This window comes from Pseudomonas sp. GZD-209, assembly GCF_049310485.1.
In the GTDB taxonomy this organism is placed as follows: Bacteria; Pseudomonadota; Gammaproteobacteria; order Pseudomonadales; family Pseudomonadaceae; genus Aquipseudomonas; species Aquipseudomonas sichuanensis.
In genome coordinates, this window is the sequence record NZ_JBMOWQ010000112.1 from 1 (window position 1) to 55509 (window position 55509).

At 63.6% G+C, this 55509-nt stretch carries 57 protein-coding genes and 1 pseudogene; 38 read left to right on the forward strand and 20 right to left on the reverse strand.

From position 1 onward, the window contains the following. Positions 1-90: 90 nt before the first annotated feature. From ACO6VM_RS14000 to ACO6VM_RS14025, 6 genes are all read left to right on the forward strand, one after another. A complete protein-coding gene (locus ACO6VM_RS14000) occupies positions 91-1116 on the forward strand; it encodes an ABC transporter ATP-binding protein (RefSeq protein ID WP_422403439.1) in 1026 nt (341 codons plus the stop codon). A gap of 26 nt (positions 1117-1142) precedes the next feature. Then, entirely contained in the window at positions 1143-2054 is a 912-nt protein-coding gene (locus ACO6VM_RS14005) for an ABC transporter permease (protein WP_390969512.1), read from the forward strand. Then, positions 2044-2850: an ABC transporter permease gene (locus ACO6VM_RS14010; RefSeq protein ID WP_125462878.1), complete on the forward strand. Its 807-nt coding sequence runs from the start codon at positions 2044-2046 to the stop codon at positions 2848-2850. Before ACO6VM_RS14005 ends, ACO6VM_RS14010 begins: the two co-directional genes overlap by 11 nt. A 17-nt stretch (positions 2851-2867) precedes the next feature. Next, positions 2868-4292: a gamma-aminobutyraldehyde dehydrogenase gene (locus ACO6VM_RS14015; protein ID WP_401058778.1), complete on the forward strand. Its 1425-nt coding sequence runs from the start codon at positions 2868-2870 to the stop codon at positions 4290-4292. Positions 4293-4435: 143 nt separating this feature from the next. Further along, a complete protein-coding gene (locus ACO6VM_RS14020; RefSeq protein WP_125462876.1) occupies positions 4436-4690 on the forward strand; it encodes a type II toxin-antitoxin system HicA family toxin in 255 nt (84 codons plus the stop codon). Next, positions 4687-5019, forward strand: a complete 333-nt coding sequence (locus ACO6VM_RS14025) for a type II toxin-antitoxin system HicB family antitoxin (protein WP_125462875.1) — start codon at positions 4687-4689, stop codon at positions 5017-5019. Before ACO6VM_RS14020 ends, ACO6VM_RS14025 begins: the two co-directional genes overlap by 4 nt. A 1-nt stretch (position 5020) precedes the next feature. Here the strand turns inward: ACO6VM_RS14025 and ACO6VM_RS14030 are convergent, their stop codons facing one another. The 5 genes from ACO6VM_RS14030 to ACO6VM_RS14050 form a co-directional block, all read right to left on the reverse strand. Continuing rightward, on the reverse strand, positions 5021-6127 hold the full coding sequence (locus ACO6VM_RS14030) for an NADH:flavin oxidoreductase/NADH oxidase (RefSeq protein ID WP_347149828.1): 1107 nt from the start codon (positions 6125-6127) through the stop codon (positions 5021-5023). A gap of 176 nt (positions 6128-6303) precedes the next feature. Beyond that, on the reverse strand, positions 6304-7062 hold the full coding sequence (locus ACO6VM_RS14035) for a collagen-like protein (protein ID WP_422403440.1): 759 nt from the start codon (positions 7060-7062) through the stop codon (positions 6304-6306). Between the two features lie 4 nt (positions 7063-7066). Next, positions 7067-7330 (reverse strand): DUF1145 domain-containing protein, encoded by a 264-nt coding sequence (locus ACO6VM_RS14040; RefSeq protein ID WP_125462872.1) that lies wholly within the window; start codon positions 7328-7330, stop codon positions 7067-7069. 97 nt (positions 7331-7427) lie between these two features. Beyond that, positions 7428-8147: an OmpA family protein gene (locus ACO6VM_RS14045; protein WP_422403441.1), complete on the reverse strand. Its 720-nt coding sequence runs from the start codon at positions 8145-8147 to the stop codon at positions 7428-7430. A gap of 89 nt (positions 8148-8236) precedes the next feature. Continuing rightward, positions 8237-8926: an OmpA family protein gene (locus tag ACO6VM_RS14050; RefSeq protein ID WP_390969437.1), complete on the reverse strand. Its 690-nt coding sequence runs from the start codon at positions 8924-8926 to the stop codon at positions 8237-8239. Positions 8927-9085: 159 nt separating this feature from the next. Between ACO6VM_RS14050 and ACO6VM_RS14055 the strand changes: the two genes are divergently transcribed. From ACO6VM_RS14055 to ACO6VM_RS14075, 5 genes are all read left to right on the forward strand, one after another. After that, positions 9086-9580, forward strand: coding sequence for a DUF6231 family protein (locus ACO6VM_RS14055; RefSeq protein WP_401058786.1), 495 nt, complete (start codon positions 9086-9088; stop codon positions 9578-9580). A 4-nt stretch (positions 9581-9584) separates the two neighbouring features. After that, complete coding sequence (locus ACO6VM_RS14060; protein WP_125857641.1) at positions 9585-10061, forward strand: YchJ family protein; 477 nt, start codon at positions 9585-9587, stop codon at positions 10059-10061. A gap of 2 nt (positions 10062-10063) precedes the next feature. Further along, positions 10064-10540, forward strand: coding sequence for an LEA type 2 family protein (locus ACO6VM_RS14065; RefSeq protein WP_401058787.1), 477 nt, complete (start codon positions 10064-10066; stop codon positions 10538-10540). A gap of 7 nt (positions 10541-10547) precedes the next feature. Further along, on the forward strand, positions 10548-10751 hold the full coding sequence (locus ACO6VM_RS14070) for an SEC-C metal-binding domain-containing protein (protein WP_012313055.1): 204 nt from the start codon (positions 10548-10550) through the stop codon (positions 10749-10751). Between the two features lie 188 nt (positions 10752-10939). Beyond that, positions 10940-13375, forward strand: coding sequence for a penicillin acylase family protein (locus tag ACO6VM_RS14075; protein ID WP_422403442.1), 2436 nt, complete (start codon positions 10940-10942; stop codon positions 13373-13375). Positions 13376-13429: 54 nt separating this feature from the next. Here ACO6VM_RS14075 and ACO6VM_RS14080 read toward each other — a convergent pair whose 3' ends face one another. Further along, positions 13430-13855 carry a type II toxin-antitoxin system HicB family antitoxin gene (locus ACO6VM_RS14080; RefSeq protein ID WP_422403443.1) on the reverse strand — a complete coding sequence of 142 codons (426 nt, stop codon included), beginning with the start codon at positions 13853-13855 and terminating at the stop codon, positions 13430-13432. A 20-nt stretch (positions 13856-13875) separates the two neighbouring features. Next, complete coding sequence (locus tag ACO6VM_RS14085) at positions 13876-14058, reverse strand: type II toxin-antitoxin system HicA family toxin (RefSeq protein WP_401058790.1); 183 nt, start codon at positions 14056-14058, stop codon at positions 13876-13878. A gap of 232 nt (positions 14059-14290) precedes the next feature. Here ACO6VM_RS14085 and ACO6VM_RS14090 point away from each other — a divergent pair, with 232 nt between their 5' ends. Next, complete coding sequence (locus ACO6VM_RS14090; protein ID WP_401058791.1) at positions 14291-15406, forward strand: succinylglutamate desuccinylase/aspartoacylase family protein; 1116 nt, start codon at positions 14291-14293, stop codon at positions 15404-15406. 31 nt (positions 15407-15437) lie between these two features. On the opposite strand, the gene ACO6VM_RS14095 is transcribed toward ACO6VM_RS14090, so the two are convergent. Next, positions 15438-15668 carry a hypothetical protein gene (locus ACO6VM_RS14095; RefSeq protein ID WP_110995504.1) on the reverse strand — a complete coding sequence of 77 codons (231 nt, stop codon included), beginning with the start codon at positions 15666-15668 and terminating at the stop codon, positions 15438-15440. Positions 15669-15766: 98 nt separating this feature from the next. Then, complete coding sequence (dcd, locus tag ACO6VM_RS14100) at positions 15767-16333, reverse strand: dCTP deaminase (protein ID WP_003258001.1); 567 nt, start codon at positions 16331-16333, stop codon at positions 15767-15769. A 340-nt stretch (positions 16334-16673) separates the two neighbouring features. Here dcd and ACO6VM_RS14105 point away from each other — a divergent pair, with 340 nt between their 5' ends. Beyond that, a complete protein-coding gene (locus ACO6VM_RS14105) occupies positions 16674-16883 on the forward strand; it encodes a cold-shock protein (RefSeq protein WP_016488765.1) in 210 nt (69 codons plus the stop codon). A gap of 338 nt (positions 16884-17221) precedes the next feature. Here the strand turns inward: ACO6VM_RS14105 and apbC are convergent, their stop codons facing one another. Then, a complete protein-coding gene (gene apbC / locus ACO6VM_RS14110; RefSeq protein ID WP_422403444.1) occupies positions 17222-18316 on the reverse strand; it encodes an iron-sulfur cluster carrier protein ApbC in 1095 nt (364 codons plus the stop codon). Between the two features lie 158 nt (positions 18317-18474). Here apbC and metG point away from each other — a divergent pair, with 158 nt between their 5' ends. The 7 genes from metG to ACO6VM_RS14145 all read left to right on the forward strand — a co-directional run bounded on the left by metG (position 18475) and on the right by ACO6VM_RS14145 (position 24186). Further along, positions 18475-20514 (forward strand): methionine--tRNA ligase, encoded by a 2040-nt coding sequence (gene metG, locus ACO6VM_RS14115; protein WP_422403445.1) that lies wholly within the window; start codon positions 18475-18477, stop codon positions 20512-20514. An 87-nt stretch (positions 20515-20601) separates the two neighbouring features. Next, positions 20602-21150, forward strand: a complete 549-nt coding sequence (locus ACO6VM_RS14120) for an Rnf-Nqr domain containing protein (RefSeq protein WP_422403446.1) — start codon at positions 20602-20604, stop codon at positions 21148-21150. A gap of 12 nt (positions 21151-21162) precedes the next feature. Next, positions 21163-22134 carry an RnfABCDGE type electron transport complex subunit D gene (locus ACO6VM_RS14125; RefSeq protein WP_422403447.1) on the forward strand — a complete coding sequence of 324 codons (972 nt, stop codon included), beginning with the start codon at positions 21163-21165 and terminating at the stop codon, positions 22132-22134. Further along, on the forward strand, positions 22131-22745 hold the full coding sequence (locus ACO6VM_RS14130; RefSeq protein WP_422403448.1) for an RnfABCDGE type electron transport complex subunit G: 615 nt from the start codon (positions 22131-22133) through the stop codon (positions 22743-22745). Before ACO6VM_RS14125 ends, ACO6VM_RS14130 begins: the two co-directional genes overlap by 4 nt. Beyond that, entirely contained in the window at positions 22738-23262 is a 525-nt protein-coding gene (locus ACO6VM_RS14135) for an Rnf-Nqr domain containing protein (RefSeq protein ID WP_422403449.1), read from the forward strand. Before ACO6VM_RS14130 ends, ACO6VM_RS14135 begins: the two co-directional genes overlap by 8 nt. 4 nt (positions 23263-23266) lie before the next feature. Further along, positions 23267-23905: an endonuclease III gene (gene nth, locus ACO6VM_RS14140; RefSeq protein ID WP_125857630.1), complete on the forward strand. Its 639-nt coding sequence runs from the start codon at positions 23267-23269 to the stop codon at positions 23903-23905. 104 nt (positions 23906-24009) lie between these two features. Continuing rightward, entirely contained in the window at positions 24010-24186 is a 177-nt protein-coding gene (locus tag ACO6VM_RS14145) for a PA3496 family putative envelope integrity protein (RefSeq protein ID WP_167409855.1), read from the forward strand. Positions 24187-24227: 41 nt separating this feature from the next. Here ACO6VM_RS14145 and ACO6VM_RS14150 read toward each other — a convergent pair whose 3' ends face one another. Then, positions 24228-24854, reverse strand: a complete 627-nt coding sequence (locus ACO6VM_RS14150; RefSeq protein WP_401058803.1) for a response regulator — start codon at positions 24852-24854, stop codon at positions 24228-24230. 375 nt (positions 24855-25229) lie between these two features. Between ACO6VM_RS14150 and ACO6VM_RS14155 the strand changes: the two genes are divergently transcribed. Then, positions 25230-25769, forward strand: a complete 540-nt coding sequence (locus ACO6VM_RS14155; protein ID WP_401058805.1) for a hypothetical protein — start codon at positions 25230-25232, stop codon at positions 25767-25769. 47 nt (positions 25770-25816) lie between these two features. Here the strand turns inward: ACO6VM_RS14155 and ACO6VM_RS14160 are convergent, their stop codons facing one another. Then, positions 25817-27034 carry an argininosuccinate synthase gene (locus tag ACO6VM_RS14160; protein ID WP_110995148.1) on the reverse strand — a complete coding sequence of 406 codons (1218 nt, stop codon included), beginning with the start codon at positions 27032-27034 and terminating at the stop codon, positions 25817-25819. A 128-nt stretch (positions 27035-27162) separates the two neighbouring features. Then, positions 27163-28134: a flagellar protein MotY gene (locus ACO6VM_RS14165; protein ID WP_401058806.1), complete on the reverse strand. Its 972-nt coding sequence runs from the start codon at positions 28132-28134 to the stop codon at positions 27163-27165. Positions 28135-28264: 130 nt separating this feature from the next. Here ACO6VM_RS14165 and pyrC point away from each other — a divergent pair, with 130 nt between their 5' ends. Both pyrC and rnt read left to right on the forward strand, forming a co-directional pair. Further along, positions 28265-29311: a dihydroorotase gene (gene pyrC, locus ACO6VM_RS14170; protein ID WP_422403450.1), complete on the forward strand. Its 1047-nt coding sequence runs from the start codon at positions 28265-28267 to the stop codon at positions 29309-29311. Continuing rightward, on the forward strand, positions 29308-29982 hold the full coding sequence (gene rnt / locus ACO6VM_RS14175; RefSeq protein ID WP_125857627.1) for a ribonuclease T: 675 nt from the start codon (positions 29308-29310) through the stop codon (positions 29980-29982). Before pyrC ends, rnt begins: the two co-directional genes overlap by 4 nt. 92 nt (positions 29983-30074) lie before the next feature. Here the strand turns inward: rnt and ACO6VM_RS14180 are convergent, their stop codons facing one another. Further along, positions 30075-30677: a peroxiredoxin gene (locus tag ACO6VM_RS14180; protein WP_023629028.1), complete on the reverse strand. Its 603-nt coding sequence runs from the start codon at positions 30675-30677 to the stop codon at positions 30075-30077. A gap of 214 nt (positions 30678-30891) precedes the next feature. Here ACO6VM_RS14180 and ACO6VM_RS14185 point away from each other — a divergent pair, with 214 nt between their 5' ends. Both ACO6VM_RS14185 and bfr read left to right on the forward strand, forming a co-directional pair. Then, complete coding sequence (locus ACO6VM_RS14185) at positions 30892-31113, forward strand: bacterioferritin-associated ferredoxin (RefSeq protein ID WP_110995144.1); 222 nt, start codon at positions 30892-30894, stop codon at positions 31111-31113. Between the two features lie 201 nt (positions 31114-31314). After that, positions 31315-31788, forward strand: coding sequence for a bacterioferritin (bfr, locus tag ACO6VM_RS14190; RefSeq protein WP_422403451.1), 474 nt, complete (start codon positions 31315-31317; stop codon positions 31786-31788). Positions 31789-31956: 168 nt separating this feature from the next. Here the strand turns inward: bfr and grxD are convergent, their stop codons facing one another. Further along, the gene (gene grxD / locus ACO6VM_RS14195; RefSeq protein ID WP_033702671.1) at positions 31957-32292 is read right to left on the reverse strand and encodes a Grx4 family monothiol glutaredoxin; all 336 of its coding nucleotides are present in this window, start codon (positions 32290-32292) and stop codon (positions 31957-31959) included. 91 nt (positions 32293-32383) lie between these two features. Further along, the gene (locus tag ACO6VM_RS14200; RefSeq protein ID WP_422403452.1) at positions 32384-34492 is read right to left on the reverse strand and encodes a molybdopterin oxidoreductase family protein; all 2109 of its coding nucleotides are present in this window, start codon (positions 34490-34492) and stop codon (positions 32384-32386) included. A gap of 364 nt (positions 34493-34856) precedes the next feature. Here ACO6VM_RS14200 and argF point away from each other — a divergent pair, with 364 nt between their 5' ends. Continuing rightward, entirely contained in the window at positions 34857-35777 is a 921-nt protein-coding gene (gene argF, locus ACO6VM_RS14205; RefSeq protein ID WP_110995140.1) for an ornithine carbamoyltransferase, read from the forward strand. After that, positions 35774-36883: an ABC transporter ATP-binding protein gene (locus ACO6VM_RS14210; RefSeq protein WP_422403453.1), complete on the forward strand. Its 1110-nt coding sequence runs from the start codon at positions 35774-35776 to the stop codon at positions 36881-36883. The genes argF and ACO6VM_RS14210 overlap by 4 nt, the downstream gene beginning before the upstream one ends. A 329-nt stretch (positions 36884-37212) precedes the next feature. Here ACO6VM_RS14210 and ACO6VM_RS14215 read toward each other — a convergent pair whose 3' ends face one another. Next, positions 37213-37992 carry a PhzF family phenazine biosynthesis protein gene (locus ACO6VM_RS14215; protein WP_401058814.1) on the reverse strand — a complete coding sequence of 260 codons (780 nt, stop codon included), beginning with the start codon at positions 37990-37992 and terminating at the stop codon, positions 37213-37215. Positions 37993-38091: 99 nt separating this feature from the next. Next, positions 38092-38562 (reverse strand): Cys-tRNA(Pro) deacylase, encoded by a 471-nt coding sequence (gene ybaK, locus ACO6VM_RS14220; RefSeq protein WP_110995137.1) that lies wholly within the window; start codon positions 38560-38562, stop codon positions 38092-38094. Between the two features lie 305 nt (positions 38563-38867). Here ybaK and ACO6VM_RS14225 point away from each other — a divergent pair, with 305 nt between their 5' ends. The 4 genes from ACO6VM_RS14225 (at position 38868) to glpD (ending at position 43882) form a co-directional block, all read left to right on the forward strand. Further along, positions 38868-39719, forward strand: coding sequence for an MIP/aquaporin family protein (locus ACO6VM_RS14225; protein WP_125462848.1), 852 nt, complete (start codon positions 38868-38870; stop codon positions 39717-39719). Positions 39720-39785: 66 nt separating this feature from the next. Continuing rightward, complete coding sequence (glpK, locus tag ACO6VM_RS14230) at positions 39786-41285, forward strand: glycerol kinase GlpK (RefSeq protein WP_390969478.1); 1500 nt, start codon at positions 39786-39788, stop codon at positions 41283-41285. A 125-nt stretch (positions 41286-41410) separates the two neighbouring features. Then, positions 41411-42166, forward strand: a complete 756-nt coding sequence (glpR, locus tag ACO6VM_RS14235; protein WP_110995134.1) for a DNA-binding transcriptional repressor GlpR — start codon at positions 41411-41413, stop codon at positions 42164-42166. A gap of 183 nt (positions 42167-42349) precedes the next feature. Then, entirely contained in the window at positions 42350-43882 is a 1533-nt protein-coding gene (glpD, locus tag ACO6VM_RS14240; RefSeq protein ID WP_401058817.1) for a glycerol-3-phosphate dehydrogenase, read from the forward strand. 6 nt (positions 43883-43888) lie between these two features. Here the strand turns inward: glpD and ACO6VM_RS14245 are convergent, their stop codons facing one another. Then, positions 43889-48187, reverse strand: a complete 4299-nt coding sequence (locus ACO6VM_RS14245) for an NEL-type E3 ubiquitin ligase domain-containing protein (protein WP_422403454.1) — start codon at positions 48185-48187, stop codon at positions 43889-43891. A gap of 320 nt (positions 48188-48507) precedes the next feature. On the opposite strand from ACO6VM_RS14245, the gene ACO6VM_RS14250 reads away from it, so the two are divergent. From ACO6VM_RS14250 to ACO6VM_RS14280, 7 genes are all read left to right on the forward strand, one after another. Further along, positions 48508-49425, forward strand: coding sequence for a glutamate/aspartate ABC transporter substrate-binding protein (locus ACO6VM_RS14250; RefSeq protein ID WP_401058821.1), 918 nt, complete (start codon positions 48508-48510; stop codon positions 49423-49425). A 147-nt stretch (positions 49426-49572) separates the two neighbouring features. Next, complete coding sequence (locus tag ACO6VM_RS14255) at positions 49573-50319, forward strand: amino acid ABC transporter permease (RefSeq protein ID WP_401058822.1); 747 nt, start codon at positions 49573-49575, stop codon at positions 50317-50319. Then, positions 50320-50991, forward strand: a complete 672-nt coding sequence (locus tag ACO6VM_RS14260; RefSeq protein WP_110995130.1) for an amino acid ABC transporter permease — start codon at positions 50320-50322, stop codon at positions 50989-50991. It abuts the gene before it with no gap. Beyond that, entirely contained in the window at positions 50988-51722 is a 735-nt protein-coding gene (locus ACO6VM_RS14265; RefSeq protein ID WP_110995129.1) for an amino acid ABC transporter ATP-binding protein, read from the forward strand. Before ACO6VM_RS14260 ends, ACO6VM_RS14265 begins: the two co-directional genes overlap by 4 nt. Positions 51723-51780: 58 nt before the next feature. Further along, positions 51781-53685 (forward strand): sensor histidine kinase, encoded by a 1905-nt coding sequence (locus ACO6VM_RS14270; RefSeq protein WP_390969488.1) that lies wholly within the window; start codon positions 51781-51783, stop codon positions 53683-53685. 13 nt (positions 53686-53698) lie between these two features. Further along, the gene (locus ACO6VM_RS14275) at positions 53699-55027 is read left to right on the forward strand and encodes a sigma-54-dependent transcriptional regulator (protein ID WP_422403455.1); all 1329 of its coding nucleotides are present in this window, start codon (positions 53699-53701) and stop codon (positions 55025-55027) included. Between the two features lie 27 nt (positions 55028-55054). Next, positions 55055-55390: a GlpM family protein gene (locus ACO6VM_RS14280; protein WP_125462840.1), complete on the forward strand. Its 336-nt coding sequence runs from the start codon at positions 55055-55057 to the stop codon at positions 55388-55390. Between the two features lie 12 nt (positions 55391-55402). Here the strand turns inward: ACO6VM_RS14280 and ACO6VM_RS14285 are convergent. After that, positions 55403-55509, reverse strand: a pseudogene (locus ACO6VM_RS14285) (alpha/beta hydrolase); the annotation flags it as partial.

Consider the following 55509-nt stretch of genomic DNA (forward strand, 5'->3'; position numbering starts at 1 on the left):
GTTGTGTGGGTGGGGCGCCCTCTCTTTGGGGTTTTTTTGGGGGGGGTTTTCTCCCCCCGCGATCAGCAATAACCCAAGTGGAGCCCCAGCATGCCCCTAGCCGTACAGTTCACCCAGGTTTCCCGTACCTTCGGCGAGGTCAAGGCCGTCGACCAGGTCAGCATCGACATCGAGGACGGCGAGTTCTTCTCCATGCTCGGCCCCTCGGGTTCGGGCAAGACCACCTGCTTGCGCCTGATCGCCGGCTTCGAGCAACCCAGCAGCGGCTCGATCCGCATCCATGGCAGCGAAGCCGCCGGGCTGCCGCCGTACCGGCGTGACGTCAACACCGTGTTCCAGGACTACGCCCTGTTCCCGCACATGAACGTGCGCGACAACGTCGCTTATGGCCTGAAAGTCAAAGGCGTGGCCAAGACCGAGCGCCATGCCCGCGCCGACGAGGCGCTGGCCATGGTCGCCCTGGACGGCTACGGCACACGCAAGCCGGCGCAGCTGTCCGGTGGCCAGCGCCAGCGGGTCGCCCTGGCCCGCGCCCTGGTCAACCGGCCACGGGTGCTGCTGCTCGATGAACCGCTCGGCGCCCTCGACCTCAAGTTGCGCGAGCAGATGCAGGGCGAGCTGAAAAAGCTGCAGCGCCAGCTGGGCATCACCTTCATCTTCGTCACCCACGACCAGACCGAGGCATTGTCGATGTCCGACCGGGTGGCCGTATTCAACCGCGGGCGCATCGAACAGGTCGACACACCCCGCAACCTGTACATGCAGCCGGCGACCACCTTCGTCGCCGAGTTCGTCGGCACCTCCAACGTGCTGCGCGGGGAGCTGGCGCAACAGCTCAATGGCAGCGCATCGCCCTTCTCCATCCGCCCCGAGCACATCCGCCTCGACGGCCAGCCCGCCAGTGGCGACGTACAGGTCGGCGGGGTGCTGCACGACATCCAGTACCAGGGCAGCGCCACCCGTTTCGAGGTGAAGCTGGACTGCGGCCAGCTGCTCGCCGTAAGCCAGGCCAACGACCGCTGGCAGGCACAGGCGCACCAGTGGCAGGCCGGCCAGCGCGTGCAGGCCAGTTGGCCGCGCGAGGCGATGACCGCGCTGCGGGAAACCCAGCCATGAGCCTGGCCGCTGAAAAAGCAACGGGCATCACGCCGCTGCGGCGCCTGAGCGACCTGCTGTATCGGCGCCCCAACCTCTACCTGCTGATGCTGCTGATCCCGCCGTTGCTGTGGTTCGGCGCAATCTACCTGGGCTCGTTGCTGAACCTGTTGTGGCAAGGTTTCTACACCTTCGACGACTTCACCATGGCGGTGACGCCGGACCTGACCCTGGCCAACTTCGCCGCGCTGTTCAACCCGGCCAACTTCGACATCATCCTGCGCACCCTGAGCATGGCCGTGGCGGTGTCGCTGGCCAGCGCCGTGCTGGCCTTCCCCATCGCCTACTACATGGCGCGCTACACCAGCGGCCGCACCAAGGCGTTCTTCTACATCGCGGTGATGATGCCGATGTGGGCCAGCTACATCGTCAAGACCTACGCCTGGACCCTGCTGCTGGCCAAGGGCGGCGTGGCCCAGTGGTTCATCCAGCAACTGCACCTGCAGCCGCTGTTGCAGCTGGTGCTGGACATCCCCGGCGTGGGCGGCAGCACCTTGTCGACCTCGCACCTGGGGCGCTTTCTGGTGTTCGTCTACATCTGGCTGCCGTTCATGATCCTGCCGATCCAGGCCGCACTGGAGCGCCTGCCGCCTTCGCTGCTGCAAGCCTCGGCCGACCTCGGCGCCAAACCCCGGCAGACCTTCTTGCAAGTGATCCTGCCGCTGTCGGTGCCGGGCATCGCCGCCGGTTCGATCTTCACGTTCTCGCTGACCCTGGGCGACTTCATCGTGCCGCAGCTGGTCGGCCCGCCCGGCTATTTCATCGGCAGCATGGTGTATGCCCAGCAAGGGGCGATCGGCAACATGCCCATGGCGGCGGCCTTTACCCTGGTGCCGATCGTGCTGATCGCGGTGTACCTGTCCATTGTCAAACGCCTGGGGGCCTTCGATGCACTCTGAAAAAGCCTCGACGGGCCTGCGCCTGGCGGCCTGGGGCGGGCTGGTGTTCCTGCACTTCCCGATCCTGATCATCCTGCTCTATGCGTTCAACACCGAAGACGCGGCGTTCAGCTTCCCGCCCAAGGGCTTCACGCTGAAGTGGTTTGCCGTGGCCCTCGCCCGCCCCGACGTGCTCGAAGCGATCAAGCTGTCATTGCAGGTGGCCTGCCTGGCCACGCTGATCGCCCTGGTGCTTGGCACCCTGGCTTCGGCGGCGCTGTACCGACGCAGCTTTTTCGGCAAGGAAAGCATCTCGCTGATGCTGATCCTGCCGATCGCCCTGCCCGGCATCATCACCGGTATCGCCCTGCTCTCGGCGTTCAAGCGCTTAGGCATAGAACCTGGGCTGTTCACCATCGTCGTCGGCCACGCCACGTTCTGCGTGGTGATCGTCTACAACAATGTCATCGCCCGCCTGCGCCGTACCTCGCAGAGCCTGATCGAAGCCTCAATGGACCTGGGCGCCGACGGCTGGCAGACCTTCCGCTACATCATCCTGCCCAACCTGGGCTCGGCGTTGCTGGCCGGCGGCATGCTGGCCTTCGCCCTGTCGTTCGACGAGATCATCGTCACCACCTTCACCGCCGGCAACGAGCGCACCTTGCCGATCTGGCTGCTCAACCAGCTCAGCCGCCCGCGCGATGTGCCGGTGACCAACGTGGTCGCCATGCTGGTGATGCTGGTGACCATGCTGCCGATCCTCGGCGCCTATTACCTGACCCGTGGCGGTGAAAGCGTCGCGGGCAGCGGCAAATGACCCTGGAGGAGTCCCCGATGCAAACCCGAATGCTGATCAACGGCCAGCTTGTCGCTGGCGAAGGCCCGGCCTGGACCGTGCTCGACCCGGCCAAGGGCACTGCCCTGGCACAGATCAACGAAGCCACCGAGGCCCAGGTCGACAGCGCTGTGCGCGCGGCCGACAAGGCGTTCGACGGCTGGTCGCAGACCACGCCGAAAGAGCGCTCGACCGCGCTGCTGGCCATTGCCGACGTCATCGAACAGCACGGCGAGGCGCTGGCCAGGCTGGAATCGAACAACTGCGGCAAGCCTTACGCGGCCGCACTCAACGACGAGATCCCGGCCATCGCCGACGTGTTCCGCTACTTCGCCGGCGCGGCGCGCTGCCTGGGCGGCTCGGCGGCGGGTGAGTACCTGCCCGGGCACACCTCGATGATCCGCCGTGACCCGCTGGGTGTGGTGGCGTCCATCGCGCCGTGGAACTACCCGCTGATGATGCTGGCGTGGAAGATCGCCCCGGCGTTGGCCGCCGGCAACACCGTGGTGATCAAACCTTCGGAGCTGACCCCGCTGACCGCCCTGCACCTGGGTGGGCTGATTCAGGGCCTGCTGCCGCCCGGCGTACTCAACATCCTGTTCGGTCGCGGCCAGACCGTCGGCAACCCGCTGGTCACTCACCCCAAGGTGCGCATGGTGTCGCTGACCGGCTCCATCCCCACCGGTGCGCACATCATCGGCGCCACCGCCGACAGCGTGAAGCGCATGCACATGGAGCTGGGCGGCAAGGCCCCGGTGATTGTGTTCGACGATGCCGACATCGATGCCGCCATCGAAGGCATCCGCACCTTCGGCTTCTACAACGCCGGGCAGGACTGCACCGCGGCCTGCCGCCTGTACGTGCAGGACGGCATCTACGAGCGCTTCGTCGAACGCCTGGGCGAGGCGGTGGCCAGCCTGAAGCACGGCCTGCAGAGCGATCCGGCCACCGAGCTCGGCCCGTTGATCAGCGCCCAGCACCGCGACAAGGTCGCCGGGCTGGTACAGCGTGCGATTGCCCAGCCACATATCCGCCTGGTCACCGGCGGCAAGGCCGTGCCGGGAGACGGGTTCTTCTTCGAACCCACCGTGTTGGCCGACACGCTGCAGGATGACGAGATCGTCCGGCATGAAGTGTTCGGGCCGGTGGTGTCAGTGACCCGCTTCAGCGACGAGGCCCAGGCGCTGGAATGGGCCAACGACTCCGAGTACGGCCTGGCTTCATCGGTATGGACCCGCGACAGCGGCCGCGCCCACCGCCTGGCGGCACGGCTGCATTACGGCTGCACCTGGGTGAACACCCACTTCATGCTGGTCAGCGAAATGCCCCATGGCGGGCAGAAGCATTCGGGGTACGGGAAGGATATGTCGATGTACGGGCTGGAGGACTACACCTGTGTGCGGCATGTGATGTTCAAGCATTGATGCACGGATGACAGAAGCCGACTGGCAGTGACGGCCAGTCGGCTTTTTGCTGCCTGCCATACCGACATTTCCCGCAATCTGCCGCTGCCACGCCCTACCGCCAAGCCGTTGAGCAAATTAAACTGGTATCACAGACTGATACCATGAATAATCACCAACGCGCTTTACTCGAACTTGTCTTCAAGAAACCTGTGCCCAAAACCCTGGACTGGATACGCCTGGAATCATTGCTGGTATCGCTTGGCGCCAGGACGGTCGAAGGTAGGGGGTCACGCGTACGGTTCGAACTCCACGGGGCGGTCGCAACCTTCCACCGCCCTCACCCGGACCGCCACGCCAAAGCCTATCAAGTGAAGGATGCCCGCCAGTTCCTGGAGCAGGCAGGAGTGACACCATGAATGTGATGAACTACCGCGGCTATGCCGCCCGCATCGAATACAGCGACGAAGACCAACTGCTGGTCGGCCATGTCGCCGGCATCCACGACGTGATCGGCTTCCATGGCGAATCGATCAGCGAACTGCGCCAGGCCTTCGAGGAGGCCGTCGACGACTACCTCGAAACCTGCCAGCGCCTGGGGCGTGAACCGCAAAAGACCTACTCCGGCAAGCTCAGCCTGCGCCTGGAGCCCACGCTTCACGCCAGCGTGGCAGCCCAGGCGGAGCTTGCGCAGAAAAGCATCAACCAATGGGTAAGCGACATCCTCAGCAAGGCCGCCTACCGCTGAGTCAATCGCGCAGGTCCGACTCGTGGATCGGGTTGGCCCGGCTGGTCGCCCGCTGGTACTGCGCCGGCCACGTGGCCTTGTTGCCGCCCAGGTCATCGTCGGCGTGCAGTGGCCAGTACGGGTCTCGCAGCAGTTCACGGGCCAGGAAAATCACATCGGCCTGGCCGGTGCGCAGGATATGTTCGGCCTGGGCGGGTTCGGTGATCATGCCAACGGTGCCGGTGGCGATTTCCGACTCTTTGCGCACCCGCTCGGCGAAGCGGGTCTGGTAGCCCGGGCCGGTGGGGATCTCGGCGTTGACCGAGGTGCCGCCAGACGAAACGTCGATCAGGTCGACACCCAGCACGCGCAGTCGGCGCGCCAGTTCAACGGTTTCATCCGGGTTCCAGCCATCCTCCACCCAGTCGGTGGCCGATACGCGAACGAACAGCGGCAGCTCCTGCGGCCACACCTTGCGCACTGCTTCGGTGACCTGCAGGGTCAGGCGAATGCGGTTTTCGAAGCAACTGCCATAGTCGTCGCGACGCTGGTTGCTCAGTGGCGACAGGAACTGGTGCAGCAGGTAACCATGGGCGGCGTGGATTTCCACTACCTTGAAACCCGCCTTCAATGCGCGCTCAGTCGCGGCCACAAACGCGGCCACCACATCCTGGATCTCGTCCTTGCTCAACTCGCGCGGTGCGGTGTGCTGCGGGTCGAAGGCGATTTTCGATGGGCCGACCGGCTGCCAGCCACCCTCTTCGAGCTTGACGCTGCCTTGCTTGCCCAACCAGGGGCGATACGTGCTTGCCTTGCGTCCGGCGTGGGCCAGCTGGATGCCAGGCACAGCGCCTTGAGCGGTAATGAAGCGGGTGATGCGCTGCAGCGGGGCGATCTGTTCGTCGTTCCACAGGCCAAGGTCTTCGGCAGTAATGCGGCCATCGGCGGTGACCGCGACGGCCTCGCTGATCACCAGGCCCGCGCCACCGACAGCACGGCTGCCCAGGTGCACCAGGTGCCAGTCGTTGGCCAGGCCGTCGACGGCGGAGTACTGGCACATGGGGGAAACGGCGATACGGTTGGGCAGGGTCAGCTGACGCAGGGTATACGGCTCAAGCAGCAGGCTCATGAGAGCACCTCCCGGGGGACTCCAATGGTTGTCCGGTCCGGGCACTTGTAGTGGGAACTTGGCCGGTACCGGTCTGTTTCAGACTAGACCATGGGTGTCGGAGGTGTCTGACCGTTAGGTGGGGAGTCGCTGACAAGCCTGCCCGATAACGCCTCAAGCAGGCTCAGCCCCGGCGCTTACAAGCGCTGAAGGATCAGCTCCCCAGCAGCGCCGGCGGCACCTGGCTCCCCGGCTTGCCCTGGCAGGCCATTGGCGCCGGCCGCCGTGCTGTACACCAGGCAGCCCTTGCTCGCTCCGCCCTTGCCGGCCTTACCGGCTGCGCCCGGCTTGCCCGGTGCACCACCCTCCAGCCGCACCATGATCCGTTCCTGGGCGAAGCCGTCCGGCAGCGCCAGGCGAATCCGCCCGCCAGAGGCACCGTCGTGCCCATTGCCACCGTTGTCACCATTGGCCCCTCGGCTGGCCTGCCCCCAGGTGCAGCCACCCGGCTTGCCATTACCGCCGTCGAGGCCGACATAGCCCGGTGCGCCGGCGCCGCCACGGGCATCGATGAGCAGCTGCTCGGCCTCAAGCGCCTGCAGGCGCAAGTCGAGGTTGCGCCCCGGACGGGCTGCGCGCTCATAAGTGCCGGGGGCACCAGGCGCACTGATTTCACTGCCTTCGCCCAGGTGGGCGCTGGCGGCGCTGATGCTGAGGTCGCGATCGGCGGGGGCGATGGCGATACGCGCATCGCGCCCCAGTTCCAGGCGGTCGATCTTGAGCTCAGTGAGCGTGGCTGGCAGCAACAGGGTCGCCGAGTCGGCCACACGCAGCTGTTCAAGGTGCACGCTGGCCGACTTGTTCGGCAGGCGCAGCATGGAGTGAGCGGCGACTTCAAGGCTTTCTGCCTGAGCCAGGGGCGCGGCCAAAGCGGCCAGCAACATCAATTTATGCATGGCTCTAGGCCTTACCAGGTTTGGGGATGGACATGACGTGGAAGATGCCGGTCAGCAGGATCTGCAACCGATCGAACCAACGGTGGCTGCGCCCGCGCAGGCTGGCGTTGAAAAACAGCACCTCGAGCACATGCAGTGACAGCAGGACGATGCCGGCGGCATTGATCAGCAGATTGAGCGGCAATGGCTGCGGCATGAACAGGTTGAACAGCACCACCCACCAGAACAGCACCGTCAGGACCTTGCCCAGGCCCAGGATGAACTTCATACCCCGCCCCCACTGTTTATTGTTATGCCAGCGCGGCCCGTTCGAGCGGACCGCGTTGGCAACATTAACCTTACTGCGGCAGGCGCGCCAGAGGGGGTCAGTTCAAGTGCAATTCCACCCGTCGGTTGCGCGCCCGGCCTTCATCGCCCTCGTTGTCAGCAACCGGATCAGCCTCGCCACGGCCCTGGCTGGTCACCTTGTCCGGTGCCAGCCCCTGGCTGATCAGGTACTCGGCGACGCTGCTGGCACGACGCTCTGACAGCCGCTGGTTGTAACTGTCGGAACCGACGCTGTCGGTGAAGCCAATGACCTTGACCCTGGTCACGCCCGGCGCGTTCAGCCTGGGCAGCAGGCTTTGCAGACGCTGCCGGGCGGCTGCCGTGAGCTCGGCGGAGTCGAAGGCAAACAGCACCTGGCCCTGGTCGTCGAGGGTAATCACCTCAGGGGTCGCGGCGGGTTCGGGTTGCGCTTGCGCGGGAGGGTATTGGGGCAGCGGGCAGCCCATGTGGTTGACCTGGGTGCCGGCGGGGGTGTCCGGGCAACGGTCACGGCGGTCGAAGACACCATCGCCATCCTCATCGCCATCCTGGGCGTAGCAGATCAGGCCACCGGCGATGGCTCCCAGGGCACCGCCACCGGCCGCCCAACTGGAGCTCTCGATAGCCCCCAGACCACCGCCGACCAGCCCACCGAGCAGGCTGCAGATGGGCCAGGTCCTTTGATTGAGGGGCGCGCTGCCATCGCTGTGGGTCGCGCAACCGGCCAGCAGGCTGGTGGCCAGCAACAGCGGCAGCGCCGCCTTGGACAAAACACGCATGGTGAATGCTCCTGTGTCACCGGCCGCTACCGGTCCCCCAGGAGTAAAGACGCGCCCGCGCCACTTCTCAAGGCGCGGGCGCAGGGCCGTCAACGCTGGATCTTGATCTCGGTACGGCGGTTCATGGCGCGCCCGTCAGCCGTGGCATTGTCAGCCACAGGTTGGGACTCGCCGGCACCCACGACCGAAACGAAGCTGCTGCGCGGTACGCCTTGTTCGACCAGATAATCGGTCACCGAATGGGCACGGCGCTCGGAAAGCTTCTGGTTGTAGCGGTCGGAACCGACGCTGTCGGTATGGCCGGTAACGCTCAGGCGGGCGCTCGGAGCCTCCTGTTTAAGGCGCGTGGCAATGGTATTGAGGCGCTCCTTGTCCGTGGCGGTGAGGCGTGCCGAGTCGAACTCGAAGCGCACATCGCGGATGACGATGACTTCTTCCTTCTGTACCACGACCTCCTCGACCACCGGTGGTGGTGGCGGGCAGCCGTTGGCATCGACCTGGACCCCGCGCGGCGTGCCAGGGCACTTGTCGCGACTGTCCGGCACACCATCGCCGTCTTCGTCGCCATCGCCGTGGGCCCAGCAGTAACCTGCCGCCAGGCCGCCACCGAGCAACGCACCCCAGCCAGCCCAGCTGGAGCTCTCGATGGCGCCCAAGGCCGCGCCGCCTACACCCCCGACGGCAGCACACTTCGGCCAGTCGGTTTTTTGCAAACCTGCACAACCAGTCAACACACTGGTGAGCAGGACCAGGGGTATCGCTGTGCGTACTATGCTCATCTTGTTGCTTCTCCTAGGGGAATCGGTGCAAAACCGATGCTCTGGAAGTAAAGACCGCTGTTTCTCGCTCTGCCAGCAATAAGCCACGATGTGGCGCCGTGCCTCTATGCCAGGCGGGCCGGGGCCGTTAGTCTTGAGCGTCCTGAACGAGGAATGGCAATGACCGACGCTTTCTCACAACGCACGCCACAGCAGGCCCTGGCCGCCCTGCTCGAGCGCTTCACGCCACACAAGCTGCTGCTGGTGGGCACGCGCTTCCCGGCCCTGGAGGCCTTCGCCGCAGAACACCCGGACACCCTCATAGAAGTCGCCTCACCTGGCCCATTGCCGGCCGGGCTGGCCGCCCAGCGCTTCGACCTGGCGTTGCTGGTGGACTGCCTTGAACACCTGCCCAAACGCAGTGGCCTGGAACTGCTTGGTGGCATTCGCAACCTCAATGCCAGCAAGGTCGCGGTGCTCGCAGACCTGGGCGCCTGCGGCTGGCACGACACCGACTTTTTCTCGCTGGCGCTGTCGGCCAGCGAGAAATTCCAACGCGACGAACAGGTGCTCAGCCTGTTCACCTATGATCTGCATGACTACAAACAGGTGCCGGACTGGCTTAATGCGAAGTTCTGGGCCAATCCACAAAATTTCGGCAAGTACTGGTGGTGACTCGATGAGTGTCTCGGTCTGCCCTTGCGGCAGCGGCAATCTGCTCGACGCCTGCTGCGGGCATTATCACGCCGGCACCCCGGCACCGGATGCGCAGACGCTGATGCGCTCGCGCTACAGCGCCTACGTGCTGGGGCTGATGGATTACCTGGTCGGCACCACGCTGCCGGCCCAGCAGGCCGGCCTGGACCGCGCCGGCATGGCGGCCTGGAGCGCGCAGAGCACCTGGCTGGGGCTCGAGGTGGAAAACGCCGAAGTGCTCGGCGGGCAGCCCGAACATGCCTTCGTCACCTTCACCGCACGCTGGCACGACGGCCAAGGCGATCACCAGCACCGCGAACGCTCGGCCTTCGTCCAGCAGGCCGGGCGCTGGTACTTCATCGACCCGACCGTGGAACTGAAAGTCGGGCGCAATGATCCCTGCCCCTGCGCCAGCGGGCAGAAATTCAAGAAATGCTGCGCCAGCTATTTCGGTAACTGAACATGCGCGCCCTCGCCCGCCTGATGCTGCTGGCTCTACTGCTGAGCGGGCTGGCGGGCTGCGCCAGCTGGGGCGACGACAGCTGGCGCCAGCCAGAGGTGCACCTGGTGAAGGTGGAAAAGGTCAAGATGCGCCTGCACCAGCAAGAGTTCGTGCTGCACCTGCAGGTCATCAACCCTAACGACAGCCGGCTGTTCATCCGCAACCTGCACTACGCGGTACACCTGGGTGACATCCTGCTGGCCGAAGAGGATGTCAGCCTCTGGCGCAGCGTCGGCGCTCATGCCCGGCGCACCTTCAAGATCACCGCGCGGACCAACCTCTGGCAGCACCTCAAGCCCCTGGCGAAACTGCTCAGAAGCAAACAACCCTTGCACTACCGGTTGCAAGGCGACCTGGCTACCGGACTGATCATCCCCCGGGACCTGCACTTGTCGCGCAGTGGTGAGATAATGCCCGGCGATTTTCTACCGGAGTAATCCCGCAATGACCCAGCAACCCCATGTTCATGGCCCCGACTGCAACCACGGTCACGACCATCACCACGATCACGACCACGGCCATGTGCATGGCCCGCACTGCAACCACGGCCACCAGGAACCGGTGCGCAATGCCCTGAAGGACGTCGGTCGCAACGACCCGTGCCCATGCGGCAGCGAGAAGAAATTCAAGAAGTGCCACGGCGCTTGAAGCAGTCCTGAGCTGCAAGCTGCAAGCCGCAAGATAAAACGGGCCGGTGCAATGCCGGCTTTTTCTTGAGGCTTGCAGCCGGCAGCAAGCCGTTCGTAAATAAAGCGCCCCCGCACCTTGCACGGCGACTGCGCGCTCACTACCTTAGCGCCTTTCCAAACCCCGCCACGCCCTGCAGGAGCCTAGTCATGGCCGCGCCCGTCCTTCCTCCCTTCCGCCCCCGCTTCGGCAGCGCCGCCGCCATGCTCGGCATGCTTGCGTTGACTGGCTGCCAGATGGGCGGCATGCAGGACAGCGTACCGCCGACCACCGGCGTCCAGCCGCTCAAGGGCCTGGCGCAGAATGTTTCGGTGCGGCGCAACGCCATGGGTGCGCCGCTGATCGAAAGCAGCAACTTCCACGATGCGCTGTTCAGCCTGGGCTATATCCATGCCGGTGACCGCATTGAACAAATGGTCACCCTACGCTTGCTGGCCCAAGGCCGTCTGGCCGAGCTGGCCGGCCCCGAGGCGCTGGAAATCGACCGCCTGATGCGCGCCGCCAACCTCAAGCAGAGCGCCGGCCAGCTCTACGCCGACGCCTCGCCGCGGCTCAAGCGCTTCTTCGAAGTGTATGCCCGAGGGGTCAACGCCTACCTGTTCCGCTACCGCGACAAGCTGCCGGCCGAACTGGCCCGTAGCGGCTATCGCCCCGAATACTGGAAGCCGGAGGACTCGGCGCTGATCTTCAGCCTGTACGCCTTCAGCCAGTCGGTGAACCTGCAGGAGGAGCTCTCGGCCCTGACCCTGGCGCAGAAGGTCGGCGCAGATAAGCTGGCCTGGCTGCTGCCCGGCGCGCCCGACGAAGCCCTGGCCGAAAGCGAAGTCGACAAGCTCAAGGGCCTGAACCTGGCCAGCCAACTGCCGGGCCTTGCCTCGCTCGCCGCCGCCGGCCAGCAACTGGCCGACCTCGGCTTGCTCGGCAACCCCGGCTCGTCCAACCTCGCCCTCGGGCCGCAACGCAGTCGCAGCGGCAAGAGCCTGCTGGCCAGCGACAGCCGGGCGCCCTGGGCGCTGAGCCCGGTGCAGATCCATACCGGTAAATACCAGGTCGCCGGCCTTTCGCTGCCGGGCCTGCCGATCGTGCTGGCCGGCTACAACGGCAAAGTGGCGTGGAGCGCCAGCGCGGTGATGGCCGACAACCAGGACCTGTTCCTCGAACAGGTACGCCGCCAGGGCAACCAGCTGACGTACCTGGCCGACGGCAAATGGCAGCAAGCCCGCGCACGCAGCGAGACCTTCTTCGTCCGTGGCCAGCGCCCGCAACGCGAAGTGCTGTATGACACCCGCCATGGCACCCTGCTGCCGGGCCACGGCAGCCTGGCCTTGGCCTTGCACCTGCCGCAGCTCAAGGACGATCGCAGCCTCGACGCGTTGTTCGACCTGACCCGCGCCAGCAACATCGAGCGAGCCTTCGACAGCACCCGTGAAATCGGCGCTGCAGCCCTTAACTTCGTGTTCGCCGAACCCGAGCACATCGGCTGGCAAGTCAGTGGCCGCTACCCCAACCGCCGCGATGGCCAGGGCCTGCTGCCCTCGCCGGGCTGGGACGGGCGCTATGACTGGGATGGCTACGCCGACGCCATGCTCCACCCTTATGATCAGGACCCGGCCGCCGGCTTCATCGGCCACGCCAACCAGCGCAGCCAGCCCAAGGGCTACGGCATGCAGCTGTCGAGCAGCTGGTACTACCCTGAACGCGCCGAGCGCCTGGCCCAACTGGCGGGCAACGGCCGCCATGACAGCCGTAGCCTGATGGCCCTGCAAAACGACCAGGTGACGCTGCTGGCAGACAAGCTCAAGCAGATGTTCGATGCCCCCGGCATGGCCCTGCCACTCAAACAGGCCATCGACGCCTTGCCCGCCGCCCAGCGCGACAAGGCCCGCGACGCCCTGGCCCGGCTCAAGGCCTTCGATGGCCGGCTGAGCCCGGTGTCGGCCGATGCCGCGCTGTATGAGCTGTTCCTCCAGGAAGTTACCCGGCAGACCTTCCTTGACGACCTCGGCCCCGAGTCGAGCCCGGCCTGGCAAGCGTTCATCGGCAATGCCCAACTCTCCTATTCGGCCCAGGCCGACCACCTGTTGGGCCGCGAGGACAGCCCGTTCTGGGATGACCGTGGCACGCCACAGAAGGAAGACAAACCGGCCATCCTCGCCCGTAGCCTGGCGGCGGCGATCGATACCGGCACCGCCCAGCTCGGCGCCGACCGCCGTGCCTGGCAGTGGGGCAAGCTGCACCAGTATCGCTGGCCAGCACCGAACTACCGTGGCCTGGGCGACAGCCTCAGCCGTTCGCCAATGGCTGCCGGCGGTGACTTCAGCACGCTGGCACTCACGCCCTACGCCTGGGGCAGCAACTTCGACACCCGCCTGCCGGCCTCGGCGCGGATGATCGTCGACTTCGGCCAGGCTGAACCGCTGCAACTGCTGACCAGCAGCGGCCAGTCCGGCAACCCGGCGAGCCGCCATTACAGCGACGGGCTGGATGCCTGGTTCAAGGGGCGCTTCATGAGCTTGCCGCTGCAGCCGCAGAACTTCGGGCGGGCCTATGGCAGCCAGCGACTGACGCTGGTGCCGGGGAAGTAAGCCGACAAAAATGAAAAAGCCGCCTGGACAGGCGGCTTTTTCATCGGCGCGCGGTCAAGCAGCGACCACTGCCAATTCGATACGCTGGCCCAACACATGCAAGGCGTGCTCTACCTGCTCGATCTTCGAGCGATGCAACAGGTTGACCAGACGATCCACTTGCGGGCGATTGACGCCAAGTCGCCGAGCCAGTTCGGTCTTGGTCACTTTCTGCGCAATCATGGTGTTCCACAGCGCGGCCTTGGCGGCGGTCAACGCAGGCAACCTGACCACCGCCTGATCGCATCCGTGTGGCGAAGGCAGTGGAATCGCGTCACGCCGATCCACGTATAACGAAAGCGCCGACTCCAAGGCATCGACAGCATCGAACAACGCCTCATCCACCGTGCCGCCCGCACTGGCCATTTCTGGAATATCCGGAGAGCTGATCCAGAAGCTGCCTGCTTCACAATGCACGATCACCGGATAATCAAAATTCATGTCGTTGCCTCGTTTCAGGGTCAATCGCCTAGCCCAAGGTCTTTGAGGATCTTTTTCCTGAGCCCTTCGCCAATTTCCTTGGCGCCATGGTCGGGGAAGATCGTCTGTCGTTTGCCGAGGTAAACCTTGAAATGGCTGCCTTTGGCAGGAACGAACGTGGCGCCTTGAGCACGCAGCCACCGACGGAATTCGCTGTATTCCATGCAAGTCCCGCAAGAGCAAGGTGCTACAGAATGGTCAGTTGCGCAACATTTTTGATGCGCAGCCAGGATGAGCCTCCAGTAAACAGGCAATGCACCTTCACCATTTCCGAGCCATGGGCCGGCTGCACCAGCAATCGTTGTGCGAAACCGGGCAATGATGCACCGCACGCTAAGTTGTGCTTCTATCCATCATCCCGGCCCCTGGTCGCAGCCCGCCCTCTTCAGGACCCCCATGCACCATTCGACCCACGACCTGCTGTCCCCCGCGCCCGGCATCGCCCGCCAGTTGCACAGTTTCCACTTCGGCCCGCGCGGCGGCGGCAAGGTGTACATCCAGGCCTCGCTGCATGCCGACGAACTGCCGGGCATGCTGGTGGCCTGGCACCTCAAGCAACGCCTGTTGGAGCTGGAGCAGCAAGGCCGGCTGCGCCGCGAGATCATCCTGGTACCGGTGGCCAACCCGGTGGGCCTGGAGCAGGTGCTGCTGGACGCCCCGTTGGGGCGCTTCGAGCTGCAGAGCGGTGAGAACTTCAACCGCAACTTCGTCGACTTGTCGGACAGCATCGGCGACCAGATCGAAGGCCATCTGAATGACGACCCTGCGCACAATCTGGCGCTGATCCGCGAGTACCTGCGTCGCGGCCTGGATGCGCACCCGGCACACACCCCATTGCAATCCCAGCGCCTGACCCTGCAGCGCCTGGCCTGCGATGCCGACATGGTGCTCGACCTGCACTGCGACTTCGAAGCCGTCGAGCATCTGTACACCACCCCGGAAGCCTGGCCTCAGGTCGAACCGCTGGCGCGCTACCTGGGCGTGCAGGCCAGTTTGCTGGCCACCGACTCGGGCGGGCAGTCGTTCGACGAGTGCTTCAGCCTGGTGTGGTGGCAATTGCAACAGCGCTTCGGCAAGCGCTTCCCGATCCCCATGGGCAGCTTCTCGGTGACCATCGAGCTGCGCGGCCAGGCGGATGTCAGCCATGCCCTGGCGACCCAGGACTGCCAGGCGATTGTGGATTTCCTCACCCACAGCGGCGTGATCGACGGCCAGCCCGCACCGCTGCCGGCCCTGCGCCAGCCAGCGACGCCGCTGGCAGCGGTGGAGCCCGTCACTGCGCCGCTGGGCGGCCTGCTGGTGTTCCATGCCAAACCCGGGCAGTACCTGGAAGCGGGGCAACTCATCGCCGAGGTCATCGACCCGCTCAGTGACCGCGTCACCCCGCTGCGCAACACCCAGGCAGGGCTGCTGTATGCGCGTAGCGTGCGGCGCATGGCCACGGCCGGCATGGTCATCGCCCATGTCGCTGGCGAGCAGGTATGCCGCAGCGGCTACCTGCTGGGTAACTGAGCCGCTAAAACCAGGCGGCGCTGCGGACGGGTCAGGCCACGGGGGCTGGCGGTGGTTCGTCGGGCAGGGTCGGCTCGCCCGGCTCCATCGGCGGATGCTCGCCGGGCTCCGGCGGTTGCGGGGTATCGGGGTCAGGCTGGTGCGGTACGCCACCGGCCTGCAGGTGCATTGGCGGATGCGCCAGCAGCGTCCAGGCCAGCAATCCGACCTGATTCGGCTGCAGGACCGCTAGCTTGGCGCTGATTGCGGGGTCGAGTTTCATGGAGCGGCTCCTGACGAGAGCCGGCACGCGTCGTGCGCGCCGGGACTGCTATCTCGTTGGAGTGCCGAGCGGGCAAACAATTCCCGCGCTTGGTCGGCTCAGGTACGTGGCAGGGTGACGCCGCGCTGGCCCTGGTACTTGCCGCCACGGTCCTTGTACGAGACTTCGCATTCTTCGTCGGACTGCAGGAACAGCATCTGCGCCACGCCTTCGTTGGCGTAGATCTTCGCCGGCAGCGTGGTGGTGTTGGAGAACTCCAGGGTGACATGGCCTTCCCACTCAGGCTCGAGCGGGGTGACGTTGACGATGATGCCGCAACGGGCATAGGTGCTCTTGCCCAGGCAGATGGTCAGCACGTCGCGCGGAATGCGGAAGTACTCGACGGTGCGGGCCAGGGCGAAGGAGTTCGGCGGGATGATGCAGACGTCGCTCTTGATGTCGACGAAGCTGCCGGCGTCGAAGTTCTTCGGGTCGACAGTGGCCGAGTTGATGTTGGTGAACACCTTGAATTCGTCGGCGCAGCGCACGTCGTAGCCGTAGCTGGAAACACCGAAGGAGATGACCCGGCTGTCCTGCTCGCCGCGCACCTGGCGCTCGACAAAGGGTTCGATCATGCCGTGTTCCTGCGCCATGCGGCGAATCCACTTGTCCGATTTGATGCTCATGGCGGGTGTGTCCTGAGAGTGCAAGGTGAAAAAAATCGTGATGCGCATCTTACCGGTCCCGGCGCCCGCGGCAAAGTCGCATCCCACAGTCTCACTGCAATGCCCGCCGGACGGGGCCTGCAGCCGCCGCCGATCCGAATTACGACAAACCTCTCACCAGTTATTGGCAGGTCAGGGAAAGTGGGTTATGGTGTCGCCACTGTGCTGCACGCGACACCGAAGATCTGTTTGATGCACGATTTACGATCGGCCCATCTCCATGACACCTTCTGCTCCTTTGCACTCAGTCTCGGTCGGGGCTTTCCTGGCCGCCATCAACTTTGTCCAAGGAGACAGAAAAATGTCCAATCGCCAATCCGGTACCGTCAAGTGGTTCAACGATGAGAAGGGCTACGGCTTCATTACCCCTCAGTCGGGCGACGACCTGTTCGTGCACTTCAAAGCCATCCAAGCTGACGGCTTCAAAACCCTGAAAGAAGGCCAAGCTGTTACTTTCGTCGCTACCCGCGGCCAGAAAGGCATGCAGGCTGAAGAAGTTCAGATCGCCTAAGTCGATCTCGCTTCCTAGCTTTCAGAAAAAACCCGCCATTGGCGGGTTTTTTTGTGCCTGCTCGAAAATCTCACTGCTCTGTCGCTCAGAGCACTCCGTGGGAGCGGGCTTGACCCGCGATGGGTAGCACCGGCTGCGCCGGTATCGCGGGGCAAGACCACTCCCCCAAAGAAGTTGTGAAGCTGTTACGGGAAGCTTCTTCCCTTGGGCTTGGGTTTGTTTTCCTCTTTCCCAGTTTTTCTTCCCCCACCCCCCCCCCCCCCCCCCCCCCCCCCCCCCCCCCCACGAAGACGTTGTAAATCGCTTAGGCAGCGCTTCTCCATTAGAAGCAACCTGCATCAATCCTCGCTGATGGTGATGCTCGGCATTGCCGGTGCGGCGGCTTCCTGCAATACGATCCGTGCCCCCACCTGACGCGCCAGCTCCTGATAAACCATGGCGATCTGGCTTTCCGGCTCGGCAATAGCGGTCGGCTTGCCGCTGTCGGCCTGCTCGCGAATCAGCATCGACAGCGGCAGCGAAGCCAGCAGTTCGACACCATATTGGGCCGCCAGCTTCTCACCACCGCCTTCACCGAACAGGTGCTCGGCATGGCCGCAGTTGGAGCAGATGTGCACGGCCATGTTCTCCACCACGCCCAGCACCGGGATGTTGACCTTGCGGAACATCTCCACGCCCTTTTTCGCATCCAGCAGCGCCAGGTCCTGTGGCGTGGTGACAATCACCGAGCCGACCACCGGCACTTTCTGCGCCAGGGTCAGCTGGATATCGCCAGTGCCCGGCGGCATGTCGATCACCAGGTAGTCGAGGTCATCCCAGGCGGTCTGGGTCACCAGTTGCAACAACGCACCGGAAACCATTGGGCCGCGCCACACCATCGGTGTGTTGTCATCGGTGAGGAAAGCCATGGACATCACTTCAACACCATGCGCCTTGATCGGCACGAACCATTTTTGTTCGCGCACCTGCGGGCGAGTGCCTTCGGCGATACCGAACATCACGCCCTGGCTAGGGCCGTAGATGTCAGCGTCGAGGATGCCGACTCGCGCGCCCTCGCGCGCCAGCGCCAAGGCCAGGTTGGCTGCGGTGGTCGACTTGCCGACCCCGCCCTTGCCCGAGGCAACGGCCACGATGTTCTTCACATTGGCCATGGCCGGCACCTGGGCCTGGGCCTTGTGGGTGGCGATCACGCAATCGATGGTCACATGCGCCGAAGAAACGCCATCGAGGTTCTCGATCGCGGTCTGCAGCACCTGGGCCCAACCACCCTTGAACAGGCCGGCGGCATAACCCAGCTGCAACTGCACGCTGACCTGCGCACCCTGGATGTCGATGGCGCGCACGCAGCCGGCGCTGACCGGATCCTGGTTCAGGTAGGGGTCGGTGTACTGGCGAAGCACGCCTTCGACGGCGGCACGGGTAACGGCACTCATGGAGGCTCCCATTGGCAAACTGAATACGAAACAGGCGCCTATGCTAACCCGTCAATCGTCAGCAGATGCGTTCGCAAGGTGAAATATCTTCGCCAGCCCTTTATAGTGGCCGATCACCCTCATTTTTACCCCGTAGCCAGATAAGTAGCCGAGCCACCATGTCCGAGCCACGTCAGATTCTCGTCACCAGCGCCCTGCCCTATGCCAATGGTTCCATTCACCTTGGCCATATGCTCGAGTACATCCAGACAGACATGTGGGTTCGCTTCCAGAAGCTGCGCGGCAACCAGTGCATCTATGTCTGCGCCGACGACGCCCACGGCTCGGCGATCATGCTGCGCGCAGAGAAGGAAGGCATCACCCCGGAGCAACTGATCGCCAACGTTCAGGCCGAGCACAGCGGCGACTTCGCCGATTTCCTGGTCGATTTCGACAACTTCCACTCCACCCACAGCGAAGAGAACCGCGAGCTGTCGGGCATGATCTACACCCGCCTGCGTGACGCCGGCCACATCGCCACCCGTTCGGTCACCCAGTATTTCGACCCGGAAAAGGGCATGTTCCTCGCCGACCGCTTCATCAAGGGCACCTGCCCCAAGTGCGCGGCCGAGGATCAGTACGGCGACAACTGTGAAAAGTGCGGTGCCACCTACGCCCCGACCGAACTGAAGAACCCCAAGTCGGCGATTTCCGGCGCCACCCCGGTACTGCGCGACTCGCAGCACTTCTTCTTCAAGCTGCCCGACTTCCAGGCCATGCTGCAGCAGTGGACCCGCAGCGGCACGTTGCAGGACGCCGTGGCCAACAAATTGGCCGAATGGCTGGACTCCGGCCTGCAGGAATGGGACATCTCCCGCGATGCACCGTACTTCGGCTTCGAAATCCCGGGCGAGCCTGGCAAGTACTTCTACGTTTGGCTGGATGCGCCGATCGGCTACATGGCCAGTTTCAAGAACCTGTGCGCGCGCCGCCCGGAACTGGACTTCGACGCGTTCTGGAACGAAGGCTCCAAGGCCGAGCTGTACCACTTCATCGGCAAGGACATCGTCAACTTCCACGCCCTGTTCTGGCCAGCCATGCTTGAAGGCTCGGGCTTCCGTAAGCCGACCGCGGTCAACGTGCACGGCTACCTGACCGTCAACGGCGCCAAGATGTCCAAGTCGCGCGGCACCTTCATCAAGGCGCGCACCTACCTCGACCACCTGCAGCCGGAATACCTGCGCTATTACTATGCAGCCAAGCTGGGCCGCGGCGTCGATGACCTCGACCTGAACCTCGAGGACTTCGTGCAGAAGGTCAACTCCGACCTGGTCGGCAAGGTGGTCAACATCGCCAGCCGTTGCGCCGGCTTCATTCACAAAGGCAATGACGGCGTGATGGTTACCGGCGATGCCGCCCCCGATCTGACCGAGGCCTTCCTCGCCGCCGCCCCGTCGATCGCCGAAGCCTACGAAGGCCGCGACTTCGCCCGTGCCATGCGCGAAATCATGGCCCTGGCCGACCGCGCCAACGCCTGGATCGCCGATAAGGCGCCGTGGTCGCTGGCCAAGCAGGAAGGCAAGCAGGATGAAGTCCAGGCCATCTGCGCCCAGGGCATCAACCTGTTCCGTCAGCTGGTGATCTTCCTCAAGCCGGTTCTGCCGCTGCTGGCCGCCGATGCCGAGGCGTTCCTCAACGTCGCCCCGCTGGCCTGGAACGACCACCTGTCGCGCCTGGAAAACCACAAGCTCAACCCGTTCAAGGCGTTGATGAGCCGCATCGAGCCGGCCAAGGTCGAGGCCATGGTCGCCGCCAGCAAGGAAGACCTGCTGGCCTCGCAAGCCCAGGCCCCAGCCGGCAACGGCGAACTGACCAAGGACCCGCTGTCTGCCGAAATCGAGTTCGACACCTTCGCCGCCGTCGATCTGCGCGTGGCACTGATCGTCAAGGCCGAGTCCGTCGAAGGTGCCGACAAGCTGTTGCGCCTGACCCTCGACATCGGTGACGAACAGCGCAACGTTTTCTCCGGCATCAAGTCGGCCTACCCCGACCCAAGCAAGCTGGAAGGGCGCCTGACCATGATGGTGGCCAACCTCAAACCACGGAAGATGCGTTTTGGCATCTCCGAGGGCATGGTCATGGCGGCCGGCCCTGGTGGCGAAGAGATCTACCTGCTGAGCCCGGACAGCGGCGCCAAGCCCGGTCAGCGCATCAAGTAACGCCCCTGCCCCGGCCAACTGGCCGGGGCATTTCCATCCAGCGGCCGCTGCCGGATAATCACGGCATCCTCAGGCGGCAGGCATTTCATGAGCGACTACATCCTGGTCCTGGTCAGCGCTGCGCTGGTCAACAACCTGATGTTGCAACCCGACCCGATCGAGCGCGATCGCTTGCAAGCGCTCGGCCTGTGCAGCGCGCTGTTGATCTTGATCGGCCTGCCCGCCGGGCTGCTGCTCCAGCAGTACCTGCTTGCCCCGCTGCAATTGCAGGCCTTGCGCCTGTTCCTCCTGTTGCCACTGTTGGCGATACTCGCCTGGGGCCTGCCACAACTGCTGCGCCGTGTGCGACCTGGCTGGCCTGTGGAGGGCCTGCAAGGGCTGCTGCTGGGCAATGTCGCGGTGCTAGGCTTGCTGTTGCAGCTCGGCAGCGATGGCAGCAGCGGTTGGCAAGCGCTGGCCTGGGGCGTGACGGGCGGATTGGGGTTCTGGCTAGCCCTGCTACTGTTCGCCGACCTGCGCGAACGCAGCCGCCATGCGGATATTCCGGCGGCCCTGCGTGGCTTGCCCATCGAGCTGATCGGCGCTGGCGTGATGGCCATGGCGCTCTCCGGCCTTAGCGGACTATTCACACAATGAGCCTGCATACCCATGCCACTGCCTGACCCGCGCCTGCGCAACGCCATGGGCCTGGTCCTTTTGGCCTGCGTGCCGGGGTTGCTGGCGCTGTTCTGGCTGCATGGCTGGGGGGTGTTGATCAACCTGCTGTTGTGCGCCAGTGCCGCGCTGGCTACAGAGGCACTGCTGCTGACCTGGCGCGGGCAAGCGATACGGCCGGCGCTGGAGGATGGCAGCGCATTGGTCAGCGCGGTGCTGCTGGCGGTGGCATTGCCCAGCCAGGCCCCCTGGTGGCTGCCGGTGGCCGCGGCAAGCGTTGCCATAGGCCTGGGCAAACAGGCCTTCGGCGGCGTCGGGCGCAACCTGTTCAACCCGGCGATGGTTGGCTATGCCTTCGCCCTGCTGAGTTTCCCGTTGCAGATGAATCACTGGCCCGGCCAAGCGCCTGGCCTGCTCGACAGCCTGCAGCTGAGTTTTGTTGCCAGCGAGCAGATCGACGCCTGGGCCAGCCCGACGGTACTGGATGCCCTGCGGCACAACCGCAGCCTGACCATCGATGAGCTGTTTGCAACGCATCCGGCCTTCGGCGCGCTGGGCGGGCGAGGCAGCGAATGGGTGAACCTGGCATTCCTGCTGGGCGGCCTGTTCCTGTTACAGCGCAAGGTGTTCAGCTGGCACGCCCCGGCGGGCTTGCTCGGCGGGCTCCTGCTGTTCAGCCTGCTGGCGTGGAACGGGTCGGGCTCCGACTCCAATGGTTCACCTTTGCTGCACCTGTTCTCTGGCTCAACCATGCTGGCAGCGTTCTTCATCAGCACCGAGCCCATCTCCGGCTGTAAACGCCCGCTGGCCCGCCTGTTGTTCGGTATCGGTGCAGGTTGGCTGATCTACCTGCTGCGTACCTGGGGCAGCGTGCCGGACGGGACAGCCTTTGCGATCCTGCTGATGAACCTCTGCGCTCCGGCGCTGGACCGCTGGGCCCAGCGACGTCAACCGGTGTCCACATGAACAGGCGCGTGCGCAGCCTACTGCTGCTGTCATCGGTGACGGCCCTGGCACTGACCGGCAGCCTTGCCTGGCAACACTGGACCGCCGGCCCCATCCAGGAAGCCCAACGCCGGATGCAAGAGCATGAGTGGCTGGCTGTGCTGCCAACAGGCAGCTACGACAACCAGCCACTGCAGACCCCCTTGGCGCTGGCCGACAAGCAGTTGCAACACAGTCGACTGCTGGCGGGTTATCGCGCCAGCCTGGCCAACACCCCCGTGGCCATCATGCTGCGCAGCGAGGTGCCGGGGTATGCCGGGCCGATCGAGCTGGCCATCGCGATCGACAATCATGGTCGCCTGACCGGGCTGCGCGTACTTCGCCAGCAGGAAAGCCCAGGGCTGGGCGACCAACTGGTCGATCCCGCACGGCATTGGCTGGACCAGTTTATCGGCAAGACCCACGACAACCCGCCCGAGCAGGCCTGGGCGCTCAAGCGGGATCGGGGCGCGTTCGACCAACTGGCTGGCGCGACAGTCACCTCGCGGGCAGTGATCGACGCGGTGCAGGATGCGCTGCGCTACTTCGATCAACACCGCACCGCGTTGCTCGGGGAGGACCAACATGAATAGGTACTGGTTGCTGAGCGTTTGCCTGGCGCCCTTGATCGGCACCACCGGGTCGGTCATCCAGGCCTCGACGATGCTGGTCTGCATGACCGTATTGATACTGCTGCACCAACTGCTCATGGCTGGGTTGCGCAGCCATCTGCTACCTGCCCTGCACCTGTGGATGTCCATGGTGCTGGCCGCAGCGCTCGCCAGTTGCCTGCAGCTGGGGCTGCAAGCCTGGGCGTTGCCGATGGCACTTGAGCTTGGCCACTTTCCCGCGCTACTGGCCCTGCAATGCCTGGCCGTCGAACGCCTGTTACCGCAAACCGGCCGCTGGCATTCACTGCTCATTGGCCTCGCGGGCATGGCAGTGGCTGGCCTGGCTTTGGCTATCAGCCGTCAGGCCTTGGCCGATTTCCCAGGGTTACACATCACTCATCTGGCGCCCGGCGCACTGATACTGCTCGGCCTGCTCCTGGGCTTGTACAATCAGCTACGCCCCGAGCCCACCACTGCACATCGTCAAGGAACGCGTTGACCCCATGAATGCCGCTAAACGCCTGGAGATTTTTCGCAGGCTGCATGAAGACAACCCCGAGCCCAAGACCGAGCTGGCCTACACCACCCCCTTCGAACTGCTGATTGCCGTGATTCTCTCGGCGCAAGCAACCGATGTCGGCGTCAACAAGGCAACTGCACGCCTGTTCCCCATAGCCAACACGCCAGAAGCCATTCATGCACTGGGGGTGGATGGGCTGAGCGAATACATCAAGACCATCGGGCTGTACAACAGCAAGGCCAAGAACGTCATCGAGACCTGCCGGCTGCTGGTCGAACAGCATGGCGGCGAGGTGCCAGAAACCCGTGAGGCGCTCGAAGCATTGCCCGGGGTTGGCCGCAAGACCGCCAACGTCGTGCTCAACACGGCCTTCGGGCAGCTGGCGATGGCCGTAGACACCCATATCTTCCGGGTGAGCAACCGCACCGGCATCGCACCGGGCAAGACCGTGCTTGAGGTGGAGAAGAAACTGCTCAAGTTCGTGCCCAAGGATTACCTGCTCGACGCCCATCACTGGCTGATCCTGCACGGGCGTTACGTTTGCCAGGCGCGCAAGCCTCGCTGCGGTAGCTGCCGTATCGAGGACCTGTGCGAATACAGGCACAAGACATCGGACGATTGAGGCAATAGCAAAAACACTGGCAATACGATTGAAAAAATCTTTTTTACCCGCTCGGTGAATCCCGCTATAAGGACGGCCAATGGCCCTTTGGCTTGGAGTGACGCATGAGCACCGATAAAGAAGACCTGGCTATCGACGACGAGTTTCAAAACGCAGAAGAAGACGCTGAGCCGCAGCCCGAAGTGGCCAAGACCAACCTCAGCAAGCGCCGGACCATCGACAATATGCTGGAAGAGCGGCGCCTGCAGAAGCAGCTGGCCGACTTCGATTACGACCTGTAACCCAGGCATGAAAAAGCCTCCTGACGGAGGCTTTTGATGGTTCAGGCCAGACCGTGCCGCTGGGCCAGTTCGATGAGATCAACCAGTGAACGCGCATTGAGTTTGAGCAGCAGCCGGGTTTTGTAAGTACTCACAGTCTTGTTGCTGAGAAACATGCTGTCGGCAATTTCCTTATTGGTCTTTCCTCGTGCAAGTTGCTGCAGCACCATCATCTCCCTGCCGGAAAGACGCTCAACCATTTCAACTTCGCTTCCGCCACCAACGCCTGTGCGCCCCTTGTGCAGTGCCTGATTGGGGAAGTAGCTGTACCCTGACAGCACGGCCTTGATTGCACTTAGCAACTCGGTCAGCTCCTGCTGCTTGCAGACATACCCCGCAGCACCCGCCTGCATGCAGCGCATCGAAAAATGGCCCGGCGCCTGCGAGGTCAACACCAGCACCTTGCTTTCCGGGCTCGCCAAAGTCATTCGGGCAATGACCTCGAGCCCGTCCAGTTTTGGAATTCCAATATCCAGAATGACAATGTCTGGCAGATGCTCCCGCGTTAGCTGCAAGGCATCCACCCCGTTGTCGGTTTCCGCCATCACCTCGTATCCATGCCGCTCCATCAGCATGCGTACCGCCAGGCGAATGACCGGGTGATCATCCACGATCAGCACTTTGTTCATGCGATATCCATTATTGCGTTATTTTAGTTTTGATGCCCCAGCACAACCGAGCATAACGATTATTCGTGCGATGGTTTCCTTGGCAGATGCATCGAAGGAAGGTGCCTACTCTTATTGAGGAATATTCCTACGTGCGATTATTTCGCAGAACTTTATGCATCCCTGATCGATGTAGCCGTGTGCAAGTTAGCACCCTACTAATCGGACTCCAAGCGTAGAGGCATTACACTTAACGCAGGAAATTTCTACTATTTAGACAAGACATCGGAACGCCGACAAATGAATGGCTAGAGATTGCCAGAAGAGGAAATACTCGCACTTACTCTGTATTCAAAATCAGGCTACTGATGTGCAAAGCATGCCCAGGCGCCCATCATGAACAATCCATCATTCAGCCCATTGACGCTCATCGCCGTATTCGCCGGTGTCATCGAAGCCTCCGCCCTGGCTTCGCTGCCATTCCTGAGCGAGGAAAGCCAGACCATCTACACCTGGTTCCTCGTAGGCTTCCCCTTCTTTCTGACGGTGTTGTTCTTCCTCACACTCAACTTCAATACCGGGTCGTTATTCGCGCCTGAGCACCATGACCCAACGCTCAACTGCCCGAACCCCGCTCAACCATCAACAGCGCCCAACCACGCTGTCACGCCGGCGGCCGAAGAGACGCAAGCGCCGCTCAACCCGCTCCCGGCGCACATCAGCGAAAGCGAAGCTGCCATGATCATTGCCATATCCGGCCCGGACAGCCGCAAGATGTTCGAGCGCCATGTGTTGCGCATGATCGATCGCCCACAAACCACCACTCGCCGCTGGACCCTCTATAACCTCGACACCCGGGCCTGTTTTCATCTATCGGCCGGGCCCATGCACGAGGACACCGAACTGCCGTTCGAACAGGCCGAAGCCCCTGAATGACGGCAAAAAAAAACCCGGCCTGGGCCGGGTTCTTTTCAGCTGGATGCTTAGAGCATCGAACGGCCTTTGTTGGCCGCAATGCGCATGCGCAGTGCATTGAGCTTGATGAAGCCAGCAGCGTCGGCCTGGTTGTAGGCGCCGCCATCTTCTTCGAAGGTGGCGATGTTGGCGTCGAACAGCGAGTCGTCCGACTTGCGACCGACAACCACGACATTGCCCTTGTACAGCTTCAGGCGAACCACACCATTCACGTTCACCTGCGAGGCGTCGATCATCTTCTGCAGCATCAGACGCTCCGGGCTCCACCAGTAGCCGGTGTAGATCAGGCTGGCATACTTCGGCATCAGCTCATCTTTCAGGTGAGCGACTTCGCGGTCCAGGGTGATCGACTCGATGGCACGGTGGGCCTTGAGCATGATGGTGCCACCAGGGGTCTCGTAGCAGCCGCGGGACTTCATGCCGACGTAGCGGTTCTCGACGATGTCGAGGCGGCCGATGCCGTTGGCACCGCCAATGCGGTTGAGGTCGGCCAGCACGGTGGCCGGGGACTTCTCGACGCCGTCGATGGCAACGATGTCACCGTTGCGGTAGGTCAGCTCGATGTAAGTAGCCTGGTCCGGGGCGTTCTCTGGGGAGACGCTCCATTTCCACATGTCTTCTTCGTGCTCGGTCCAGGTATCTTCCAGGACACCGCCTTCGTAGGAGATGTGCAGCAGGTTGGCGTCCATCGAGTACGGCGACTTCTTCTTGCCGTGGCGCTCGATCGGGATGCCGTGCTTCTCGGCATAGTCCATCAGCTTCTCGCGGGACAGCAGGTCCCACTCGCGCCATGGGGCGATGACCTTGACGCCTGGCTTGAGCGCGTATGCACCCAGCTCGAAACGCACCTGGTCGTTACCCTTGCCGGTAGCACCGTGGGAAATGGCGTCGGCGCCGGTTTCGTTGGCGATTTCGATCAGGCGCTTGGCGATCAGCGGACGAGCGATGGACGTACCCAGCAGGTACTCGCCTTCGTAGACGGTGTTGGCGCGGAACATCGGGAACACGAAGTCACGCACGAACTCTTCGCGCAGGTCATCGATGTAGATTTCTTTAACGCCCATTGCCTGGGCTTTGGCGCGGGCCGGCTCGACCTCTTCGCCCTGACCCAGGTCAGCGGTGAAGGTCACCACTTCGCAGTTGTAAGTGTCCTGCAGCCACTTGAGAATCACCGAAGTATCAAGGCCGCCGGAATACGCCAGTACGACCTTTTTTACGTCCGCCATGCCATCACTCCACGGGGTTGTACGGAAAGCCTTCGATTCTAACGGCCTTGCCGCAAAAATTACAGTGGGGCGACAGCTTGTGACGACAAAGCGACAGGAACTGTCGACAGCGCGACCAGTGGTCGCACTCAGCCCTGCTTCGCGGGTGCCTGTTGGGCCGGTACGGCTGCCGGCGCGGTGGTGGCCGCTGGCGCAGGCGCTGCAGCGGGAACGGCCGGGGCTGCAGCCGGAACCGGCTTCTCGACCGGGGTCACCCGATCGAGCTGGATGTTGACACGACGGTTGCGCGCACGGTTGGCGGCACTGTTGTTCTTGGCCAGGGGGTAGCGCTCGCCATGGAAGCGCACGGTGATCTGTTCTTCAGCAATGCCATGGGCCTTGAAGTACTCGGCCACTGCCAGGGCACGACGGCGCGATGCGTCACGGTTGGTCAGACGGTTGCCGCTGTTGTCGGCATGACCGTCAAGCTCGATGTGATTGACCGTCGGGTCGGCCTTCATATAGTCCAGAATCAGGTCCAGCCGTGCACGCGCCGAGCTGTCCAGCTCGAAGCCAGTGCCGGGGAAGCCGACCTGGGTCTGGCGAATCTGATCGTAATTCATCGGCAGCAGCGTGCTCGCGCAGCGCTGATAGTCACTGTAGGCCTTGGCGAAACTGACCGGCAGCACCCGCACTTCCATGGCTCGCCCGCCTTCGCCTGCATAATTGCGCACCACCGTGCTGCGCCCATCAAGCAAGCCATTGATCAAGCGGCTGGCCTGGCCTTGCGAGGACGTGAACAGCACGCCCGTGCGGCCCATGCGCACAGCCCCCAGATTGATGTCGCCACGGCCTGGCTGCCAGGGTGCAGCTGCCGCCAACAGTGTGGCGGATCCGGCACCGAGCACATTGCTTGCGGAGCGCAGCTGGAACGTCGGCAGCTCGCCGGCACGGCGCACGAATTCACCACTGCCGAAACCATCGATCGGTTGCACCAGACGGCATTCGAACTGGTCACCCTCGACTTTCCAGGCGACATGCTCCACGCGGGTCTGGAAGGTGAGTGCCCCCGCCGGCAGGCTGGCGACAAGGGTGAACAGGGCTAGGTAACGCTGGCGCACGGGCGGCTCCACAGATTCTGACGGCTTACATCAACGCTATCGGACGCTGGCTGGAAAACTTGATAGCCGTGCTCGCCCAAGGGTTTTCCGGTAGCATTGGCTTCTGAGTTCGACCCGCCTGGAATCCCCAATGTCCGATCGCCTGACCCTCCTGCGCCCCGACGACTGGCACATCCATCTGCGCGATGGTGCCGTCTTGCCACATACCGTTGGCGACGTGGCGCGCACCTTCGCCCGTGCCATCATCATGCCCAACCTCGTGCCCCCGGTGCGCAACGCCGCCGAAGCTGGCGCCTACCGTGAGCGCATCCTCGCCGCGCGTCCGGCCGGCAGCCGCTTCGAGCCGCTGATGGTGCTTTACCTCACCGACCGCACCAGCGCCGAAGATGTCCGCGCGGCCAAGGCCAGCGGCATCGTGTACGCCGCCAAACTGTACCCGGCCGGCGCCACCACCAACTCCGATTCCGGCGTGACCAGCATCGACAACATCTTCCCGGCGATCGAGGCTCTGGCCGAGACCGGCCTGCCACTGCTGGTGCATGGCGAAGTGACGCGCAGCGAGATCGACGTGTTCGACCGTGAGAAGCGCTTCATCGACGAGCACATGCGCCGCCTGGTCGAGCGTTTCCCCACGCTGAAAGTGGTCTTCGAGCACATCACCACCAGTGACGCCGCGCAGTTCGTCACCGAAGCTGCGGCCAACGTCGGCGCGACCATTACCGCCCAGCACCTGCTCTACAACCGCAACCACATGCTGGTCGGCGGTATCCGCCCGCACTTCTATTGCCTGCCGATCCTCAAGCGCAACACCCACCAGGTGGCGCTGCTGGACGCGGCCACTAGCGGCAACCCGAAGTTCTTCCTCGGCACCGACTCCGCCCCCCATGCCCAGCACGCCAAGGAAGCCGCCTGCGGCTGCGCTGGCTGCTACACCGCCTACGCCGCCATCGAGATGTATGCCGAGGCATTCGAGCAGCGCAACGCGCTGGACAAGCTCGAAGGCTTTGCCAGCGAGCATGGCCCGGACTTCTACGGCCTGGCGCGCAACACCGACACCATCACCCTGGTGCGCGAAGAGTGGACGGCACCCGCCAGTCTGCCGTTCGGCGACAACACCGTGATCCCGCTGCGCGCTGGTGAAAAACTGCGCTGGCGCCTGCTGGAGGACAACGCGTGAGCGAAGACCTCTACGACGACGATCAGGACAACCAGGTCAGCAGCGGTTCGCGCCATCCGATGGCCGAACGTTTCCGTGGCTATCTGCCGGTAGTGGTGGATGTCGAGACAGGCGGCTTCAACAGCGCCACCGACGCCCTGCTGGAAATCGCCGCAGTGACCATCGGCATGGACGAGAAGGGCTTCCTGTTCCCCGAGCACACCTACTTCTTCCGGGTCGAACCCTTCGAAGGCGCCAACATCGAACAGGCCGCGCTGGAGTTCACCGGGATCAAGCTGGACCACCCACTGCGCATGGCGGTGAGCGAGGAAAGTGCGCTTACCGACATCTTCCGTGGCGTGCGCAAGGCGCTCAAGGCCAACGGCTGCAAACGGGCAATCCTGGTCGGGCACAACAGCAGCTTCGACCTGGGCTTCCTCAATGCCGCGGTGGCGCGCAACGACCTCAAGCGCAACCCCTTCCACCCGTTCTCCAGCTTCGACACCGCAACTCTTGCCGGCCTGGCGTACGGCCAGACCGTGCTGGCACGGGCCTGCCAGAGCGCCGACATCGATTTCGATGGCCGCGAGGCGCACTCGGCACGCTACGACACCGAGAAGACCGCCGAGCTATTCTGCGGCATCGTCAACCGCTGGAAAGAAATGGGCGGCTGGCGCGATTTCAACGATTGATCGAAATCGCCATCGCGGGCCAGCCCCGCGATGGGCGCTTGAAGCATAAAAAAACCGGCCACCAGGGCCGGTTTTTTTATGCGCTTGGCAAATTACAGCTTGCCAGCGTTCTCGCTCAGGTAAGCGGCAACGCCTTCCGGCGAAGCGTTCATGCCCTTGTCGCCTTTTTTCCAGTTGGCCGGGCAGACTTCGCCGTGCTCTTCGTGGAATTGCAGGGCGTCAACCAGGCGCAGCAGCTCGTCCATGTTGCGGCCCAGCGGCAGGTCGTTGACGATCTGCGAACGGACAACACCGTTGGTGTCGATCAGGAAGGCGCCACGGAAAGCCACGCCGCCTTCGGACTCGACGTCGTAGGCCTTGCAGATTTCGTGGGTCATGTCGGCTGCCAGGGTGTACTTGACCTGGCCGATGCCGCCGTTGTTGACCGGGGTGTTACGCCAGGCGTTGTGGGTGAAGTGCGAGTCGATCGACACGCCGATCACTTCCACGTTGCGAGCCTGGAAGTCAGGGATACGATTGTCCAGGGCGATCAGCTCGGACGGGCAGACGAAGGTGAAGTCCAGCGGGTAGAAGAACACCAGGCCGTACTTGCCTTTGATGGCCGAGGCCAGGTTGAAGCTGTCGACGATTTCGCCATTGCCCAGCACGGCTGGAACGGTGAAGTCAGGGGCTTGTTTACCAACGAGTACGCTCATTCGATTTCTCCTGATGAGGGGTGAAGAACCTTGCCCGGGCGGAATGAGTTCCCCCGGATCCGGCAAAGGCCGACCATCATACACGGCTTATGGTGACAGGCCGAATCTCTACCACCGGTCGCTCAAGGGCGGCCCTCTCAGGAAGTGCTTTGACAAGCATTCTCATTACCATTACTCTCCAACCCATCGAATCCAACCGTAATGGTCAGCCTTTATGTATGTGTGTCTTTGTGTCGGTGTCACCGATGGACAGATCCGCGATGCGATCTACGAAGGATGCTGCAGTTACAAGGACGTTCGAGCCGCCACCAACGTCGCCAGCCAGTGCGGTAAATGCGCCTGCCTCGCCAAGCAGGTAGTGCGTGAGACGCTGACCGAGCTGCAGCTCAGCCAACAGGCTGCGCTGCCCTACCCCGTTGAATTTAACGCGGCGTAAAAAATGAATTTCGAAGAACCGGGCCTAGTGCCCGGTTTTTTTATGCCCGGAATTCAATAAGTTAGCGCTCGAACGCGGTTCACAAACATTCTTATTCCGATTAATTTTCACTTATTATTCAATAACTTAGGTTTGACATAGGTAGTTGTCGGGCTCAGACTTGTTTTCATTGGCTCAACTTCTACAGGGCAGGACCCCATCATGAAAGGCGACGTAAGCGTCATCCAGCATCTCAACAAGATCCTCGGAAACGAGCTGGTCGCAATCAACCAGTACTTCCTGCACGCACGCATGTACGAAGATTGGGGCCTGAACAAGATCGGCAAATTCGAGTACAAAGAATCCATCCAGGCGATGAAGGACGCGGACAAGCTGATCAAGCGCATCCTCTTCCTCGAAGGCATCCCCAATGTCCAGGACTTGGGCAAGCTGATGATCGGCGAGCACACCAAAGAGATGCTCGACTGCGACCTGAAGCTTGAGAAAAAGGCCCACGCCGACCTGAAAGCCGCCATCGCCCACTGTGAAACTGCAGGCGACTTCGGCTCGCGCGATGTGCTCGAAGACATCCTCGAAGACCAGGAAGAACACATCGACTGGCTGGAAACCCAGCTGGGCCTGATCGACAAGATCACCCTCGAGAACTACCTGCAGTCGCAGATGGGCGAAGAATAAGCCCAATCGCCTTGTAGGAGCGGCTTTAGCCGCGATGAAGGCAGCGCGGTGCCTGGCACCCGCTCCGCGGGTGATCGCGGCTAAGGCCGCTCCTACAGGGGCACGCAATAAATCATCAGACAACAAAAAGCCCCGCAGTTGCGGGGCTTTTTGCATGCAAGGATCGAATCAGGCCTCGGCAGCCTTGGCCTTGGCAGCCGCGTCCTTGATCAGGGCCTGCAGCTCACCCTTTTCGAACATTTCCAGCATGATGTCGCTACCGCCGACCAGCTCACCGGCCACCCACAGTTGCGGGAAGGTTGGCCAGTTGGCGTACTTGGGCAGGTTGGCGCGGATTTCCGGGTTCTGCAGGATGTCGACGTAGGCGAACTTCTCGCCGCAACCCATCACCGCTTGCGATGCCTTGGCCGAAAAGCCGCACTGCGGGGCATTCGGCGAGCCTTTCATGTAAAGCAGAATGGTGTTGTTGGCAATCTGCTCTTTGATTGTTTCGATGATATCCATGAAGCACCTCGGCTGAACTTTCCGACATGGTCGTCGGCACGGTGACGCATTGTATCGGAAACCCGAGCGGCATGCTCGGCCTTGCCGGCCCTTAAGCGGCCTCTACCTGCACCGGCACGCCATTGAGTGCCGCATTGCCGGAAACTCCATCACGCAGGCGCTCGTCGGTCAGGTCATTGGCACTCACCCCGGGTTGCGCGCTGGCCACCTGCAACTGGGCGCCCTGGCGCCCATGCCCGTAGCCATGCGGCAGGCTGACCACCCCCGGCATCATCTCCTCGCTGGCCTGAACCTGCACTTCGAGCACACCGGTGCGTGAACGCACGCGTACCGTCTGGCCGTCCTGCAGTTGGCGCTGATGCAAGTCGAGCGGGTGCATCAGCAACTGATGGCGCGGCTTGCCTTTTACCAGCCGATGGAAGTTGTGCATCCACGAGTTGTTGCTGCGCACATGACGCCGGCCGATCAGCAACAGCTGGCCAGGTTCCGGCGGCAATTGCCGGGCAAGCCGTTGCAGGTCTTCGAGCAGGGCCACTGGGGCAGCTTCAACCGCCTGGCTGGCGGTCCCCAAGCGATCAGCGAGGTTCGGCGCCAGCGGCCCCAGGTCGAGGCCATGGGGATGCTGGTCGAGGGTTTGCAGCGATAGCTTCCAGGTTGACGCATCACCATAAGGCCCCTTGCGCAGCGCGTAATCGATCATCTGCGCCGGCGGCAGCGTCGCCTTCAGCTCGGCCTGGGCGCGAGCCGCAAAAGCCTTGGCCAGGCCGACGAAAATCTCCCAGTCGTGCAATGCCCCCTCGGGCTTGGCCAGGATCGCACGGTTGAAACGGCTGACGTTGCGTACCGCCAGCAGATTGAAGGTGGAATCGTAATGATCATTCTCCAGCGCCGAGGTCGAGGGCAGGATCAAGTCGGCATGGCGGGTGGTCTCGTTGATGTACAGGTCGATGCTGAGCATGAACTCGAGCCCAGCCAGGGCCTCATCCAGACGCCGCCCGTTGGGCGTGGACAACACCGGGTTGCCGGCAACAGTCACCAACGCCCGTACCTGCCCCTCGCCCGGCTCGAGGATCTCTTCGGCCAGGGCTGACACCGGCAGTTCGCCGCCATATTCCGGCAGGCCCGAGACCCTGCTCTGCCATTGGTTGAAATGCCCGCCCGAGGTGCTGGCCACCAGGTCCACCGCAGGTTCGGTACAGAGGGCACCGCCTTCGCGGTCGAGGTTGCCGGTGACCAGGTTGATCAGTTGCACCAGCCAGTGGCACAGCGAACCGAAGGCCTGGGTGGAAACCCCCATCCGGCCATAGCAAACGGCTTTGCCTGCGGCCGCGAAATCCCGGGCCAGTTGGCGAATGTCCTGCGCCGGGATGCCGCAGAGCCCGCTCATCGCCTCGGCATCGAACGGCGCAATGGCCTGGCGTACCTGATCCAGCCCGTTGACCGGCAAGTGCGATCCGCAGGCCAGGTCCTCTGCAAAAAGGGTATGCAGCAGCGCAGCCAGCAGCGCCGCATCGCCACCGGGGCGGATGAACAGATGCTGATCGGCCATCGCCGCCGTCTCACTACGCCGCGGGTCAACCACCACCAGGCGTCCGCCCCTGGCCTTCAGCGCCTTCAGCCGCTTCTCCACATCCGGCACCGTCATGATGCTGCCGTTCGAAGCCAGCGGGTTGCCGCCGAGTATCAACATGAAGCAGGTGTGATCAATGTCCGGGATCGGCAGCAGCAAGCCATGGCCGTACATCAGGTAGCTGGTCAGATGCTGGGGCAACTGGTCAACCGAGGTGGCAGAAAAGCGGTTGCGGGTCTTGAGCAGGCCGAGGAAATAGTTGCTGTGGGTCATCAGCCCATAGTTGTGCACGCTGGGGTTGCCCTGATACACCGCGACGGCGTTGCGCCCGTGGGCCTGCTGCACCGCCCAGAGGCGCTCGGCGGCGAGGGTGAACGCCTCGTCCCAGCCGATAGGCTGCCACTGGTCGCCGATACGCCTGTGGGGCTGGCGCAGGCGGTCGGGGTCTTCCTGGATATCTTGCAGGGCAACTGCCTTGGGGCAGATATGCCCACGGCTGAACGGGTCCTGCGGGTCGCCCTTGATCGAGCTGATACGCGCCCGGCCGTCGGCTTCGTGGGTCACTTCGATGTTCAGGCCACAGATGGCCTCGCACAGGTGACAGGCTCGGTGATGCAGGGTCTTGGTCATGGCCGCCTCTGCCGTGTTGTTCTGGACGTTCGACTATGCGCCGCCCCAGCAAGGCTCACCAGCGCGCTTCGCGGCGTGAATTGGCCGACATCAGGCCCACGATTCGCGACAGCGGGTTTGCCAAACGCGCGCCTGGCCGTGTACAACCCCTGTAGCAAATAAAAAACAGCGCGCCTACAGCGGGTTACGACACCCGCTGATACAGAGACACTGTTTCCCCTCTTGGTTTGAGGCGACATTTAATTATAGTATTGCGCCTTTCCCTATTCCGTCCGCCCCGTGCGGCTTACGCCGCAGGTCACTCCCGTTGTCAACAAAACCCATACGGTCGACCTGCACACCGTTGCAGATAAGGTAGTCAATCATGAGCGCTAGGCACTTTCTCTCCCTGCTGGATTTCACCACCGACGAATTGCTCGGTGTGATCCGCCGAGGCATCGAGCTGAAGGACCTGCGCAAGCGTGGCGTGCTGTTCGAGCCCCTGAAGAACCGCGTGCTGGGGATGATCTTCGAAAAATCCTCGACCCGTACCCGGGTGTCGTTCGAGGCGGGCATGATCCAGCTCGGCGGCCAGGCCATCTTCCTGTCGCCGCGTGACACCCAGCTGGGCCGCGGCGAGCCGATTGCCGACAGCGCCATCGTGTTGTCGAGCATGGTCGATGCGGTGATGATCCGCACCCACGCCCACAGCACCCTCACCGAATTCGCCGCCCATTCGCGGGTGCCGCTGATCAACGGCCTGTCCGACGAGTCGCACCCCTGCCAGCTGCTGGCCGACATGCAGACCTTCCTTGAACACCGCGGCTCGATCCAGGGCAAGACCGTGGCCTGGATCGGCGATGGCTTCAACATGTGCAACTCGTACATCGAAGCCGCTCGCCAGTTCGACTTCCAGCTGCGCATCGCCTGCCCCGAGGGCTACGAGCCCGATCCACGCTTCCTGCAATTGGGCGGTGACCGCGTGCAGATCATCCGTGACCCCAAGGAAGCCGTACGCGGCGCCCACCTGGTGACCACGGATGTCTGGACTTCCATGGGCCAGGAAGAGGAAACTGCACGGCGCCTGGCGCACTTCGCGCCTTACCAGGTCACCCGCGCACTGCTCGACCTGGCGGCACCCGATGCCCTGTTCATGCACTGCCTGCCCGCCCACCGTGGCGAGGAAATCAGCCAGGACCTGCTCGACGACCCCCGTTCGGTCGCCTGGGACCAGGCTGAGAACCGCCTGCATGCGCAGAAGGCCCTTCTCGAATTCCTTGTAGAACCGGCTTACCACCACGCATGAGTCAACCCCTACTGCTCAACCTGCGCGACCTCGCCTGCGGCTACGGCGAGCAGCGCATCGTCCAGAACCTCAACCTGCACCTGAACGCAGGCGACATCGGTTGCCTGCTGGGCTCCTCCGGGTGCGGCAAGACCACCACGCTGCGCGCCATCGCCGGTTTCGAGCCGGTGCATGAAGGCGAGATCCAGCTGGCCGGCGAGGTCATCTCCCGTGCAGGCTTCACCCTGGCTCCGGAGAAACGCCGGATCGGCATGGTGTTCCAGGACTACGCGCTGTTCCCCCACCTGACCGTGGCGCAGAACATCGCCTTCGGCATCGGCAAGCACCCGCAACAGGCGGCCGTGGTCGAGGAGATGCTCGAACTGGTCAAGCTGGGAGGCCTCGGCGGGCGCTACCCGCACGAGTTGTCCGGCGGCCAGCAACAGCGGGTCGCACTGGCCCGCGCACTGGCGCCGGAGCCACAACTGCTGCTGCTCGACGAGCCGTTCTCCAACCTCGACGTCGAGTTGCGCAGGCGCCTCAGCCACGAGGTGCGCGACATCCTCAAGAGCCGTGGCACCAGCGCCATCCTGGTCACCCACGACCAGGAAGAAGCCTTCGCTGTCAGTGACCACGTTGGCGTGTTCAAGGAAGGCCGCCTGGAGCAGTGGGATACCCCCTACAACCTCTACCACGAGCCGCAGACCCCCTTCGTTGCCAGCTTCATCGGCCAGGGTTACTTCATTCGCGGCCAGATGAGCAGCCACGAGGCGGTGACCACCGAACTCGGCGAACTGCGGGGCAATCGCGCCTACACCATGGCCCTGGGCAGCTCGGTGGATGTATTGCTGCGCCCGGATGACATCATCCATGCGCCCGACGGCAAATTGCGTGCGCACATTGTCGGCAAGAGCTTCCTCGGCGCTTCGACCCTGTATCGCCTGCAGTTGACCACCGGCAGCCAGCTCGAAGCAATCTTCCCCAGCCACATCGACCATCAGGTAGGCCAGGACATCGGCATCGCCGTGGCAGCCGACCACCTGGTGCTGTTCCCGGTGCCCGGCAGCGTAGCCGCGCAGCTGCCACGCCAGGAGAACGGCGTGCGCCGCGTCAGCTCGGCGCTCTGAGACATCTTAGGTTTTGTACGAAAAGTATGGTCATCAATCATTGTGGGAGCGGCGGTGCGCCGATGCGACTTGCCCCGCGATCTGCCGCAACGCGGCAGCAAAGCCGGAATTCGCGGCGTCTTTGACACTATTTGATATCGGGTACAGGAGCGCTTCGCACTCCATCGCGGGGCAAGCCCGCTCCCACAAAACTTTTCGTACAGAGCCTAAGCAGCGCGGGGGGGGGGGGGAAAAAAAACCAAAACGCCTTCACCCCTACGGATGGGGTAGGGAGGAGTCGGTTGTTGGGGGTGCCCTCCCCCCCCCCCCCCCCCCCCCCCCCGCGACAATCAAAGCATCAACGTGCCACTGGCCACCCGCCGAGCCTGCCCACCGATCTTCACCCGCTCACCTTCCAGCCTGCATGACAGCTCACCCCCCCTGGCCGAGCACTGGAAAGCACTCAACTCGGTTTTGCCAAGGCGTTCGGCCCAGTACGGGATGAGCAGGCAATGGGTGGAACCGGTCACCGGGTCTTCGGGGATGCCGATTGCCGGGGCGAAATAACGCGATACGAAGTCATGCCGGGCTCCAGGCGCCGTCACAATCACGCCAAGCCCGGGCAGACGCGCCACCGCAGCCATGTCCGGCGTGCAATCACGCACCGCCTGCTCCGACGGCAACACCACGAACAGCTCATTGCTCTGGCGCACTTCCAGCACCTCGCACCCCAACGCCTCGGCAACCGGCAAAGCCTCGGCCACCGGCTGCGAATCAATGCGCGGGAAGTCCAGCCACAAGCGGTCCCCTTCACGGCTGACGCTCAGTGGCCCTGACTGGCTCTGGAAGTCCAGCCGCGCCTTCTGCTCGCCATAGACCTCGAACAGCACATAAGCGCTGGCCAGGGTGGCGTGGCCGCACAGCGGCACTTCGGTACTTGGGGTGAACCAGCGGATCCGGTATCCGTCACCCTCGGCCACCACGAACGCGGTCTCGGCAAGGTTGTGCTCGGCGGCGATCTGCTGCATCAGCGCCTCGTCGAGCCACTGCTCCAGGTGATAGACCATGGCGGGGTTGCCGGCGAAGGGACGATCGCTGAACGCGTCGACCTGATGGAAGTGCAACTGCATGACACGCTCCCTCTGTCTTTTTGGAAAGGGCCCGAGCATGGCGCACGGGGCCCGGACCGAACAGTGACAGAGTCGAGAAAATTACCACCATACAGATGATCAGCCGCGACCAATCCCGGCAAATTGCCCCTGGGTATGGGTTGCCAGCACCGCCGCTGCCAGCTCCACCTCCAGGCCACGACGGCCCGCACTGACGTGAATGGTTTCATGTTGTTGCGCGGACTCGTCGATGAAGGTGCGCAGACGCTTCTTCTGCCCCAGCGGGCTGATTCCCCCCACCAGGTAGCCCGTAGCACGCTGGGCAGCCTGCGGGTCGGCCATTTCGCACTTCTTCACCCCCGCCGCATGGGCCAGCGCCTTGAGATCGAGGGTACCGACCACCGGCACCACCGCCACCAGCAATTCGCCCTTCTCGCTGCTGGCCAGCAACGTCTTGAACACCCGCAGCGGGTCAAGGCCAAGCTTCTCGGCCGCTTCCAGGCCATAGGAAGCAGTCTTCGGGTCATGTTCGTAACTGTGCACGCGGTACTCGGCGCGCGCCTTTTTCAGCAGGTCCAGGGCGGGGGTCATCGAGGGCTCCAGTCGATCACAGGTCGCCGGCTACTGTAGGGCAAATCCCCCAGACCAGCCAGCACACCCGCGGGCCAGAGCGGCGGCCAACGGTTCGCAGGCAGGCTTCTCGGTCAGATTGTGGCCGGCGGTTCACTTTCGACCTTTGACATCAGCGTTTCTTGTCTATATTTTTTCGTTTCTGAATACATGGTGCACCTATAAGGTGCACTTCCTGCACCCGCCCGGCGTCAATGGGGATCGACTCCGGGCTTTTTTGCTGTCGAGCGCACTGCGCCTCACAACAACAAGAACCGAGGTCATACATGACGACTGCTCTACGCCAACCGACGCTTTCCGCCCAATGCATGGCCGAGTTCCTCGGCACCGCGCTGCTCATCTTCTTCGGCACAGGTTGTGTCGCCGCCCTCAAGGTTGCCGGCGCCAGCTTCGGCCTGTGGGAAATCAGCATCATCTGGGGGGTCGGCGTGAGCATGGCGATCTACCTCACCGCCGGCGTTTCCGGCGCGCACCTGAACCCGGCCGTGAGCATCGCCCTCACCCTGTTCGCCGGCTTCGACAAACGCAAACTGCCGTTCTACATCCTCGCCCAGGTCTGTGGCGCGTTCTGTGGCGCCGCGCTCGTTTACACGCTGTACAGCAACCTGTTCTTCGATTTCGAACAGGCCCACGCCATGTTGCGCGGCAGCCAGGCCAGCCTGGAGCTGGCCTCGGTGTTCTCCACCTACCCGCACCCGGCGCTGTCCACCGGCCAGGCGTTCCTGGTCGAAGTGATCATCACCGCCATCCTGATGGCCGTGATCATGGCCCTGACCGACGACAACAACGGCCTGCCCCGTGGCGCCACCGCGCCACTGCTGATCGGCCTGCTGATCGCCGTGATCGGCAGCGCCATGGGCCCACTGACCGGCTTTGCGATGAACCCGGCGCGCGATTTCGGGCCCAAGCTGATGACCTTCCTCGCTGGCTGGGGCGACATCGCCTTTACCGGCGGGCGTGACATTCCCTATTTCCTGGTACCGGTGTTCGCACCGATTCTCGGCGCCAGCCTTGGTGCGGCGTTGTACCGCGGCCTGATCGCCCGCAACCTGCCGACGGCAGAAGCCGAGAAGCCACAGACAGACGATAATCCTCAGGGTGATGCCCAGGTTTCCTGATGCCAGCGCCGGGCTCCAATGCTCGCCACGCCCTGAACCACTCCTAATTCCTGCAAGGCCATCGACATGACAGACACCCAGGACAAGAACTACATCATTGCCCTCGACCAGGGCACCACCAGTTCTCGGGCCATCATCTTCGACCGCGACGCCAACGTGGTCGGCACGTCGCAGCGCGAGTTCGCCCAGCACTACCCTCAGGCCGGCTGGGTCGAGCACGACCCGATGGAAATCTTCGCCACCCAAAGCGCGACCATGGTCGAAGCCCTGGCCCAGGCCGGTATCAGCCACGCCCAGGTAGCCGCCATCGGCATCACCAACCAGCGTGAAACCACCGTGGTGTGGGACAAGGAAACCGGCCGCCCGGTGTACAACGCCATTGTCTGGCAGTGCCGCCGCAGCACCGAGATCTGCGCCCAGCTCAAGCGTGACGGCCACGAGCAGTACATCCGCGAAACCACCGGCCTGGTCACCGACCCGTACTTCTCCGGCACCAAGCTCAAGTGGATCCTCGACAACGTCGAAGGTGTTCGCGAGCGCGCCGAACGCGGCGAGCTGCTGTTCGGCACCATCGATACCTGGCTGATCTGGAAGTTCTCCGGCGGCAAGGTGCATGTCACCGACTACACCAACGCCTCGCGCACCTTGATGTTCAACATCCATACCCTGGCGTGGGACGAGAAGCTGCTGGATATCCTCGGCATCCCGCGGCAGATGCTGCCCGAAGTGCGCCCTTCGTCGGAAGTCTATGGCCAGACCAAAAGCGGCATCAAAATCGCCGGCATCGCTGGCGATCAGCAATCGGCGCTGTTCGGCCAGATGTGCGTGGAGCCCGGCCAGGCCAAGAACACCTACGGCACCGGCTGCTTCCTGCTGATGAACACCGGCGACAAGGCGGTCGCTTCGTCCCACGGCCTGCTCACCACCATCGCCTGCGGCCCGCGCGGCGAAGTGGCCTATGCCCTGGAAGGCGCCGTATTCAACGGCGGCTCCACCGTGCAGTGGCTGCGTGACGAACTGAAGATCATCAACGACGCCTATGACACCGAGTACTTCGCCAGCAAGGTCAAGGACAGCAACGGCGTGTACCTGGTGCCCGCCTTCACCGGCCTCGGCGCGCCGTACTGGGACCCCTACGCCCGTGGTGCGCTGTTCGGCCTGACCCGCGGCGTGAAAGTCGACCACATCATCCGTGCCGCGCTGGAGTCGATCGCCTACCAGACCCGCGACGTGCTCGATGCCATGCAGCAGGACTGCGGCGAGCGCCTGAGCGAACTGCGCGTGGATGGCGGTGCGGTGGCCAACAACTTCCTCATGCAGTTCCAGGCCGACATTCTCGGCACCTGCGTAGAGCGCCCGAAAATGCGCGAAACCACTGCCCTCGGCGCCGCCTACCTGGCCGGCCTCGCCTGCGGTTTCTGGAGCGGCCTGGACGAGCTGCGCGACAAGGCAATCATCGAACGCGAGTTCAGCCCGCAACTTGATGAAGCGGCGAAAGAGAAGTTGTACAAAGGCTGGCGCAAGGCCGTGGACCGCACCCGCGACTGGGAAGACCACGACGCCTGACCCCCGCCTTAGGTAGGAGCCAGCTTGCTGGCGCCTACCGCTATGGAGGTCGCATCCAGACTGGTCGTCCTCCCCTTCCTACGGCATCATTGCAGAATTTTTCCGGCTGCCCCCAAGGACCGCCCATGAATCTGCCTCCACGCCAACAACAAATCCTCGAGCTGGTCCGTGAACGCGGCTACGTCAGCATCGAGGAAATGGCGCAGCTGTTCGTCGTCACCCCGCAGACCATCCGCCGCGATATCAACCAGCTCGCCGAGGCCAACCTGCTGCGCCGCTACCACGGTGGCGCAGCCTACGACTCGAGCATCGAAAACACCGCCTACGCCATGCGCGCCGACCAGATGCGCGACGAGAAGCAGCGCATTGCCGAAGCCGTGGCCCGGCAGATCCCCGACCATGCCTCGCTGTTCATCAACATCGGCACCACCACCGAATCCATCGCCCGGGCGCTGCTCAACCACAACCACCTGAAGATCATCACCAACAACCTGCACGTGGCGGCGATCCTTGGCGCCAAGGACGATTTCGAAGTGCTGATCGCTGGCGGCACGGTGCGCCGTGACGGCGGTGTGGTAGGCCAGGCCAGCGTCGATTTCATCAGCCAGTTCAAGGTCGACTTCGCCGTGGTCGGCATCAGTGGCATCGACGAGGACGGCAGCCTGCTGGACTTCGATTACCAGGAGGTGCGCGTGTCCCAGGCGATCATCGCCAATGCCCGCCAGGTGATCCTCGCTGCGGACTCCAGCAAGTTCGGGCGCAACGCCATGGTCCGCCTGGGCTCGATCAGCCTGGTGGACTGCCTGGTGACCGATCAGGCCCCTACCCCCGCCCTGACCCAACTGCTCAACCAGTACAAGATCCGCCTGGACGTGGTCTGACGCCTCCTTTGTGCAGGCGCCGGCTTGCCGGCCCTGCGCGATGTTCGTAAATGTTCATTTAATTGTCATCCGATCAGTTTTTTCTATAAAGACTTGCTGGCGGCCGCCTGTTCATTGCGCTAATATTTTCGCAAACGAACATCAATGTTCATATTCGATATGAACAGCCCAGGAGGCCTTGCTGTGTCCCAGCCCGTTTCGCCCCAACCCCTCGACTGCTACGACCTCGCCGTGATCGGTGGCGGCATCAATGGCGTAGGCATCGCGGCAGACGCCGCCGGGCGCGGCCTGAAAGTATTCCTTTGCGAAAAGGACGACCTGGCCCGGCACACCTCCTCGGCCAGCAGCAAGCTGATCCACGGCGGCCTGCGCTATCTCGAACATTACGAATTCCGCTTGGTGCGCGAAGCCCTCGCCGAGCGCGAAGTGCTGCTGGCCAAAGCCCCGCACATCGTCAAGCCAATGCGCTTCGTCCTGCCGCACCAGCCACACCTGCGCCCAGCCTGGATGATCCGCGCCGGCCTGTTCCTGTATGACCACCTGGGCAAGCGCAAGCGCCTGGGCGCCTCGCGCAGCCTGCGTTTCGGCCCGGGCTACCCGCTCAAGCCAGCCATCACCCGCGGTTTCGAATACGCCGACTGCGCCGTCGACGACGCACGCCTGGTGGTCGTCAACGCCATGGCCGCCCGCGAAAAAGGTGCACACATCCACACCCGCACCCGCTGCCTGCGTGCCGAGAGGGTCGAAGGCATCTGGGAAGTGGAGCTGCAACATGCCGACGGCAGCCTGCAGACCATCCGCGCCCGCGCCCTGGTCAACGCCGCCGGCCCCTGGGTGGCCAGCTTCATCAAGGACGACCTCAAGCTCGACGCGCCTTACGGCATCCGCCTGATCCAGGGCAGCCACCTGATCGTGCCGCGCCTGTACGAAGGCGAACACGCCTACATCCTGCAGAACGAAGACCAACGCATCGTCTTCTGCATCCCTTATCTGGAGCGTTTCACCCTGATCGGCACCACCGACCGCGAATACAGCGGCGACCCGGCCAAGGTGGCGATCACCGAACAGGAGACCGACTACCTGCTCAAAGTGGTCAACGAACACTTCAACCACCAGTTGGGCCGTGCCGACATCCTGCACACCTACTCCGGCGTGCGCCCGCTGTGCAACGACGAGTCGGACAACCCGTCGGCAGTGACCCGCGACTACACCCTGGCGCTGTCCGCCGCAGCAGGTGAAGCGCCACTGCTGTCGGTATTCGGCGGCAAGCTCACCACCTACCGCAAACTGGCCGAGTCGGCGATGGCCGAGCTCAAGCCGTTCTTCACCCAGATGCGCGGCAGCTGGACCGCCGATGCGCCGCTACCCGGCGGCGAAAGCATGACCAGCGTGCAGGCACTGGTGGACGCCGTGCTGGCCAGCCATGCCTGGCTGCCGCTGGACATCGCCAAGCGTTGGGCCGTGACTTACGGCAGCCGCGTCTGGCGCCTGCTCGAGGGCGTGAAGGGCCCCGAGGACCTGGGCCAGGCCATCGGTGGCGGCCTGTTCACCCGCGAAGTGGACTACCTGTGCAGCCAGGAGTGGGCGGTGGACGCCGACGACATCCTCTGGCGCCGTACCAAGCTGGGGCTGTTCACCAGCGCGAGCGAGCAACAGGCGCTGGTGGATTACCTGCAACAGGCCCAGGCGAACCGCGACCGCGTGCAAGCCGCCTGAAGCAGGCTAACCTGGCTGGGAGCGGTCGAAGGCCTCCCTGGCCAGGGTTTGCAGCAATTGCTGCTCGGCCTCTTGCAGTTCCTGCCTGAGCCTTTGCGCCAGCGTCACGTACTCGGCACTGTTCGCCCCTTGTTCAAGCCCTGCCTCCAGACGTTGGTGGAAGGGCTCGGCCATTGCTTCGAAATGTTCGGCATGGCGCTCTCGGGCAAATCGCTCCCAGAACGGGCGCTGGGCCAACGACTCGACCAGCACTTGCAGGTTCTCGCCACGCAATACCTGTCGCTCCGCAGCGAGCAGGTCGCTGGCGCTGACCCCGGCGTATTCTTCGTAGTGCATGATCTCGGGCTGCATTGGCAAACCCAACGACGGAGTCAGCCGAACCCGATAGAACAGCCGGGTTTCGACTTCATCCACCAGCGCAGCGCCTCCAGCGCGCAGACGCTGCACATGAGCGTTGGCAATCAAGTCCACCGCATCCAGGCGATACAGAGCACGCCCCAGGCGCAGCAACCGCCATTCCACTTGCTCGGGTGGCCCGCTCAGGACCGCCTGCTCTGCCAGCACGGCCAGCTCAAGCTGGCTGAGCACCAGCAGCAGACGATCCTCGCAGGTTCGCTCACCGCCCGCTTCGGCATACACCCGCGCCCGCAAGTCCTCATGCTGCTCACAGGCTTCGAGAATGCGCCAGATCCGCCCGCGGTACACGTCCTCGGCAGCCCGGAAATCCTCGGTATTGACGAAGTCCGCGATGAACCTGAACAGGTCGGCCGCTTCAGGTTCGTCCATCAGTCTTTCCCACAACGCTGATCGCAGCACGAGCCGTTCCGGCCGAGCACCTCTGAGCATCGTTTCACGCAGCAAAGCATCCACTGCCGCGTGCTCGAACGATGCACTGCCCCGTTCCCCCGGCGACAAGGGGCTCACTCGCCCATCCAGCTGCTGCAGGCTCGAGCTGTCCAGGGGATTGTCGTGCAGGCTCAACCGCTGCAATCCCAGGCGCCTGCCCAGCCCATGAAGATCCTGACGTAGCTGCCGAATCCGGTTGTCGCGCAGGTCGAGCAACGCACGCCAGGGCACATGCTGCTCTTCAGGTACGCTTTCCAGCCCAGTGGCCCGCAGCGTCAACCTGCGAAGATGGTGCAGTCGCCCAAGCTCCGGCGAATGCCCCAGCGGGTTGTAATCGAGCTCAACGCTTGCCGCGCGCCTCAATGCACCGAGACGGCGATTGCCCTCGACATCCATCACGATCCGATTATGCGAAAGCCGCACCCGTCGCAGTTGCGTCAGGTGTTCAAGATCCGCAGGAATCTCTGTCAATCGGTTATGGCGAAGATCCAGCTCGAGCAGATTGCCAAACCGACGCAGCAAGCCTGCCTGCAGATCGGCCAGATCCATGTCACGCAATACCAGGCGGCGGACATGGCGGAAATCGATATCATCGGGCAGTGTCGGCAGGCTGCCCACGCGCTCACCGACGATCTCCAGCACATAGTCGCCGTTGCCGCCGGTGGTCTTGCGCCGCCAGCTACGGCGCATGGCATTGGCCACACGCCGACGCCTGAGTACGTCGAAGGGACCGGACGCATCGGCGCGCCAGGCCTGTAACGCCGTGCGCAGCCGTGCCAGGCGGTCCTGCAACAACGCGTAATGGGTCCATGGATCGACATTCTGCTGCCTCAACGCTCGCAAGTAGGCATCGAGTTGCAGGTTGGTCAGCGTGGGATAAACCTGCCGGATACCTTGCTCCAACGCCTGCCGACTGCTTTCACCTCGCCCACTGAGGGCATAGCCCAGACGACCGTCGGCAAACCGCCGGGGTGGGCGCAGCCCGCGCCCGATGGGAGCCAGCCCGAGCAGGTCGGCCACTTGCTCGCGGTGAGTCGCGGCATGCAAAGCCAGGCGTTCACGTAACTGCCTCAAGTCGCCCAGGCGCGCCGACTGGCTGGCATCGAAGCTCAGCGCCAGCGCCTGCAACAGATCATCCTGAGGGGTCGAGCGGTCGACGCCTGGCCCTTCCATGACCCGGTAACCCAGGCGCCCCTTGACGATCAGGCGTACATCACTGGCAGTGGCCGCACCGCACGCCACCCGCAAATCACCCGCGGCGTAGCCATCACGCAGCTCGATGCGTACCGTTTCAGGCCATGGCGCCAGGGCGTCGACCAGACCGAAGGCCAGGCGCTCGGTGTCGGCGATGACGGCCTGGCGCTGCTGCAAGCCGGCACAGGCACGATCCAGACGGACATCGCGCAAGTACCATCTGGCCCGCTCGGCCAGGGCCAACGGCACCCGCTGCGTGGCCTGCATCTGCTGCAACTGTGCGCCGTTGGCCTGCTCGAGGATTTCTTGCGCCCCGCGCACAGACAGCCCGGGGAAATCGCGAATGAGCACTGCCTGGCGGCTGTCCGGCACGACGCTGCGCTCGGCAAGGTAGCCCTCGAAGGCCTCACCCTGTAGCGCCGGGAACTGCTCATGCAGCGCATACCGCTCCAACGCATCGAGCAACCGGGCAGGCGCCACGGCATTCTCCAGATGCAGCTGGCGCAACTGCGCCTGGGTATGGCCTGTGATCTGCAACAATGCCTCGGCGGTGGCATCGTTGAGCGATGCCAAGCGGCTGCCCAGGCGCCGCAACAGGTTTCCGTCCCCTTGCCAGTACTGCGGCTGCTCGAGCTCGTGGCGCCAGCCGCCAGCACCGTTACCCTCAAGGCGCAGCGCATGGGCATCGGCGCGCTGCGGGTGAAGCAGTTGCCAATCACCCTGCGCACTGTCTTCACGGGCGTCATAGGCGCCGTCATGCAGCCTCACGCGACCGGACTGGTACTCACCCGCCCCCAGCTCATCGGCCGTCACCCGATAGGTGGCCAGGTCCGCTGCGCAGAGTTTCAACCTGCCGCTGGCGGTGCGCACGGGTGCAAGGCCATCGACGAACGGAATGCGCCGGGTCAACTGAATGGCTTCTCCTGAGGCCTTGCCAGCGAGCGCACCGACCACGACGGTCTGAGCCACGTTGAACAGATGGTCCAATGCCGCCTGGCGATCACCGAGCTGCCAATCCTGATAGCCCTCGTAGAGCTCTTCGCCGAACTGCGCCGCCGCCACCACCAGCATCAGTTCCCCGAGCACCGGCACGAACAGGCCGATCAGGTTGAGCAGGTCCAGCCCGGCGGCGACATAGGCGTGCAGGCGCTCACGTCGGGACGCCGCGTCCTCGTCATCGGTCGGTACTGCCAACACCCGGGCATCGTCGAGAATCTTGCTCAGCCGCGCATCGCGAAGATGCACAAGCAACGGCGGCGCGATCACGAAATTGCGCCCGTCCAGTTCAACGGTGGCGTTCGGCTGCGCAGCCCTGAGCCGCGCCAGGCTGGCCATGAAGGCTGCCCGGTCGCGCTCCCCCAGGAAGCGCCCGAAGAAGCGTCGATAACCAGGCTCGGCAAGCCTTTGCGCCAGTACCTGGTACAAGGCATTCCACGAGCCATGGCGCGACACCGCACCGTGCGGATCACCCGGTATGCACGCGATCACAGCCTCGACCGTCGCGCCACCGAGCTGGCGCACTTCCAGAGTCACCACGCCCTGTACAGGTTTGCCCAGCAGCCACAGTTGCCGCGCCGCCACCGGCTCAGGCAGCGGCGCAACAACCGGCGAGGTGGTCAGGAACGGCACCAGGTGCAGGTAGCCGCGTTCGTCCAGCCCCCCCTTGAGCAGCGCCGTCAGCGCCTCGACCTCCAGTTGCAGGCGTTGCTGCTCTTCGAACAGACGCTCGACAACGCGTCCGGCTTCCCCTTCTGGCTGCAGCTGTTGCTTGAGCAGACGCTGGTAGCGGCCGCCCAGGTCGAGCGCGCGGCACAGCCGGACGAAACGCTCGAAGGTAAACCCAAGACCGACACCTTGGGCATCCACCAGGCGTGCACGACGGAAAATCGAACGCTGCGCCTCTTCTTCGCGATAGTTGTGCAGGGCCGAGGCCAACAGCGACTGGCGCGAATGGAAGGTATGCCGTGGCTTGGGCAAGTTGGGTGCGGCGCTTGGCAGTTCGACATCCTGGGCCATCACCACCCACGCGTTACCCACATCGACCGCGCCGAGCCCCGCCTGCTGCAGCGCCTGTTCGAGCAGCGGTGCAGCGAAAGCGTCCAGTGCCGGCACGCCCTCGAGCAGGGTGCGCATGCGCTCGGCACACTCCTGCTGGGCCCGAAGCGCCGCATGCAAGGCCCGCAGGTGCTCGACTTGCGGGCCCCGTAACCACGGCGGCAACTCCCGGGCGATCAGCCCGTCAATCGATTCGGTGATGTGCGGCATCAGGGGACTCCTCGGGCAAAAGCCACAAGCAGACCCGTAACCGGCCAGCCGGTTGCGTTACTCCACTACCGCACACCCATTCGGGTTACCGAACGCACGAAAGCAACCTATTCGGTATTCCGGACGAAATATCTGCAACACAAACCGTAAGAAAACATTAATCCCCAGTGTTTTCGCGCCGTTATGATCTATGCCAGAGCTTGGCACGACTCATGCTCTACACTTGGTAGCCGAATGCACCCGCTTCATTGCGGTATTCGTTGAACGAAAGAGTCCGCCAACGGCTCCATAAAAAAAACAAACACGTCGAGGAAAATTTGATGCGCATCGTTCGTCAATTGCTGGGCGCCGCTATCGCGGCTGCAGTCATCGCATCGCCCGTCATGGCCGAAGAGCTGACCGGCACCCTGAAGAAGATCAAGGACTCGGGCACCATCACCCTGGGCCACCGCGACTCCTCCATCCCGTTCTCCTACCTCGCCGGCAAGCCGGAACCCGTGGGCTTCTCCCACGACATCCAGATCGCTGTGGTCGACGCCCTGAAGAAGCAACTGGGCACCGACATCAAGGTCAAGTACAACCTCGTCACCTCGCAAACCCGCATCCCGCTGGTGCAGAACGGCACCGTCGACCTTGAGTGCGGCTCCACCACCAACAACGTCGAGCGCCAGCAGCAGGTTGGTTTCTCGGTGGGCATCTTCGAAGTCGGCACCCGCCTGCTGACCAAGGTCAAAGACGGTCAGCCTTCCTACAAAGACTTCGCCGACCTGGCCGGCAAGAACGTGGTGACCACCGCCGGTACCACTTCCGAGCGCATCCTCAAGGCGATGAACGCCGACAAGCAGATGAAGATGAACGTGATCTCGGCCAAAGACCACGGCGAAGCCTTCAACATGCTCGAAAGCGGCCGCGCCGTGGCCTTCATGATGGACGACGCCCTGCTCGCCGGTGAAATGGCCAAGGCCAAGAAGCCGTCCGACTGGGTCATCACCGGCACCCCACAGTCATACGAGATCTACGGCTGCATGGTGCGCAAGGACGACCCGGCCTTCAAGAAAGCGGTCGACGCGGCCATCGTCGCCTACTTCAAGTCGGGTGAAGTCAACAAGAGCTACGACAAGTGGTTCCAACAGCCGATCCCGCCAAAAGGCCTGAACCTTCAGTTCCCGATGAGCGACGAGTTGAAGAAGCTGATCGCCGAGCCGACCGACAAGGCCGCGGACGAGAAGAAGTCCTGATCCCAGGCAACTAGTGGCCTGGTGCGCAACGCGCACGTTTCGATCCGACAGGCCACTTTTTAGTGTCTAACCTTTACATCCGAGGGCGTCGAACGCCCCCGGATGTATCAAGGTGCCCGTGAAACAACCGTCTGAGGGGAAATCCCGATGAATTACAACTGGGACTGGGGCGTGTTCTTCAAGTCCACCGGCGTGGGCAGCGAAACCTATCTGGACTGGTACATCACCGGCCTGGGCTGGACCATCGCCATCGCCATCTCCGCCTGGATCATCGCGCTGCTGCTGGGCTCGCTGCTCGGCGTCATGCGCACCGTGCCTAACCGCCTGGTGTCAGGGATTGCCACCGCCTACGTCGAGCTGTTCCGCAACGTGCCGCTGCTGGTGCAGCTGTTCATCTGGTACTTCCTGGTACCCGACCTGCTGCCCGAAGGCCTGCAGGAGTGGTTCAAGCAGGACCTCAACCCGACCACCTCGGCACTGATCAGCGTGGTCATCTGCCTCGGCCTGTTCACCGCCGCCCGTGTCTGCGAACAGGTGCGCACCGGTATCCAGGCGCTGCCGCGTGGCCAGGAATCGGCAGGTCGCGCAATGGGCTTCAGCCTGTCGCAGATCTACATGAACGTGCTGCTGCCCCAGGCCTACCGGATCATCATTCCGCCGCTCACCTCGGAATTCCTGAACGTGTTCAAGAACTCTTCGGTAGCGTCGCTGATCGGCCTGATGGAGCTGCTGGCACAGACCAAGCAGACCGCCGAATTCTCCGCCAACCTGTTCGAAGCGTTCACCCTCGCCACATTGATCTACTTCACCCTGAACATGGGCCTGATGCTGCTCATGCGCATGGTCGAGAAGAAAGTCTCGGTACCTGGCCTGATCTCCGTGGGGGGCAAGTAAATGGACATGGATTTCAGCGAAATCATCCCGGCCCTGCCTGCCCTGTGGGACGGCATGGTGCTGACCCTGCAACTGATGGTGATGGGTGTGGTCGGCGGTATCGCGCTGGGCACGATCCTCGCCCTGATGCGTCTGTCGTCGAACAAGCTGCTGTCGAACTTCGCCGGCGCCTACGTCAACTACTTCCGCTCCATCCCGCTGCTGCTGGTCATCACCTGGTTCTACCTGGCGGTGCCGTTCGTGCTGCGCTGGATCACCGGCGAAGACACCCCGGTGGGCGCGTTCACCTCCTGCGTCGTGGCCTTCATGATGTTCGAGGCGGCCTACTTCTGCGAAATCGTGCGAGCCGGCGTGCAGTCGATCTCCAAGGGCCAGATGGGCGCCGCGCAGGCACTGGGCATGAGCTACGGCCAGTGCATGCGCCTGATCATCCTGCCCCAGGCGTTCCGCAAGATGACCCCGCTGCTGCTGCAGCAGAGCATCATCCTGTTCCAGGACACCTCGCTGGTGTACACCGTGGGCCTGATCGACTTCCTCAACTCGGCGCGCTCCAACGGCGACATCATCGGGCGCTCCCATGAGTTCCTGATCTTCGCCGGTGTCGTCTACTTCCTCATCAGCTTCTCCGCTTCCTGGCTGGTCAAGCGCCTGCAAAAAAGGATCACCGTATGATTTCCATCAAGAACGTCAACAAGTGGTACGGCGACTTCCAGGTGCTGACCGACTGCAGCACCGAGGTCAAGAAAGGTGAAGTGGTGGTGGTCTGCGGCCCGTCGGGCTCGGGCAAGTCCACGCTGATCAAGTGCGTCAACGCGCTGGAACCGTTCCAGAAAGGCGACATCGTGGTCGACGGCACCTCCATCGCCGACCCCAAGACCAACCTGCCCAAGCTGCGTTCGCGGGTCGGCATGGTGTTCCAGCACTTCGAGCTGTTCCCGCACCTGTCGATCACCGAGAACCTGACCATCGCCCAGCGCAAGGTACTCGGCCGCAGCGAGGCGGAAGCCACCAAGAAGGGCCTGGCCCTGCTCGACCGCGTCGGCCTGGGTGCCCACGCCAAGAAGCACCCCGGCCAGCTGTCCGGCGGCCAGCAGCAGCGCGTGGCGATCGCCCGCGCCCTGTCGATGGACCCGATCGTCATGCTGTTCGACGAACCGACCTCGGCGCTGGACCCGGAAATGGTCAACGAAGTGCTCGACGTCATGGTCGAACTGGCCCACGAAGGCATGACCATGATGTGCGTTACCCACGAGATGGGCTTCGCCCGCAAGGTCGCCAACCGGGTGATCTTCATGGACAAAGGCAACATCATCGAGGACTGCCAGAAGGAAGACTTCTTCGGCAACCCGCAAGGCCGCCACGAGCGTACCCAGCACTTCCTCAGCAAGATCCTGCAACACTGAGTGAGCCACGTCCGCTGCCTGCCCGGCAGCGGACGCTGGTCGTGACAAGGCCACTGTGATGAAATGCGACCCTTCGCTCCTTCGCCCTGCCCAGCCTGCCGTGAAATCCCGCCTGATCCGTCAATTGCTGCTTCCGCCCCTGGTCATCCTGCTGATGGTCGGTCTGGGCATGGCTGGCTATCTGATCAGCGAGAGCAATGGCATCCGCACCCTCAGCGAAAGCGGCGAGCGCGCGCTGGAACTGCATGCGCGCACGGTCGAAAGCGAAATCAGCAAGTACACCTACCTGCCCAGCCTGCTGGAGCTTGAAGACAGCGTCTCGCGCCTGCTCACCGACCCCGAAGCCGGTGATCGCCAGGCCGTCAACGAATACCTCGAAGGCCTGAACCGGCGCAGCCGCAGCCGGGCGATCTTCGTCCTCGACACCAACGGCCGGGTGCAGGCCACCAGCAACTGGCGCGACGCCGATTCCTTCCTCGGCGAAGACCTGGCGTTCCGTGCCTACTTCCAGACCGCCGTGCGCGGCGAACCCGGGCGTTTCTACGGCATCGGCAGCACCACCGGCGAGGCCGGCTATTACCTGGCCCATGGCCTGGAAGAACACGGCAAGATCATTGGCGTGGCAGTGATCAAGGTCCGCCTGGACACCCTTGAAGAGCGCTGGCAACGCGCCCGCCTGGAAGCCTTCGTCAGCGACGAGAACGGCATCATCATCCTCTCCAGCGACCCGGCCCGGCGCCTCAAGTCGGTCCGCCCGCTGAACCCGCAGATCAAAGAGCGCCTGGCGCGCAGCCTGCAGTACTACTGGTGGCCGCTCAACGAGCTGCAACCGCTGGCCCGTGAAACCCTGGCCGATGGCGTGGAGAAACTGACCTTCCCGGCCAACAGCGAAACCGCCCACGGCAAGCCCCACGAAGTGGCCTACCTGGCCCAGACCCGGCGCCTGGTCGACACCCCCTGGCACTTCACCCTGCTCACCCCGCTGCAGGACCTGCGCCGCGAATCCATGGTGCAGGGCATCCTGGTCGGCGTGGCGTTCGCCCTGCTGGCGATCCTGGCCATCGCCTGGAACGAACGACGCAAGGTGATCGCCACCCGCCTGGCTGCTCGCGAGGCGCTGGAAGAGGCCAACAGCCACCTGGAGCGCAAGATCACCGAGCGCACCGCCGACCTGCGGGCCAGCAACGAACGCCTCAAAGGCCAGATCCGCGAACGCCGCCACGCCGAACAGACCCTGCGCCAGGCCCAGGACGAGCTGGTACAGGCCGGCAAGTTGGCGGCCATCGGCCAGATGTCCACCAGCATCGCCCACGAGCTCAACCAGCCCCTGGCGGCCCTGCGCACGCTGTCGGGCAACACCGTGCGCTTCCTTGAACGCGGCGCACTGGAAACCGCCAGCGCCAACCTGCGCACCATGAACGACCTGATCGACCGCATGGGCCGCATCACCGCCAGCCTGCGCTCGTTCGCCCGGCGCGGCGACGACCGCGGCCAGGCCTCGCTGGAAAAGGCCGTCGAGGCCACCCTGCAGGTGCTGGGCAACCGCATCAGTGCCTGCCATCTGCAGTTGCACCGCCAGTTCGACGACCAGCAGCTGGCCATCGACCAGACCCGCCTGGAACAGATCCTGGTCAACCTGATCGGCAACGCCCTGGACGCCATGGCCACCCAACCGCTGCCGCAGCTGTGGCTGGAAGGCGAAGCCCAGGGCGACAAGTACCGGCTGTGGGTACGCGACAACGGCCACGGCATCGACCCGGAAGCGCGCAAGCACCTGTTCGAACCGTTCTTCACCACCAAACCGGGCGAGCATGGCCTGGGCCTGGGCCTTACCCTGTCGGCCAGCCTGGCCACCGCCGCCAAGGGCACCCTGAGCGTCGAACACCCCGCCGGCGGCGGTACTGCGTTCGTCCTCGCCTTGCCCCTGGCCACGCCGCCCACCGAATCCGCAGAGCTCCCATGAACGAAGGGTCCCTATGAACCAAGCACCCTTGACGGTTTTGATCGTCGAAGACGATCCCCATGTGCTGCTCGGCTGCCAGCAGGCGCTGGCCCTCGAGGACATCGCCTGCGAAGGCGTCGGCAGCGCCGAGCAGGCACTGGAACGCATCGGCGACGATTTCGCCGGCATCGTCGTCAGCGATATCCGCCTGCCAGGCATCGATGGCCTGGAGCTGCTCAACCGCCTCAAGGCCCGCGACCGCAGCCTGCCGGTGGTGCTGATCACCGGCCACGGCGATATCGACATGGCGGTCGGCGCCATGCGCAACGGCGCCTACGACTTCATGGAAAAACCCTTCTCGCCCGAGCGCCTGGTCGACGTGGTCCGCCGCGCGCTGGAGCAGCGCGGCCTGTCCCGTGAGGTGGTCGCCCTGCGCCGCCAACTGGTCGAACAGAGCAGCCTGGAGGGCCGGATCATTGGCCGCTCGCCGGCCATGGAGCACCTGCGCGAACTGATCGCCAACGTTGCCGACACCTCGGCCAACGTGCTGATCGAAGGCGAGACCGGCACCGGCAAAGAGCTGGTCGCCCGCTGCCTGCACGACTTCAGCCGGCGCCAGGGCCAGCCGTTCGTGGCGCTGAACTGCGGCGGCCTGCCAGAGAACCTGTTCGAAAGCGAGATTTTCGGCCATGAGGCCAACGCCTTCACCGGCGCCGGCAAACGGCGCATCGGCAAGATCGAGCACGCCAATGGCGGCACGCTGTTCCTCGATGAAGTGGAGAGCATGCCGATCAACCTGCAGATCAAGCTGCTGCGCGTACTGCAGGAGCGCACCCTGGAGCGCCTGGGCTCGAACCAGAGCATTGCGGTGGACTGCCGGGTGATCGCCGCCACCAAGTCCGACCTCGACGCCCTCGGCCAGAGCGGCCAGTTCCGCAGCGACCTGTATTACCGCCTCAACGTGGTGACCCTGGAGCTGCCGCCCCTGCGCGAGCGCCGCGAAGACATCCTGCAGCTGTTCGAGCACTTCCTGCAGCAGTCGGCGCTGCGCTTCGACCGTCAGGCGCCAGAGCTCGGCAGCCAGACCCTGTCGCAACTGATGGCCCACGACTGGCCGGGCAACGTGCGCGAACTGCGCAACGTCGCCGAACGCCATGCCCTGGGCCTGCCGGCGTTCAAGAAGGGCCCCAGCGGCGGCGCCAGCCAGGGCCTGGGCTTTTCCGAGGCGGTCGAGGCGTTCGAGCGCAACCTGCTCAGCGACGCCCTGCAACGCACCGGCGGCAACCTCAGCCAGGCCAGCCAGGAGCTGGGCATGGCCAAGACCACGCTGTTCGACAAAGTGAAGAAATACGGCCTCGGCTGATCGGCAACCTCAACCTGGAAAGACAACGTGGACCTGGTATTCAAAGCGGCCCTGGGCGCCGGCGTGGTGGTGCTGCTGGCCATCCTGTCGAAGACCCGCAACTACTACATCGCAGGGCTCGTGCCGCTGTTCCCCACCTTCGCCCTGATCGCCCATTACATCGTTGGCAAGGGGCGCTCGGTGGACGATCTGAAGACCACCATCCTGTTCGGGATGTGGTCGATCATTCCGTACTTCGTTTACCTGGCAACCTTGTATGTGCTGGTCGACCGCATGCGCCTGGAGGCGTCGCTGGCGCTGGCCACGGTGGCGTGGCTGATGGCGGCGACGGTGCTGGTGAGCGTGTGGGTGAGGATGCACTGAAGGCTCTAGGACCTATCGCGGGGCAAGCCCGGCGATATGCGTCACATCCTGCCGGTGCGACTGCAGGTAAGGCAGCACCGCCCCCAGCAGCGGCTGCTTGAACGGCTCCTGGAAGCGAT

Coding starts and splice junctions, on each gene's coding strand:
- ACO6VM_RS14270 (WP_390969488.1), top strand. CDS start 51,781: ATGAAATGCGACCCTTCGCTCCTTCGCCCTGCCCAGCCTGCCGTGAAA.
- ACO6VM_RS14030 (WP_347149828.1), bottom strand. CDS start 6,127: ATGAGCCTGCTGCTTGAGCCGTATACCCTGCGTCAGCTGACCCTGCCC.
- ACO6VM_RS14155 (WP_401058805.1), top strand. CDS start 25,230: ATGAACAATCCATCATTCAGCCCATTGACGCTCATCGCCGTATTCGCC.
- ACO6VM_RS14075 (WP_422403442.1), top strand. CDS start 10,940: ATGGCCGCGCCCGTCCTTCCTCCCTTCCGCCCCCGCTTCGGCAGCGCC.
- ACO6VM_RS14010 (WP_125462878.1), top strand. CDS start 2,044: ATGCACTCTGAAAAAGCCTCGACGGGCCTGCGCCTGGCGGCCTGGGGC.
- ACO6VM_RS14125 (WP_422403447.1), top strand. CDS start 21,163: ATGCCACTGCCTGACCCGCGCCTGCGCAACGCCATGGGCCTGGTCCTT.
- argF (WP_110995140.1), top strand. CDS start 34,857: ATGAGCGCTAGGCACTTTCTCTCCCTGCTGGATTTCACCACCGACGAA.
- ACO6VM_RS14145 (WP_167409855.1), top strand. CDS start 24,010: ATGAGCACCGATAAAGAAGACCTGGCTATCGACGACGAGTTTCAAAAC.
- ACO6VM_RS14260 (WP_110995130.1), top strand. CDS start 50,320: ATGGACATGGATTTCAGCGAAATCATCCCGGCCCTGCCTGCCCTGTGG.
- ACO6VM_RS14035 (WP_422403440.1), bottom strand. CDS start 7,062: ATGCATAAATTGATGTTGCTGGCCGCTTTGGCCGCGCCCCTGGCTCAG.
- apbC (WP_422403444.1), bottom strand. CDS start 18,316: ATGAGTGCCGTTACCCGTGCCGCCGTCGAAGGCGTGCTTCGCCAGTAC.
- ACO6VM_RS14060 (WP_125857641.1), top strand. CDS start 9,585: ATGAGTGTCTCGGTCTGCCCTTGCGGCAGCGGCAATCTGCTCGACGCC.
- ACO6VM_RS14065 (WP_401058787.1), top strand. CDS start 10,064: ATGCGCGCCCTCGCCCGCCTGATGCTGCTGGCTCTACTGCTGAGCGGG.
- ACO6VM_RS14200 (WP_422403452.1), bottom strand. CDS start 34,492: ATGACCAAGACCCTGCATCACCGAGCCTGTCACCTGTGCGAGGCCATC.
- ACO6VM_RS14150 (WP_401058803.1), bottom strand. CDS start 24,854: ATGAACAAAGTGCTGATCGTGGATGATCACCCGGTCATTCGCCTGGCG.
- ACO6VM_RS14040 (WP_125462872.1), bottom strand. CDS start 7,330: ATGAAGTTCATCCTGGGCCTGGGCAAGGTCCTGACGGTGCTGTTCTGG.
- dcd (WP_003258001.1), bottom strand. CDS start 16,333: ATGAGCATCAAATCGGACAAGTGGATTCGCCGCATGGCGCAGGAACAC.
- bfr (WP_422403451.1), top strand. CDS start 31,315: ATGAAAGGCGACGTAAGCGTCATCCAGCATCTCAACAAGATCCTCGGA.
- ACO6VM_RS14025 (WP_125462875.1), top strand. CDS start 4,687: ATGAATGTGATGAACTACCGCGGCTATGCCGCCCGCATCGAATACAGC.
- ACO6VM_RS14045 (WP_422403441.1), bottom strand. CDS start 8,147: ATGCGTGTTTTGTCCAAGGCGGCGCTGCCGCTGTTGCTGGCCACCAGC.
- ACO6VM_RS14080 (WP_422403443.1), bottom strand. CDS start 13,855: ATGAATTTTGATTATCCGGTGATCGTGCATTGTGAAGCAGGCAGCTTC.
- ACO6VM_RS14135 (WP_422403449.1), top strand. CDS start 22,738: ATGAATAGGTACTGGTTGCTGAGCGTTTGCCTGGCGCCCTTGATCGGC.
- glpR (WP_110995134.1), top strand. CDS start 41,411: ATGAATCTGCCTCCACGCCAACAACAAATCCTCGAGCTGGTCCGTGAA.
- ACO6VM_RS14225 (WP_125462848.1), top strand. CDS start 38,868: ATGACGACTGCTCTACGCCAACCGACGCTTTCCGCCCAATGCATGGCC.
- ACO6VM_RS14070 (WP_012313055.1), top strand. CDS start 10,548: ATGACCCAGCAACCCCATGTTCATGGCCCCGACTGCAACCACGGTCAC.
- ACO6VM_RS14020 (WP_125462876.1), top strand. CDS start 4,436: ATGAATAATCACCAACGCGCTTTACTCGAACTTGTCTTCAAGAAACCT.
- pyrC (WP_422403450.1), top strand. CDS start 28,265: ATGTCCGATCGCCTGACCCTCCTGCGCCCCGACGACTGGCACATCCAT.
- ACO6VM_RS14130 (WP_422403448.1), top strand. CDS start 22,131: ATGAACAGGCGCGTGCGCAGCCTACTGCTGCTGTCATCGGTGACGGCC.
- ACO6VM_RS14120 (WP_422403446.1), top strand. CDS start 20,602: ATGAGCGACTACATCCTGGTCCTGGTCAGCGCTGCGCTGGTCAACAAC.
- ACO6VM_RS14210 (WP_422403453.1), top strand. CDS start 35,774: ATGAGTCAACCCCTACTGCTCAACCTGCGCGACCTCGCCTGCGGCTAC.
- ACO6VM_RS14265 (WP_110995129.1), top strand. CDS start 50,988: ATGATTTCCATCAAGAACGTCAACAAGTGGTACGGCGACTTCCAGGTG.
- ACO6VM_RS14275 (WP_422403455.1), top strand. CDS start 53,699: ATGAACCAAGCACCCTTGACGGTTTTGATCGTCGAAGACGATCCCCAT.
- ACO6VM_RS14000 (WP_422403439.1), top strand. CDS start 91: ATGCCCCTAGCCGTACAGTTCACCCAGGTTTCCCGTACCTTCGGCGAG.
- ybaK (WP_110995137.1), bottom strand. CDS start 38,562: ATGACCCCCGCCCTGGACCTGCTGAAAAAGGCGCGCGCCGAGTACCGC.
- grxD (WP_033702671.1), bottom strand. CDS start 32,292: ATGGATATCATCGAAACAATCAAAGAGCAGATTGCCAACAACACCATT.
- ACO6VM_RS14085 (WP_401058790.1), bottom strand. CDS start 14,058: ATGGAATACAGCGAATTCCGTCGGTGGCTGCGTGCTCAAGGCGCCACG.
- ACO6VM_RS14105 (WP_016488765.1), top strand. CDS start 16,674: ATGTCCAATCGCCAATCCGGTACCGTCAAGTGGTTCAACGATGAGAAG.
- ACO6VM_RS14180 (WP_023629028.1), bottom strand. CDS start 30,677: ATGAGCGTACTCGTTGGTAAACAAGCCCCTGACTTCACCGTTCCAGCC.
- nth (WP_125857630.1), top strand. CDS start 23,267: ATGAATGCCGCTAAACGCCTGGAGATTTTTCGCAGGCTGCATGAAGAC.
- ACO6VM_RS14015 (WP_401058778.1), top strand. CDS start 2,868: ATGCAAACCCGAATGCTGATCAACGGCCAGCTTGTCGCTGGCGAAGGC.
- ACO6VM_RS14255 (WP_401058822.1), top strand. CDS start 49,573: ATGAATTACAACTGGGACTGGGGCGTGTTCTTCAAGTCCACCGGCGTG.
- ACO6VM_RS14185 (WP_110995144.1), top strand. CDS start 30,892: ATGTATGTGTGTCTTTGTGTCGGTGTCACCGATGGACAGATCCGCGAT.
- metG (WP_422403445.1), top strand. CDS start 18,475: ATGTCCGAGCCACGTCAGATTCTCGTCACCAGCGCCCTGCCCTATGCC.
- ACO6VM_RS14250 (WP_401058821.1), top strand. CDS start 48,508: ATGCGCATCGTTCGTCAATTGCTGGGCGCCGCTATCGCGGCTGCAGTC.
- ACO6VM_RS14245 (WP_422403454.1), bottom strand. CDS start 48,187: ATGCCGCACATCACCGAATCGATTGACGGGCTGATCGCCCGGGAGTTG.
- ACO6VM_RS14095 (WP_110995504.1), bottom strand. CDS start 15,668: ATGAAACTCGACCCCGCAATCAGCGCCAAGCTAGCGGTCCTGCAGCCG.
- ACO6VM_RS14160 (WP_110995148.1), bottom strand. CDS start 27,034: ATGGCGGACGTAAAAAAGGTCGTACTGGCGTATTCCGGCGGCCTTGAT.
- glpK (WP_390969478.1), top strand. CDS start 39,786: ATGACAGACACCCAGGACAAGAACTACATCATTGCCCTCGACCAGGGC.
- ACO6VM_RS14090 (WP_401058791.1), top strand. CDS start 14,291: ATGCACCATTCGACCCACGACCTGCTGTCCCCCGCGCCCGGCATCGCC.
- ACO6VM_RS14215 (WP_401058814.1), bottom strand. CDS start 37,992: ATGCAGTTGCACTTCCATCAGGTCGACGCGTTCAGCGATCGTCCCTTC.
- ACO6VM_RS14055 (WP_401058786.1), top strand. CDS start 9,086: ATGACCGACGCTTTCTCACAACGCACGCCACAGCAGGCCCTGGCCGCC.
- ACO6VM_RS14050 (WP_390969437.1), bottom strand. CDS start 8,926: ATGAGCATAGTACGCACAGCGATACCCCTGGTCCTGCTCACCAGTGTG.